Raw genomic sequence first — 57297 nt, forward strand, 5'->3', positions numbered from 1 at the left:
AGCACCCTGGTTCTGGCTTCATCGTCGGAGAGGCTGGGGTGCTGCAGTTTCTCCAGGTTCACCATCAGCTCCCCGGCGATGCTGTGGGTTACCCAGTACGCCTCGGCGTAGTCGAGCTCCCAGCTGATCCGCGGATCCTGTCCGGCGAAGACGGTGACCCCGCCCTCACGCCGCTCGACGTGCGGACCGAACAACCGCCCGGCGTACTGGTCCGGCAACGGGGTGGCCACCAGCACAGGAGATTCTTGGGATGTGAAGTTCAGTGCGATCGTCTGCTTGCCCGGCTCTATCTGGTGCGGCTCGAGCTGATCGTGAATCGTCAACCGCCCGAACAGCGGAATCTCGTTGTACGGGATCTCGCGCGACTCTCCGGCACGCGGACCGTCCGGGATGGTGATTGTCGCCGGGGGCAGCGATACGAGCGGGATGCAGGTGATCGAATCGATAACGATCTTTGAATCGAAAATCACCAGGTCTATCGCGAAGTGCCGCATGGGATCGCGAGGTTCACCGTCAGCTTCCTCCTGCCAGAGCCGCTGATGAGAGTCGAGGATGAACCAGACGCGATCCAGCGTGAGGTCAAGGGTGGCCGTCGCGGAGTAGCCGGTGCCGTCGACTGACTGCGTGTACTTCTCGGCGCTGAACATCTCGACCGTCTGATCCTGCACGCGTTCGCGATGAATTTCGATGATCGTGTCGGGGCGATGCATTGTTATAACTCCGTCCCTCGGCGGCGCGCATGGTGCCGTCGTCGCCTATGCGGTTATGTGGCCCGATCAGTGCGCTCCAGATGGTTGGTGGATGCTGTACCCAAAAAAGCGTGTCTCGAGTCGTCCAGGCCCATTCGTGGACAAAGAAACCGTCCGCTCTTCTTGCGACCCGGGAGTCGCTGGGCTGGGCGGCTGCTAGGCGAGCGCGGCCCGAGCGGCACTATGCCGGCCTGCGGGGGGTAGCGGATGTCCAGTTTCGCTAATCCGGTCGGCTCGGCGGAAATTCGGCGCGTTTCTCGATGGCCTCCCGATAGGCATATACCCGGCCGGGGATCGTCCCGAGCACCGCGATGGTGCGACCGCCCCGCCCGTAAGCACTGACGAACTCCCAGGCGTCCGGACTGCCTTCGACTACTTTGACGGCGTCGTAATCGGTTGGGATACCGAGCATTTGGACCTTGACGTCATACTGATCGGACCAGAAATACGGCACGTCGTCGTAGGCCTCGGCGTGCTGGGGCCCGGCCAGCAGTGTGCGCGCCGCGGCCGCGCCCTGCCGTCCGGCGTCGTCCCAATGCTCGGTACGCAGGTGCCGCTCATACAGCGGATGCCACCAACGCGCCACATCGCCGGCCGCGACGACAATGCCATCACCGCCCTCGGCGACACCAGTGGCATCACAGACCACCCCATCGTCCAAACGCAGGCCCGAGTCCTCTAACCAGGCGGTGGCGGGTGTAACCCCCAGACCGACGATCACGACATCGGCCGGAACCTGCGAACCGTCCGTGAGTCGAACCGCTTCCACCCGCCCGTTGCCGACGAACCCGTCGACACCCACGCCGACGCGCAGGTCCACGCCATGCTCGCGATGCAACTTCGCCCAGCACGGCGCCAGCTCAGCACCCAACGCTTGAACGAGCGGTCCGGAGGCCTTCTCAATGAGCACCACCTCCAGCCCCAGCATGCGGCAGGTTGCGGCCACCTCAGCGCCGATGAACCCGGCCCCGACCACGACGACCCGAGGACGCGAGCCGAGCCGTTCTCGAATCGCCAAGCAGTCCTCGACCGTCCGCAGCAGAAGCACCCCCTCGGGGGCCCGGCCGCCCGGCCATTCGCGTGGCTGCGCGCCACTGGCTATCACAACCCCGTCGAAATTCACCGACAGGTTCTGGCCGTCGTCGTGGACTTGGACGGTGCGTGCGGACAAGTCCAATCCGACCGCAGATGCCCCTCGGAGCACCCGCGCATCCATGTCGAACTGCGGCGCCATGTCGATGCCCGCCCGGTGCACCTGACCGCTCAGCAGCTTCTTCGACAACGGCGGCCGGTGATACGGGGCGTGCCGCTCCGCACCGACGATGGTGAGGCCACCGTCGTATCCCTCTTGTCGCAGGGTCTCCGCCGCCCGGATCCCCGCCACGCCGGCACCCACGACGACGACCTGCTCTAGCTGACGATTCGCGGGCATCGCGTCACTCCTCCACCACGATCGCCCGGGTGGGGCAGGACACTTCGGCGGCCTTCAGCGGCCCGCGTAACTCTCGCGGCGGTTGCTCTTGGAGCAGGTGCAAGCCGTCTTCTCGTACGTCGAAAACCTCGTGGCACAGGCTCATACACACACCGTTGCCGTCGCAGGTATCGAGGTCCACCGAAACCTTCATCGAACCGCGGCCTTCCCTTGTAGTTGAGCCCGTTCGCGCGCGGCGTTCGCTGCCGGCGAGTTTTTGATGTACTCGACCGCCATCGTCGTGACCGCTTCCGGACCCGGATGATGATTGCGCCGCATATACCTGAGGGGTTGGGTCACGATGAGCTGCCAGGGACCGGGCAACTTGTACTCCCGGGCCGCACGACGCCACTCTCGCCAGCTCCACTTCTGGTCAATGGTCGGGTCGTGGGCCATCAGATATTTCGCTCCGGCAATCCACCACCCGAAAAACAGCGGGGTGGTCATCAACATCGAGAAGGCTCTGATGAAATAGTTGCCGCACACGTGCTGGTAGACGTCGAACACCAGCGAACGGTGTTCGACCTCCTCGGCGCCATGCCAGCGCAACAGATCCAGCATCATCGGGTCGGTGCCCGCGTAGTCCAGACCTCGGTTCTGCAGCACCCATTGCCCCAACATCGCGGTGAAGTGCTCCAGGGCTGCCACGTCGGCCAGTCGCCGGTACAACCACCATCGCTGCAGCGCCGGCGGGAAAAACTTGGGCGGATCGCCCAGCGTCGCAGACAACGTTTTTCGGAGTCGCGAGGTGTACGGCTTGGTGTCGATGCCCTGTTCGGCCAAATGATCCAGCACCACCTGGTGCGCCCAGGCATGCCAGGACTCCTGCTGGATGAACGGTTTGATCGCCGCCTCCAGCTCCGGATCATCGACCAGCGATGACGCCTCGAGGACAGCCTTGATGAAGTGTCGCTCTCCTTCGGGCAGCAGTAGATGCAAGACGTTCATCATGTGCGTTGCGAAAGGGTCGTCGGGCACCCAGTGCAGCGGCGTCTCGGACCAGTCGAACCGGACCATCCGGCGGTGGCGCGGATGTCCATCGTGGTGAAGTTGGACCTCGGGCATCAGATGCTCCTCCCGCCGACCGACGTGCTTAGTCGGTCGTTTCTTTCTCCTTTGAAGAAACGAGTCGATCCGACCGAGCCGCACGGCGGGCGCCGGTTCGGCTGCGAACGACCGTTCACCCAGCGGCGTACCCACCCGAATGGCCGCTTATGCGTACCAGCGGTATCAGGATTCTGAGAGTTCGGGCGCCGACGGTCGTCTCAGGCCTCTTCCCCGAACTCGCCGACGCGCCGGCCTGCCGAGATAGCCGTCGGGGCGGCGCGAGAACGGCTGGAGTAGTCCGGCCGGAAGCGGGTAGCCCTGCCAGAGAACCTGCTACTCAGGCGGGAGGGTGCGGATGCCTGTTACGGCGGGCCATGTTCCCGGCTTGACCTCGGGGTTGCGCAGAATCCCCATGGATCCCGGGCGTTTCCATAGCGGGCGTTGGTTGCTGCTGGCCGAGGGCGTGCTCGTGAGCACGTTCGGCATTGCCGGGTTGATCTCGGCCGCCCTGCACCCGCATGCGGGGCCCACCGGCGCCCCGGTTCTCGGCCTGTCGACGACTCCGGCGCAGAGCGCGATCCTGCTGGCGTTTGGCGTGGCGGCTATTGCTGCTATCGGCAATCGCCGCGCGGCAATAACCGTCACGGCGCTGAGTGCGATCGCCTACTTCATGTTGTTGTTTTTCAGCAGTGTCGCCACGGCACGCGCAAAACCGACGCCGTTGGGTTTTCATGCTGCTGACATCGTGCTGCACGGTGTGCTCGGGGTAGTCAACCTCGCGCTGCTGATGTGGCTGATTCCCGACGAATTGGGAGACGAGGCCTGGGGGCCACGGCGGGGGCGCGGCCGCAATCGACGGCAGCGTTCGGCCTTCGAAGCGATCACCGAGCCGGCGGCTGGATCCATGAGCGCGGCTGCCGCGACGAAACCGGGACCACCGTCCGCAGCAGCGGCGGCGCCCGCTCAGGAGTCGGGCGCTCAGGGGCGCCCACCCCCACCTCCAGAGGTAGTTGAACAGCCGCGCCAGCGCGGGCCCACCAAACCACACGAAGCGAACGAGCCCTCGACCCACGACGTCCCGAACTCAACGCGGCCCAAGCACTCCGCCACCCGGACGGCAGATGCGGTGCTATCACACGCTTTCGTGCCGGTGGCCGTGGCTTTCATGGCAGCTGTCGTCGGCATCGTCATCTGGATCCGCCGCCGTCGCTGACATTGCCAGCGCCGACGATGCGAAGGTAGCGCCGTCGCGATTATCTGGTCGACCGATCAGCGCGTCATGCGCACCGATTGCAGTGGCGAGCGTGGTCGGATGTACGTCACCAGAGCGACCGAAACAGACAGCCGTCTTTGCGCTCACGCCACCGCATCGACGCCAGTGGGCGCACCTTAGCGCGCAATTCTTGACAGTCGGCTTGCCGGTTATCTCGGTGGAGCTAAGGGGACTCGAACCCCTGACCCCCACACTGCCAGTGTGGTGCGCTACCAGCTGCGCCATAGCCCCAAGAAGTCGTGCCCATCGAAGCTACACCACCGGTAACCCTCCTTCAAAGTTGCTGCTCAGACCGGCTCCACGTCCGCCTCGGACGCCATGAGATCTGCCTCGAGATCCACCGCGGCCCGGGTTTCCGGCGCCATTACCCAGCCGACTGCGGCGATCAGCAGAACAACCCCGCTGATCACGAAACCCCACGTATAGCTGAACTGCTCGGCGGCCCAACCGACCGCCATGGACCCAACGATGGCACCCAGATCCGACATCATCTGCACCGTCGCCACCGGAAGGCCCGCGCGCGCCTCGTTGCCCAGGATGTCGGCAACGGCGGCCTGCAGCGGTGACATGTAGATCCCGGCCATCGCTCCGACCACGCCCGCCGCAACCATGAACACCGGCAACGACGACACAAAACCCAGCCAGACCGTCGCCACCCCGGACGTCACGAGGCCGATGATCAACAAGGTGCGCCGGCCCATCCGGTCCGACAGGTAGCCACTGGGGATGACGGCCAACGCATTACCGCCCGCGAACGCCGCGAGCACCACACCGATGATGCCGATGCCCCGGCCCATGACATCGGAGATGAACAGCGGAACCAGCGCGACCCGAAGGCCGAACGCGGACCAGCCGGTCGCGAAATTCGACAGCAGCGCCGAGCGGTACGCGCGGACACGCAGCGCCTCGCGCAGCGTCACCGTCGATCGTGTCGGTGGCGGCGGCGCGGCCAGGGCCGAATTCCGCAGGCTGTAGAACAACACCACCGCCACACCCAGCATGGCGACGCCGTAAACGACGAACGGGGCGGTCAACCCCCAACCCGCCGCCAGGCCGCCGACCGCCGGACCGGCGACCGCGCCGACCATGAACGACGTGGTGAACAGCCCGGCGATCCGCCCACGTGCGTCGGGAGGGCTGATATGGATCATCAGCCCCAGCGCCGAGACATAAAACATCGTCGACCCGATGCCGCTGAAGACACGGAAAAGCATTAACTGCCAGTAAGCGTGGGAAAAAGCACACGCGGCGGTGGACGCCGCGACGATCAGCAAACCGCCGATGTAGATGCGCCGCTCACCCAACCGCTCGGTGAGCAGGCCACTGATCGGTGCGAAACACAAGCGGCTCAACGAAAAGACGGTGACCAAGAAAGTCACCGCCTTGATGCTGACCCCGAAGGAACGCGCAAAAGTCGGAAGCGCCGGTGAGATCACACCGTAGCCCAGGGCGATCATGATGTTTGCCCAGCTCAGAATCCAGACTTCGCGCGGCAGCCGGCTAGAACGGGACGCACGCCCCCCCGGGCGGGCAAGGCGGAGGGAAAAGGTCACCCGATGACTTTATTGACCACCTCGCGCGCGGTTTCCTGCACCTCCGCCAAATGCTCAGGCCCGTTGAAGGATTCCGCGTAAATCTTGTACACATCCTCGGTTCCCGACGGTCGCGCGGCAAACCACGCATTGGCCGTCGTCACCTTCAATCCACCCAGTGGTGCGCCATTGCCCGGCGCTGCGGTCAGCTTCGCGGTGATCGGCTCCCCCGCCAATTCCGTCGCGGTCACCTGGTCGGCGGAGAGCTTCGACAGGCGGGCCTTTTGCTCGCGGTCGGCGGGCGCGTCGACCCGCGCGTAGAACGGCGTGCCGTACTCCTCGGTCAGCTGGTGGTAGCGCTGGGACGGACTCAGGCCGGTGACCGCGAGAATCTCCGAGGCCAGCAGCGCCAGGATGATGCCGTCCTTGTCGGTGGTCCACACCGATCCGTCGCGCCGCAGGAACGACGCGCCGGCCGACTCCTCGCCGCCGAAGCCGATGGTGCCCCCGATGAGGCCGTCGACGAACCATTTGAATCCGACGGGCACCTCGATCAGCTTGCGGCCGATGCCGGCGACCACCCGGTCGATCATGGACGAGCTGACCGCGGTCTTGCCGACGCCGATGCCGCCCGGCCACGATGGCCGCTGGGTATAGAGGTATTCGATGGCCACCGCGAGGTAGTGGTTCGGGTTGAGCAGGCCCTCATCGGGGGTGACGATGCCGTGGCGGTCGGAGTCGGCGTCGTTGCCGGTGGCGATCTGGTAGCGGTCACGGTTGGCGATCAGGGAGGCCATCGCATCCGGCGAGCTGCAATCCATCCGGATCTTGCCGTCATGGTCGAGCGTCATGAACCGCCACGTGGCATCGACCAGCGGATTGACCACGGTCAGATCCAGGCGATGCCGCTGGGCGATCTCGCCCCAATAGTCCACGCTCGCCCCACCCAGCGGGTCGGCGCCGATGCGCACCCCGGCCTCACGGATGGCGTCGATGTCGACCACGTTGGGCAGGTCGTCGACATAGTTGCCCAGGTAATCGTGTCGCTGCACGGCCTGCATCGCGCGGGCCAGCGGAACACGCTTGACGCCCGACCCTTCGCACAGGATCTCGTTGGCGCGCTTGGCAATTGCGTTAGTCGCATCGGTGTCGGCCGGCCCGCCGTTGGGCGGGTTGTATTTGAAGCCGCCGTCCGGGGGCGGGTTGTGCGACGGTGTCACGACGATTCCGTCGGCCAGCGCCTCGGTGCGGCCGCGGTTGTAGGTGAGGATGGCGTGGCTGATCGCCGGAGTCGGCGTGTACCGGTCGCGGGAGTCGATCATGGCGACGACGTCGTTGGCGGCCAGCACCTCCAGCGCCGACACCCAGGCCGGCTCGGACAGTCCGTGGGTGTCCCGGCCGATGAACAACGGGCCGCATGTGCCCTGAGCGGCGCGGTATTCGACGATGGCCTGCGTGATCGCCAGGATGTGCGCCTCGTTGAACGCGCCATTGAGCGCCGACCCGCGGTGACCCGACGTGCCGAATGCGACCTGCTGAGCGACGTCACCGGGATCGGGCGCAATCGAGTAATACGCCGTCACCAAGTGGGGCAGGTCGACGAGGTCTTCGGGCTGGGCCGGCTGACCGGCGCGTGGGTTGGCCACCATGGTTACCAATTCTGCCCGTGTCCGTGTCCCCCCGGGCTGCGCCGGTCTGGACTTCGGCCATACGCTGCGTAGCGCACCGGCAAACGAAGGGAACCGACGCCAGTGGCTCAACGGGACTATCGCGAATTGGCCGCGGTGTTCGCCGGTGGCGCGTTGGGTTCTCTGGCCCGCGCCGCACTGACCACTCTCGCCGGCGGTGATCCTTCGAGCTGGCCCTGGCCCACCTTCGTGGTCAACATCGTCGGGGCGTTTCTGGTGGGTTACTTCACCACCCGGCTGCTCGAGCGATTGCCGACGTCGAGCTATCGGCGGCCTTTACTCGGCACCGGATTGTGCGGCGGCTTAACCACTTTCTCGACGATGCAGGTCGAGACGCTCAAGATGGTCGAACACGGCTGTTGGGCGCTGGCCGCCGGCTACACGGTCACCAGCATCGCGCTGGGACTGTTCGCGGTGCACCTTGCCACCAAATTGGTCCGCCGGGTCCGGGTGCGCCGGTGACCGCGGCCACGATGACGACGGCTCTGCTCTGGGTCGGCGTCGTACTGATCGGCGGCGTCGGCTCGGTGCTGCGTTTCCTCATCGACCGCACGGTGGCGCGCCGGGCGTCGCGGCCGTTTCCGTTCGGCACGCTTGTGGTAAACATCAGCGGCGCAGCGCTTTTGGGCTTCCTCGGCGGCCTGGCACTGAACAAGGAGGCGGCCCTGCTGGCCGGCACAGCCTTCGTCGGGGCCTACACCACGTTTTCCACCTGGATGCTGGAAACCCAGCGCCTGGGCGAGGAACGCCAACTGCGCGCCGCACTCGCCAACATCGTCGTCAGCGTCATGCTCGGTGAGGTGGCGGCCTTCGTCGGACAGCAGTTCGCACAACAGCTTTGATTCAGGCACGCGTGCCCTCAAGCGTCGCGCCGACGAGGGATGTCGTCGGGGGTGCGGGGCAGCACATACAGCGCCATCCGCCGATTCGACATGTCATGCTCGCCGAGATATGCGCAACCGCTGCGCTCACAAAACTTGCGCGCCAACACGTTGCGATGATCGGGATCGAACATGATGCGGCGACACCGCGGATCAAGGGCGAGGATGCTGAGCACCAGATGCGGCAGCAGGTAACTGACGTGCCCGCGTTCGATGTGGTCCAGATCGGCAACCGCGACGTGCAGACCCAAATCGTGGGGATCATGCTCATATCGTGCGGCGATGGAATCCTTTGCCGCCCTGTATAATTCGATATACGCGCGATCGACCCCGTCCAGCGTAGCGATGAGTGGACGAGAAAAGCCGCCTTGCAGTTGCGCCTGCAGGTAGCGATGCCACCGCGCCATCGGCCAGTTCGACTCCCAGGCCTGCACCAAGTGCGGCCGGCTCATCCACTCCGCGATCATCTCGGCGTCGGTGTCCGGATCGGCAACACGCAGACCGTACGGGTCGGGCAGCTCCGGGATGGGCGGCGGGGCGACGCTGCTGATCGCCTCGGGAAGATCGGTCAGTTCCCGCGGGAGGATGGGCTCGGCGTCACTCATTTGTGCACTCGAGCCTACGATGCCGCTGGTCGAACGGTGTTCAGTGGGCTTTGAGCAGCTTCGCCAGGACGGCCGCCTGGCTGATGTCCACCTCGCGGGTCGCGGTGACCAGCGTGAGGGAACCGCGCTCGGCGAGCTTGCGCAGCTCCTCCAGGGCGCCGCTGTCGCGCAGTTCGCTCTTATACCGTGATGCGAACTCGTCGAACCGGTCCGCATCGTGGTGATACCACTCGCGGAGGTCCTTCGACGGCGCGACGTCCTTGCACCACATACCCACCCGGGGATCGTCTTTGCGCACTCCACGCGGCCAGACTCGATCGACCAGCACGCGCTGCCCCTCGTCGGGGCCGACCTCGTCGTAGACCCGCGCCACCCGGATCCGCCTGCTGGGGCTCACATGTTTCAGGGTAACCACCGGGGCTTGTCGTAGGGCGGGGCTAACATCGAATGTATGTTCGAGAAATTGGCCGCCGTCGACCCGAACGCCGACGAATCGGCGCTGATCAAGCGCATCGCCGAGCTGGAGACGATCAAGTCCGCGGCCGCTGCGGGCCAGGCCCGCGCGGCGGCGGCCCTGGATGCGGCGCGTCGAGCCACCGACGCGGCCGCCGGGGTGCCCGCAGCGCGCCGCGGGCGCGGCGTGGCCAGCGAAGTCGCCCTGGCGCGACGGGACGCACCCGCGCGGGGCGACCGGCATCTGGGCTTCGCCAAGGCGCTGGTGCACGAGATGCCGCACACGCTGGCGGCGCTGGAACGCGGGGTGCTGTCAGAGTGGCGGGCCACGCTGATCGTGCGCGAGAGCGCATGCCTGGACGTCGAGGACCGCCGCGCCCTGGATACGGAAATGTGTGCCGACCCAGCGGATCTGAATGGCATGGGCGATGCGCGAGTGGCCGCGGCCGCAAGGGCGATCGCCTACCGGCTCGATCCGCATGCCGTGGTCGACCGGGCGGCCAGGGCCGAGAACGACCGCACGGTCACCATTCGACCGGCGCCCGACACGATGACGTATCTCACCGCGTTATTGCCGGTGGCCCAGGGCGTTTCGGTGTATGCGGCGCTGCGCCGCGAAGCGGACACCCGCGGCGACGGGCGCCCGCGTGGGCAGGTGATGGCGGACACCTTGGTGGAAAGAGTCACCGGTCGCTGCGCAACGGTCCCGACCCCGATCGCGGTCAACCTCGTGCTGTCCGACGAAACATTGCTCGGCGGTGACAATGCGCCGGCCGATGTCTGCGGTTACGGTCCCATCCCCGCCGCGGTCGCCCGCAGCATGGTCGCCGGTGCTGCCGGCGATCGACGTTCGCGAGCGACCCTGCGCAGGCTCTACAAGCATCCCCAATCCGGGGCGCTGGTGACCATGGAGTCACGGTCACGACTTTTCCCGCGCGGCCTGGCCACGTTCATCGGGCTACGCGATCAACGCTGTCGCACTCCCTACTGCGACGCGCCGATCAGGCATCGCGACCACGCACGACCGTGGGCCGACGGCGGGCCCACCACTGCGGACAACGGTCTCGGATTGTGCGAACGTTGCAACTACGTCAAGGAAAGCGTGGGGTGGGAGGTCAGCACCGGCGTCGACGAAACTCACACCCACACAGCGCTTTTCACGACGCCAACCGGCGAAACCTACCGATCGACGGCACCGCCGCGCGCCCCCACTTTCATAATGAGCAAGCTCGAAATCCGGGTCGGTGTCGCGCTTGCGCGACATGCGGCCTAGCGCTCAGTAGTGATAGGTGTCCGACGGCGCGGGCGAATGATCCCGTTCTTCGTCGTCGAACTCCGACGGTTCGATGCCGTATGCGCGGGCCAGCTCGAGAATCTTGGTGGCCCGGGCGATGCGCGGCAGGTCGGAGCCGTTGCGGATCTCTCCCCCGTCACGCTCGAATTCGGCGAAAAACTCCTTGGCCCAAGAAATTTCGTCGTGCGAGGGCGACAGGCCCTCGTTCACTATGCCGCACTGGTCCGGGGTCAGGCAGATCTTGCCCGTCATCCCGAACTCCACGGAAACGGCCGTGGCCTCGATAAGCTTCAAAGCGTTGGAGCCGATCGTCGGCCCGTCGATCGCGCTGGGCAAACTGGCCGCTTTTGCGGCAATCGTGAAGCGTGACCGCGCATACGCCAGCGTGCCCGGGTCTTCGCCGAAACCGGTGTCCCGGCGGAAATCGCCGATGCCGAAGGCGAGCCGGAAGGTACCCTTCGCCGCGGCGATCTCGGTGATGCGCTCCAGGCCGCGGGCCGTTTCCACCAGCGCCACGATCGGCACGTTGGGCAGGCGTTGTGCCGTCTCGGTCACGTGGTCCACCGATTCGACCATCGCCAGCATCACCCCGCCGACCGGTGTAGCGGCCAGCGCGGCGAGGTCGTCCGCCCACCACGGCGTGCCGAAGCCGTTGATGCGGACCCAGTCGGTGTTCCCGGCGTTCAGCCAATGCACCACATTGTCGCGGGCGGCGTGCTTGTCCTTGGGCGCGACGGCGTCTTCGATGTCGAGGACGACGATGTCAGCGCGCGAGTGCGCCGCCGACTGGAACCGGTCGTCGTGCGCACCGTTCACCAGTAGCCAACTCCGGGCCAGAACGGGGTCGATACGGAAACCGACGATGTCGTCGGACTCCGGTGCGCTGCTGTTGACCTGGTCGTACATCTCGTCTTTTCGTGGTTGCGAATGTGGGCTGGTCCCCTAACCGTAGCGATATCGCAGACGGCTCGGCCGCCCGACCGAGTGAGAACTCGCGCCGGGCGGCCGTGCCACCACATCGGATGTTCGACTAGTTGATGCCGACGACCTCTTGTGCAATGGCCGCGACGCGCGTTTGAGCAGCCGAGACGACGCCCTGGCGATTCTTGTTCGCCTCTTCGTAGGCGATGATCGCTCGAACGTCGCTCGGGCTGGTGAGATCCTTGACCGCGGCCACCGCATCGCTGACGTTGAGCTCGTCGTAGTTGGCGATCGGCAGCTCGTCGGCGTCAAGGACACCGACGGCCGCGCGCGCCGAATGCAGCGCATTCGCGGTCTGGCGGGCCCCCTCGTTGCGAGTGACCTTCTCGGCCGCCTCGAGTGCGGCGTTGCGCGACGCGGCGAGTGCTTTCGTCGCGACATCACCGGCGTGGGCGCTCCGGCCCACCAGGTCGCTGAACGCCGGCCGCGCGTAACGCAGCGCATCGGCGGCCCGGTCGATTCCGCGGGTCGACCATTCGACCGGCAAGTTGACCAGTTTCACCGCGGTACCGGTCGCCGCCTGCAATGGCGTGCGACGCAGCGCGGCCGGCCCACCAAGGGCGTCTTCGGCCAGCACCGTCGTCAGCCAGGCCACCGTCGCCGAGTGAGCGGTGATCAGCCGTGCCGCAAGGCTTTCAACATCTGACAGGCCGGCGGCGACGGCTAGCGCCTTGAGGTAGCGGGCGCGGTCCAGCAGCTGGTTTTCCAGCGCCAGATCACCGAGAAGCGCCTCGTCAAACGGTTGGGCCTGCTCGGTCAGGGCCTTGACCGCCGCGGCGGCGCGGCCCAGGAAGGGGCCCACCACGTCGGGGACGCCGCCGAGCTCCCGGATTGCCTTCTCGATGGCCTCGGACCGCTCACGGGCGTTCGAGGCATTCTGTGTCAGTTCGCGTTGCACCGCGTCCGTGCGCGCCTGCGCAATCCGGGTCTCTGCAACCTGAATTTCGGTGTTGGTCAGCTGGTGTAGTGCGCGCAGCTGAGCCACTACGGTGGTCTTGTCGGATGAAGTCATGGAATTTTCGCCTCCTGCGTTGATTGCTTGGATCGGCACGAGAGCGCCTTGTCTTTGCGGCTACCCATTCGCCGGAGCGCGTTCAACATCCCGGGCGGACGTGTGACACATCTCGCTTTTTTGCGCACGAATGTCGCCCACAGCCGGGACTGGCTGGGGGCCAGCAAACGAAAACGGCCCCGCGAGTCGGGTTTCACCTTGATCAACCGGGGGTAGACCATCCCTCGCCACGTGGCGACCGTCGGTCGCGCGTCGCTTCCTGCGGAGGCTAGAGCAACCTGGTCCCGAAAACGCCTCTCGATCACCCGTCTGGGTTCGACCGAGAAATCCACAAGGAGTAGATATGCGTAGGACCATTGCAATCGTTTCAGCCACCGGGGCACTTTTGTTCGGTGGAGCAGGTGTCGCCAATGCAGCGGGCCCGAGTGCTCCCGCGCCGTCGTCAACTACAACGACGTTGGCGGACAACAACAATGACCAACACAGCGACAAGACCGGGCTGTGGGGCCTCGTCGGCCTGCTGGGCCTGGGCGGACTCGCCGGCCTCATGCGCCGCAAAGACGCTGCCACTGGCACTGGCGTCGGACCCGCGGTCACTCGGGACCGCGGCGTTTAAACCCGTCGCGTAGCCCCCAGATCCCCGTCAGACCTGCCCAGCTGACGGGGATCTGGCCGGGTGCTCGACGATGCCGCACAAACACTCTGTGCCGCAAGGGATCCAAACTTTCGGCCGGGCCCCGGAGACCGTCGCGCACAGCGAGGCGTCGTTTGGCCGCTTGTGCAGCGGGTATGCCTCGATGAGCCGCACACAGCCCAACGTGCGTTTCCCACTCTCCCATCACAGGAGGTACCGGCGATGGCCGAGATGATCATCCAATCACCCGACGAAGTCGTCGCGTTCCTGAAAGCGCAGCACAACCTCATCGAGGACATGTTCGACCAAGTGCTGCACGCTACAGATCCAAAAGCGCGCGAAGAGCCGTTCGCAACATTGCGCCAATTGCTGGCCGTCCACGAGACCGCCGAGGAAATGGTGGTGCACCCGCGAGTCCGGCGCGAGGACGATGCCGGCGACGCCATCGTTGACGCCCGCCTCAAAGAAGAGCACGAAGCCAAGGAACTGCTGTCACAGGTTGAAAAGCTCGACATCACCTCTCAGCAGTTCATCGATGCACTCGCCAAGCTGCGCGAAGCCGTGCTCGAGCACGCCCGGCAGGAGGAGAGCGAGGAGTTCCCCGTGCTGGAGCGCAAAGTGGACGCCGACGATCTCAATCGGATGGGCGCGGCGGTGCGCGCGGCCGAGGCTATCGCTCCGACACGTCCACACCCCGGGGTGGAATCGGCGAAGCTGAACTTCGCGCTCGGGCCCTTCGCGTCCATGCTCGACCGTGCTCGCGACCTCATCGAGAAAGCCCTCGGATAGCGCGGCAGTTGCGGCGCCGAGTTTCCGTAGGCTCGATGAGATGAGTGTTGCCCCGGATACCACCGTTGCCCTGCAAGACCGGTTCTTCCGTGAATTGCCGGAGATGGCGGTTCGCTGGCAAGCCGAAACGTTTCCCGAGTTGCGGTTGCTGGTGCTCAATGAGCCGCTCGCCGTAACGCTCGGCCTCGATACCGCCTGGCTGCGCAGCCCAGAGGGGCTGAGCTTCCTGGTGGGCAACCTGGTGCCCGGCGGTGCCGCTCCGGTAGCCCAGGCGTATGCCGGGCATCAGTTCGGCGGCTTCGTTCCGCGGTTGGGCGATGGGCGCGCGCTGCTGCTTGGCGAACTGGTCGACGGCGACGGACGGTTGCGGGATGTCCACCTGAAAGGTTCCGGTGCCACACCGTTCGCCCGCGGCGGCGACGGCCTGGCCGCGGTGGGGCCGATGCTGCGGGAGTACATCGTCAGCGAGGCGATGCACGCGCTGGGCGTGCCGACGACGCGGTCGTTGGCCGTGGTGGCTACGGGGCGTCCGGTCCATCGCGAAGAAACACTCCCGGGGGCCGTACTCACCCGGGTGGCCGCCAGTCATTTGCGGGTGGGCAGTTTCCAATTCGCGGCGTCCACGGGCAATGTGGACCTGCTGCGCCGCCTCGCCGACCACGCGATCGACCGGCACCACCCCGGTGCCGCCGAGGCACAGAATCCCTACCTCGCCTTGTTCGAGGCGGTGGTTGCCGCGCAGGCGTCGCTGATTGCCCAATGGATGCTGATCGGATTCGTCCACGGTGTGATGAACACCGACAACACGACCATCTCGGGCGAAACGATCGACTACGGACCGTGCGCCTTAATGGAGGCCTACGATCCCGACACCGTCTTCAGTTCGATCGACTTCTGGGGACGCTATGCGTACGGAAATCAACCGGTGATCGCCGGATGGAACCTCGCGCGCTTCGCCGAGACGCTTCTTCCGCTGTTCTCGGAGAACACCGAGGAGGCCATTGCGCTCGCGGAGCAGTCGTTCGGGATATTCCAAACCCGCTATGACGCGGTGTGGGGTTCCGGGATGCGCGCCAAACTCGGCTTGTCCGCCGACATCGACGCCGAGTTCACTACGGTATTGGTGGAGGAATTGCTTCTTCTGCTCAAGCAGAATCACGTCGACTACACCTCGTTCTTCCGTCAGCTCAGCCACGCGGCGCGATCAGACGCCAAGTCCGATGCCGAACCCGTCCGGGGGTTGTTCATGGACCTCGCCGGTTTTGACGGGTGGTTGACGCGTTGGCGCGCCTTGAGTCCCGACGCCGACGCCATGGACCGCAGCAACCCGATCTACATTCCGCGTAACCATCTGGTCGAGGAGGCTCTCAGCGCCGCGACGGCGGGCGAGCTCGGTCCCCTGGGACAACTGCTCGCCGCGGTGACGCAGCCCTATGCCGAACGGCCGGGCCTCGAGCGCTACGCCGCGCCCGCCCCTGAGGACTTCGGTAAATACCAAACGTTCTGCGGTACTTGACTTTACGACAGCTTGGCTAACTCGGCCTGCAACTGGTCGAGGCGGCGAAGCGTCTGGTCGCGAGGTTCGGTGGGCAGGTCCACCAGCAGGTGTTCCAAGCCCAATTCGCGGTAGCCCTCAAGCTCTTTCGCCGTCGCTTCGCCACCATGGAAGTTGATCACCGGGACGTCATGGTCGGCAGCGGCGCGTAGCTTTTCGAGCCCTCCGGCCAAGGCTTTCGCGGATGGGGTCATCGAAAGCCACCCGGCGTTCAGCCGGGCGATACGCTTGAAGCCCGCCGGTCCGCCGCCGAGATACAGCGGCGGATACGGTTTCTGCACCGGCTTGGGCCAGCTGTAGATCGGGTCGAAGTTCACGAAATCGCCGTGATATTCCGCCTTTTCGTGCGTCCAGATCTCGATCATCGCGTCGAGCCTCTCGTCGACGACGCGTCCGCGAACCGAGGGATCGACACCGTGATTGGCGATTTCCTCGCGTAGCCAGCCAACACCCACGCCGAATCGAAACCGCCCCTGCGACACCAGATCCAGCGACGCCACCTCTTTGGCCGTGTGGATGGGATCGCGCTGGGGCACCAGCGCGATCCCGGTGCCCACAACGAGCCGTTCGGTGGCGACTGCCGCGGCGGTCAGCGCCACAAACGGATCCAGCGTGCGGTAGTACTTCGGCGGAATCGGGCCACCGCTCGGGTAGGGGGTCAACGTGTCGACCGGGATGTGCGAGTGCTCGGCGAGAAAAAGCGATTCAAAACCGCGTTGCTCGAGCGCCTTGCCCAGATCCACAGGACCAATGCCGTCGTCGGTAACAAATGTCAGCACTCCGAAACCCATGGCGCCTAGTCAACCGCATGACCGCGCGCCTGTCAGCGCCAACGTGTTCCGGCGGCGAGCTGGCCGCCGTCAGCGACCGGGACCAGCCGCGACTCCGCGCAGGATCAGCTCACGGCGCTGGTTCTTCCGCCGCCGCCCGTTTGATCTGACGGGTTGTCGGACGTACCGCGCCCCAGAGACCGGCGGCCACGCCGACGGCCGCCCCGCCCAGGCCGATGATCTGCTGCGAGGGCTTCAGCTCGCCGTGCACGCTCAGCCCGCCGACCAGGTCGGCCACATCGGCACCGGCGGAGGCCAGGAACCAGCCGCGCGTGTTCTTACCGCGCAGCGCCGCAGCCGTGAGCAGGACGCCGATCAACGCGTCGCGATAGCCAATCGATCGCAACAACAGTTGCGCGGTCGGCGTCGGCTCCTCCGGGTCTCCCCACAACTTGTTCGCGCGTAAAGGATCGACGAGGAATGAAACGCCGGAGGCGAGTCGGATGGTGCCCGCAAGAAGGCCGAACCGGTCGATTGACATGGTCTGAGAGCCTAGGAGCAAACCGTCCGATCGTGCACGCATTCCACCCGAAAGTCGATCATGTCACCGGGCAGGAATCGGCGATCTGCAGCGACGCAGGCCACAGGAGCGTGGCCAGCCCGAAGGCCATGGCGTCGGCTTCGGTGGGCGACACGGCTTCTATCCGTGCCTGGATTCGCTGGATCTGCTCGGGGTGAAAAACGGTCCACCCGAACCCGATAAGCAGGTATGGGATCGCCAGCCACACCGCCAGCTCGACGAGCGCACCCACGCTGACCTTGTGCCCGAGGATGCGACGGATCGGGTCCATCGCGCTGTCGATTCCGCCCATAACCGCACTCCCACCTACCGCAACACCAGTTTCAGAGCGTAGTCGACGACGACGTCGAGATCACTGCCCAAATGCCCGGCGAGCCACTGCTGCGCAAGCTCGGCCATGGCGCCCGTGTAGAGGGCCGCGGCGACCTCCGCGGCCACCGGAGTACTGCCCGTCGCGCCGCGGTGTGGTCGATCATCAACGGGAGCAACGCCGCAGCCGGCCCGGCCCCGCAGTTCCGGCAGGCGCAGGCCAGGGTCAAGGGAGGCACCACCGTCCCGCACACCGTGCCACCTACGTGCTCGGCAGCGACCAGGTTCGCAGCCGCTCCGAGGTGGAGCGCAGCGTCCAGTCGGTGTAGTCACTCTCCCGCTCCTTCGATGCTCGACACTGGGGACATCTCACAAAGTCCCCCGGCGAAGCGTCTACACAGCGTGACAGTCAAACGACCGTTCGAGGCGGTGGTCGTCGACCACGGTCCCGCGGTGTTGCGGGTGTGCCGCGCCATTGTCGGGCCGGTCGACGCCGACGATGCCTGGTCGGAGACCTTTTTGTCCGCGTTGCGCGGCTACCCGGCGCTGCCCGCCGAGGCCAATGTCGAGGCCTGGCTGGTCACCATCGCGCATCGCAAAGCCATCGACCTCAGCCGAGCCCGGGCGCGACGCGCAATGCCGACCGACGACGTCCCCGAGACGCCCGGCCCGGCTGCTCCCGGCAGGGACGACGACCTTGCCGACGCGCTGGCCCGGCTGCCCGCCAAGCAGAAGCAAGCCGTGGCCTACCACTACCTGGCCGGGCTGCCCTACTCCGAGATCGCCGCCATCCTCGGTGGCAGCCCGGACGCCGCCCGGCGCGCCGCCGCCGACGGCATCGCCACCCTCAGACGCACATACCCCGGCATCGCCGCCGGCACCACCGGGACAGGAGAACACCGATGAGCAATGAAGAATTGATCCGTAACCTCGCCCAGATCACCGACGCCACCGCCGACGACCTCGGCGAACTGCACACCCAATTTGCCGCCGCGGCACACCGCGAGGGCATCCTGGACATCGCCTACCGCGTCGTCGACAGCCCGGTCGGCGCCCTGCTCATCGCGGCTACCGAACTCGGCCTCGTCCGCGTCGCCTACGCCAGCGAGGGGCACGACACCGTCCTGCAAAGCCTCGCCGACAGAATCAGTCCACGCATTCTGCTCGCACCCGACCGTCTTGACGCGACCGCGAGGCAACTCGACGAGTACTTCGCCGCCAAGCGCCAAGAATTCAGCGTCCCGCTGGACTGGCGGCTTTCGGCCGGATTCCGCAGCACGGTGCTTCGTCATCTGCCCGAGATCGGCTACGGCCACACCGCGAGCTATGCCGCGGTGGCCAAGCTGGCGGGCAATCCCAACGCGGTCCGCGCCGTCGGCACTGCCTGTGCCACCAATCCGCTACCGGTCGTGGTGCCCTGCCACCGCGTGGTACGCAGCGACGGCGCGATGGGCGGCTATCTCGGTGGCGTGGAAGCCAAACGCATCCTGCTCACCCTCGAGGCCGCCGCGTAAGTCGGGCCCAGACGAATCCCGTTGCGGTACAGGTCGATACGGACAGCCGCTCGTTCTACTAGCCAGCTCCTGGCGTAAAGATGGGAATGTCGACGACCGGCAACGGTTGCGGCGACGGCGGTGCCTGAGTGACCTGCTGTCCCAGGTGCTGGGGGCAGTAGGCACTGGCCGCGATCATGGTGAACTGCGCGGCGCCGTCCACCGTGAACCCCGGATTACTCGACGAGACGCTCTTGATGACGTCGACCTGGGGACTGCCCTCGTCCATCAGTTCGCACGCCCGTTTACCCACCCCGACGGCGGCACCCGGGTCCTGATAGGTGATGCCGGCTTTGTTGAGCGCGGCGAGGAAGCTCGCATCAGGTCCCGAAGCGCCGGACGGATCGGCGTGTGCCGGTGCGGCCACACCGATGAGCGCGGCGGAGCCCGCAAGCACTACCAGCATTCGCATCGCTTCATCCTCGTACAGGTCGGCGCCATTGTCCTGCCGAGCCCCTCCGGCTGTGCATAACCGCGCCAAACGCGCAAGTTGAGCCCTCGGGTGGCGATTCCTCAGGAATCCTGGCATCCGCAGTCGATGTGGTACACAGTGGCTATGTCCGCGTTGCCCCATCAACATCGTTGAGAGCTCCGGCGTGCACGGCGATCGACTCCTGACTCCCGGCCAGACCTGCTGGCGCGTGGCACGTGCCGAACAGTTCGCCCCCATCATCGACGCGGCCGATTACTTCAAGCACGTCAAGGCGGCGATGCTGCGCGCCCATCATCGAATAGTGCTGATCGGCTGGGATTTCGACTCGCGGGTGACGTTCGAGCGGGGTGAGAAGACACTTCCCGGGCCGAACCAGCTGGGCGCTTTCCTTTATTGGATGGTGTGGAAGCGGCCCGGTCTGGACATCTACCTATTGAAGTCCAATCTGCGTCTGCTGCCGGCCTTCGACGGGCTGTGGTTTGGGCTCGCCCCGGTGTCCCTGCTCAACCAGGTCAGCAGCAGGCGACTGCACTTCGCCATCGACGGCGCGCACCCGATCGGCTCCGTGCATCATCAGAAAATCGTCGTCATCGACGATGCGGTGGCGTTCTGCGCCGGCATCGATCTCACCCTGGAACGATGGGACACCCGTGCACACGAGCATGACAATCGCCATCGTCGGGCGGCGGGGCGCAGCTATGGGCCGCGACACGACGTCGGGCTAGCGGTTGACGGCGAGGCGGCACGGGCACTGGGCGAGCAGGCGCTGGCGCGGTGGCAGACCGCGACAAAGCAATCGTTGTCCCCGGTCGAGGCCAAGCACAGCGCTTGGCCGAGCAAGCTGCAACCGAGCCTGCGCAATGTGGACGTCGGAATCGCACGCACCGTGCCGGAGCTCCTAGATCGTGCGGAGGTCCGCGAGGTAGAGGCGCTCAACCTGGCCGCCATCGCGGCCGCACGCGGCACCGTCTATGTGGAGAACCAATACCTGGCGTCCCGCACCATTGTCGAAGCGCTTGCTGTGCGGCTGCGGGAAGACGACGGTCCCGAGATCGTCATCGTGCTCGCGCGCAGGGGCAACAACCCGCTCGAGCGGGGAACAATGGACAGCGCACGCCACCGGCTCATCCAACTGCTGTGGGAAGCCGACGAGCATGGCCGGTTGGGCGTCTATTGGCCGGTCACCGACGGCGGTGCACCGATCTACGTCCATTCGAAGGTGCTGGTGGTCGACGATCGGCTGTTGCGCATCGGCTCCTCGAATTTCAACAACCGTTCGATGGGGTTCGACAGCGAGTGCGACGTGGCCGTCGAGGCGCAGCCGGCTAATTCCGAACACGACGACCTGCGCCGCGAAATCTGCTCGGTGCGAAACGAATTGGTGGCTGAGCACCTCGGCGTTCCGGTGGGCGAGCTGAACGAGGCGATCGGCGAACACCGGTCGGTCTTGAAGGCGATCGAGGCACTTCGGGGAGACGGCAAAACGTTGCGGCCATTCACCGAGCGCACCGTGGCCAACGAGGCGGGTCCGCTGGCCGAGAACGACCTGATGGATCCCGACCACGTCCCACGGTCGTTGACTCGCAGCGTGCAACGGTTCATCACCGGCCTTCGGGGTTGACCAGTCGGCGATTCGGGTGTGGGTCGAGGCGAAATCGGCTTAGTGTGGGCAGAAGTGCCAGTGGACTAAGGACGCGCACCGATGAGCATCGACGACGAACCCGTCACCACGCTGGAGGACCTGCGGGGCGATCTGGCGCAGCGGTACAAGCGCACACCGACCGCCGGAAGTTCGGTGGACAGCGCGATCGTCGAGTCCGACATGGCCGCGCTGGATCGCGACGGCTACGTCATATGGGAGAACCTGCTCAGCTCCGAGCAGTGCTCGCGGATCCGCGAGGTGGCGCGGCCAAGGCTGGGGCACACCGGACGCAATTCGTTCGAGGGCCTGCACACCCAGCGCATCTACAGTCTGTTGAGTAGGACCCGGGTGTGCGATCGGCTTGTCGATGATCCGCGGGTGCTGGCGGTGCTCGATCGGCTGCTGATGCCCAACTACCTGCTTTCGGCGTTGCAGGCCATCAACATTCAGCCCGGCGAGGCCGCGCAGCTGGCGCACCACGACGACGGCTTCTACCCGATTCCGCGTCCCCGGGCACCGTTGGCGGCCGCGACGATCTGGGCGATCGACGACTTCACCGCCGACAATGGCGCCACGGTCATCTATCCGGGCAGCCACCGCTGGGGCAAACGCCGGCCCGGCCCGGACGACCAGGCTTTACCCGTCGTCATGGCCGCCGGTTCGTGCGTGTTCTTCGTGGGCACCCTGTGGCACGGTGGAGGCGCCAACAGCACCGACCGCGAGCGCCTGGCCGTCACCGCGCAGTACTGCCAACCGTGGCTACGCCCGATGGAGGCCTTCACGTTGTCGGTGTCGCGCGATATCGCGCGAACCGTTTCCGAGGACATTCGCCGGATGCTCGGCTACAGCATCCACCCGCCGTTCGTCGGCAACGTCGACGGCCTGCATCCGTTGCGGCTCTTGGACATTGATTCCGAGCCGTAGCCGGATAGACCACCCTCGTTGTTACGGATCTGCACGTGCTGATGTGCTGTGCGCTGTGCCCTATCACCTGTGCGCAATGCCGGGCTGCGATGTGACGAGGCAGTCGAACCCGCAATCCCTGGTTTCAAGCGCCGCCACCTGGCTATTCTCAGTTCTGTCATGACGCGTCGAGCGGGCATGCCCGGCGAGCCAGAAGCAGATTCGCCGACGGCGGGGCCCCCGAATCGCTTGCACCGCAAGCACAGGATCGTGGCCGGTGCCAAGTGGCTGGCCGCGGTGATATCGCTGGTCGTGGTGGCCGTCATCGGCATCGCCTGGCACACCTACCGCAGCGCATCGGCGGGCATCACCAAATCCGAGGCGTTGGCCGGTGAACCCGCATCGACCGGGAGCGATCAGAACATCCTGGTCATGGGCCTCGATAGCCGCCGCGACCAGCACGGCCGGCCGCTGCCGCCCGAAATCTACGACGCGTTGCACGCAGGCAATGAAGATTCCGCCGACGGCGATTCCGACGCGCTCATCGTGGTGCACTTGCCTGCCGGCGGCGCTGCGGCTACGGCGATCTCGATCCCCCGCGACGACTACGTCGATCTGGCCGGATGCCCGACCCCGGATTGCCGCGGCAAGATCAAGGAAGCCTACAGCTTCGCCTACCAGCGCGTGATGGCCGGCCACGGCTCTGCCGGCTTGCAGCCAGATCCAACCCCCCTTCAAGGGCAAGACTCCACGGCGAAAGAACAGGCGGCGCGCGAGGCGGGCCGCAAAGCCGAAATCAGCACCGTCAGAAGCCTTTTGCAAATCCCGATCGACCACTTTATCGAAGTCACCTTGGCTGGGTTCTTCCAAATCGCACGGGTGGTCGAACCGATCACCGTGTGCCTCAACGCGGATACTTCGGACCGTTACTACTCCGGCGCGGACTTTCACCGAGGCATGCAGCAGATCAGTGCGGCCCAGGCAATGGCCTTCGTTCGGCAGCGCCGCGACCCCAACGACGCGGCGTTCACCGACCTTGATCGAAGCCGTCGTCAGCAGGCTTTCATCGTCTCGGTGGTCAGTGCGATACGCCGCGGCGGGGCGTTGTCGGACCCGACCCGGCTGCGCGCCCTATTGGACGTCGCCAAGCAGAACGTCGCCGTTGACGCTGGTTTCGATTTTGACGATTTCGTGCGAAACGCGTTGACATTTCCCAACAGACCGGTGGTGCTGTACACGCTTCCGGTCAGCAGCTTCGGCGAAATCTCGAACGGCGCATATGTGAACTTCATCGACGTACCCACCGTCCGCTCCATCGTGCACAACCTGGTGGGCGCCGATTCGCCTGCAGCACCGTCGACCGGCAGTCTCACCACCGCGGCTCAACCGGACACCGGCGCGCCGAGCACCGCAGACAGCGTCGCGCTCGACGTGGTCAACGCCTCGGGCCGGCAAGGCGAGGCCGCAAATCTCCAAATGCTCTTAGCGACTGGGAAGTTCAGTGAAGGCAAGCTCAGCACCGCCGACTCCACCACCGAGACGAGCAGCATCAGCTACGGACCCGGTGCGAAGACAGCGGCCACCGAGCTCGCCGACCACCTCGACATAACGGCGACCGCATCCGACAGCATCGCCCGCAACACCGTGCGACTGACCGTCGGGACCGACTTCTCCCGCTTCGACCAGAACCGCAATTACACGTCGGAATCGCCGACCACAACCGCCTCGGCGGCGCCCGTCACCACGGTGCCGGCCACCGGCGCCGGGACGCAAGAACCTGCGGTTACCAACCTCTCACGCATGACCACCGACGGTATTCCCTGCGTGAAATGACCAGCGGTTAGCGGGTTTTCCGCTGGGTCGGGGCCGACGGCGCGGCGCCGTAGAGATGCAGGGCCTGGGCCGCGGCCGTGGCCACCGCACCCCGCAGTTTCGAGATCGGCGGGCTGCCCCGCAGGTGGATCGAGTTCGAGAGCAGGATGACGTAGGTATTCGAACCGGGGTCCATCCACAGCGTGGTTCCGGTAAATCCGGTGTTGCCAAAGCTGCCGACGGGAAAGACCGTCCCGCGCGGCCTGGAGAAGGCCGTGTCGATGTCCCAGCCAAAACCAAACAGGCTTTGCCCTTCGGTCGCCGGATAGGTCGGAGTGTGAGCCCGTTGAGCGGCACGGTTTGCCGCTACAACTTGTTCGGCGGTATGGCCGGGCTGCTGAGGAGTCGTCATCAGCTCGAGAGTTTCTGGCCGCAAAGGAAACTCACTTGGGCGATCGGCCAGCCGGTCAAGCAGCGCCTGCGCAAAGATGCTGACATCGTGCGCCGTCGAGAACAGGCCGGCATTGCCGGCCACTCCCCCCATCCGGCGTGCCGTCGGGTCATGCACCGTACCCCGAAGCAGGGCAAAGAAATCCGGATTCTTGCTGGGGTCGTCCCTGCTTTCCTCGTCACGCGCTGTTGGTGCGATGCGCGGCAGAAGGCTCGTGCTCCATGTCCCTGCGGGACAAGCCACCGGCTCCCGCCCAGATGGCGCGGGGGCCCAAGCGACCGCCGCCCCTCGCAGCACATGCGGGCCGCACGCTTTGACCGCAGGAAGATACTGGGTGTCTTGCAGGCCAAGCGGCACAAACACATTGCGCTGAACGTAAGTGTCTTCAGGCTCGCCGGTGATTTTCTCGAGCATCAATCCAAGCAGGATGTAGTTGATGTCGGAGTAACGAAAAAGCTCACCCGGACCCGACTGCAGCGCAGTAGTGAGCGCACGATGGGCGCCTTCCGCTTTATCGGGTCCGCCGAGCCCCCACGGATCTCCGAGGTTGACGTCGATGCCTTCACCGGAGGTGTTGGTCAGCAGCATGCGCACAGTGACCGCTGCCCGCCGTGGATCGTTCGCCGTGTTGAAGTCGGGCAGATACCTCTGCACCGGATCGTCGAACGCAACCTTGCCCTGTTCGTAGAGCTGCATGATGGCTACCGCCGTCGCGAGGCATTTGGTCAAGGACGCCATGTCGAAGATCGTGTCCTCGGTCATCGGCTCCGCTGGTGCGGGCGACCCGTCCAACCCCGGTTCGCCCGCGAGCTTGCGCGACCCATAGGCCTGGTGGAAGACGACGTTGCCGCCGTGCCCGACCACCACCACGCCACCCGGCAGCCCGTCTGCCGCGATCGCGTCGTTCATCAGCTTGGAGATGGTCGCGAACTCGGGTGCGGGAGCCGCCGCGGGCGGGGGCGCGGGCGCTGCCACGGGCGTCTGAGCGGGCCGCTCTGGGCGGTCGCCCACCGGCGGGTGTGCCGTAAAGGCCCACGGGGAAAGCGCGATGAGGGCGAGCAACACAATTGCGACTACGACCGTCTTGCGTAGCGAGGATGGCCAGAACTTCCACCCGCCACTGACTACCGGCATATGGCAAGAGTAAGTCGGCGGCCCGGCCGCATCCAATACGCTTTCAGCTTCCCCGCAAAGCGGCTGTTGCGCACCAGCTTAGGAACCGATTGCAGTAGCGTTGACGCCGGACTTGTCTCGCGACACCTGGTCGCGACGGTCGGGACGGAGCAAGCGGTGAGGACTCACCCCCGTTGACCTCCGGCACGCGGTGGGTTGCCGTGCTGGCGGGCACGATGGCGGCCGGGGTCACGTTGACGCAATGCACCGCCGCCCCGGCACCCCCGGTGGCCAGGCCATCGTCCACCGCGTCGTCGGCGGCCGGGCCACCGCCCGCGCCTGCAGGTAGCAACGTTCGGCCGGTCACCGCCGCGGAGCTCGGTGCGAGCTGGCGGCCGGGCTGTCCCGTGCAGCCCGCGCAGCTACGACGAGTCGAGGTCGACCACATCGGTTTCGACGGCCGGACCCACCATGGTGAACTGATCGTGCACCACGACTTGGTGTCGGACGTCATCACGGTCTTCGCGCAGCTTTACAGACTGGGATTTCCGATCGAGAAGATCGGCACGGCCGACCACTATCCGGCCGCCGACGATGAGCTCTCCATGCAGGACAACAACACGTCGGCGTTCAACTGCCGCGGCATCCCGGGAAGCAACCACTGGTCTCAACACGCCTACGGTCGGGCTATCGACCTCAATCCACGGCTCAACCCGTGCGTCTACGCCGACGGCACCTTTGAACCACCCAACGCGGCGGAGTATCTGGACCGCGGCCGGAGCGACCCGGGACTCGTACACGATGGTGACCCCGCCGTACGCGTCTTCACGGACCGCGGGTGGCGGTGGGGCGGCTACTGGACGGCGCCCATCGACTACCAACACTTCGAACGACCCTGAACCCGGGCTCTGTAAGAATGGGCGGATATGTCGCGCTCATTCGACGTCTTGACCGAGTCGCCCGCCAGTGTCGAGCAGATCCACGCCGCGTTCGGTCGCGAGGACTATTGGTTGGCCCGCATCGCGGCCGGCGCCGCCGAGACCACATTGGATTCGCTGGTGGTCGACGCCGACGGCACGGTGACAGTGCGCACCACCCAGCACCTGGGTCCCCAGCTCCTACCCGGGATGGTCGCCAAATTCGTTCCCGGTGACGTGAAGATTGTGCAGAGCGAGACGTGGCGACCCGACGGTGACCGCCAGGTACGTGGGCAAGTCAGCGTCTCGGCTTCCGGCGGATTGGGATCAGGCCACGCGGAAACGTGGCTGGCCCCGGCCGACGACGGCGGCTCGCAACTGCGTTCCGCCGTGCGGGTGGAGGTCAAAATCCCTTTGGTGGGCCGCAAACTCGAGAAATCCATCGGAGCCGGTTTGGCCGAGGGTATCCCTGAAATGCTTCGCTTCACCACCACGTGGATCACGGACAACATCTGAACCGTCACCGACATCGTGATCGGTACGGATAGCCGGCTTAGACGTCGTAATAGAGCGCGATGTCAGGCGCAAGCTGCGTAAGCCGTCGGGCGTGGGGACCTCGTCTCACCAAGTACCGCTTGCGCGGCTGACCCCACGCCCGACGGCGGATCAGAGGATGTAGAGCATTTCCTGGTAGGTGGGCAGCGGCCACAAGTCATCGGCTACAACGCTTTCCAACCCGTCAGCGGCCGTACGGACGGCCCCCATCGCCGGCAGCAGCGCCTCCTGTGCGTGCTTCGCCTCGTCGACCGCCACCGAGTGATCGGACAACGCCGTCTGCAGCGTCGTCAGTGCCGCGGCGAGATCGGCGAGAGGGGCTGAAACCGTCTCGAGTGCAGTCATGCTCGGCTCCATGCCGGCCGCCTTCAAGGCCGCGACGTTCTGCGCGAGCTCGGTCTGGTAGCGGATCGCCGCCGGCAGGATGACCGTGGTACCTATCTCCAGGGTCAGCTTGGCCTCGACCGCAATGGTCAGGGCGTACTGCTCCAGGCGGACCTCGTAGCGGCTATGCAGCTCGCGCTCACTGAAAACGCCATATTTCGCAAAGACTTCGACCGTTGCCGGCTTGATCAGCTCCGGAATCGCGTCCAGCGTGGTCTTCAGGTTCGGCAGACCGCGCGCGGCCGCCTCGATCTGCCACTTCTCTGAGTACCCGTCCCCGTTGTACACCACGTCGCCGTGTTCGGTGATGATCTCGGTGAGCAGCTTCTGCACTGCCACATCGAAGTCCTCGTCGTTTTCGGCGGCCTTCTCCAGAATCGTTGCCATGTAGTCGAGCGAGTCGGCCATGATCGTGTTGAGGACGATCAACGGCACGGCAACCGTCTGCCCGGAGCCGGGCGCCCGGAACTCGAACCGGTTTCCGGTGAACGCGAATGGGCTGGTGCGATTGCGGTCACCGGGATCGGTTGGCAGTGGCGGTAACGTGTCGACACCAATGATCATGGTGCCCTTCGCTTTCGACGATGTGGCGGCGCCCTTGGCGATCTGCTCGAACACGTCGGCGAGCTGTTCGCCGAGGAAGATCGAGATGATGGCCGGCGGCGCCTCGTTGGCGCCCAAGCGGTGGTCGTTGGTGGCGGATGCGACCGACACCCGAAGCAGGCCGGCGAACTTGTGTACGGCGCGGATCACCGCGGCGCAGAACACCAGGAACTGGGCGTTCTCGTGCGGGGTATCGCCCGGGACCAGCAGCGAGCCCAGCTCGGAATTGCCCATCGAGAAGTTGACGTGCTTGCCGGACCCGTTGACGCCGGCGAACGGCTTCTCGTGGAACAAACATTCCATGCCGTGCTTTTTGGCAACCGTCTTGAAGATCGTCATCAACAGCTGCTGGTGGTCGGAGGCGATGTTCGCCCGCTCGAACATCGGCGCAATCTCGAACTGGCCGGGCGCCACCTCGTTATGACGGGTCTTGGCGGGAATACCAAGTTTGAACAGCTCCCGCTCGGTGTCCATCATGAAGCCGAGGACACGCTCGGGCACCGCGCCGAAGTAGTGGTCGTCAAATTCCTGGCCTTTCGGCGGCTTCGCGCCGAACAGGGTGCGACCGGCATTGACCAGGTCCGGACGCGCCAGGAAGAAGTGCCGGTCGACCAGGAAGTACTCCTGCTCCGGACCGCAGAACGATACGACCTTGTTCAGGTCCTGGTGACCGAACAGCGTCAGGATGCGCTCGGCGTGCATGCCCATGGCCTGCTGACTGCGCAGCAATGGCGTCTTGTAGTCCAGTGCCTCTCCGGTCATCGAAACGAAAACCGTTGGGATGCATAGCGTGTTACCGTTCGGGTTCTCCAGGACGTAGGCCGGGCTGGTCACGTCCCAGCCGGTATACCCGCGCGCCTCGAACGTGCTCCGCAAGCCGCCCGACGGGAAGCTGGAGGCGTCGGGCTCACCCTGGATGAGGGTCTTGCCGGCGAACTCGGCGAGTGTCTGCCCGTCGGAAACGGGTTCCAAGAAACTGTCGTGCTTTTCGGCGGTGAGGCCGGTCATCGGGTAGAACACGTGGGCATAGTGGGTGGCGCCCTTCTCGAGCGCCCAGTCCTTCATGGCCACCGCGACCGTGTCCGCGACCGCGGGGTCAAGCTTGGTGCCCTTGTCGATGGTCGCCACGATCGACCTGTACACCGACTTGGGCAGCCGTGCCTGCATTTCGGCCTTGGTGAAAACGTTGGAGCCGAATACTTCGCCGGGAGTCTCACCGGCTACGAAGCTGATGGCTGGGGGGATGTATGCCTCGACATTGTTGATCGCCTGCAGACGGACGGCGTTTCCGCTCAATTTGAGTTCCTATCGCTGAGGGGCCCGCGGCTTGCGCTTCGCAAGACGGACGGCCTCACCTTAGGTAGGTTCCATGGCGGATTTATTGCGGCGACGTCAAAGGTAGGGTCTCAACGGTTGCGAATGTGAGACGCCGAGCCCACCGCGCCATCGGGTCGTCACTGCGGGGCGAGAGCGGCGGCGTCGGCTGCTCGGTCTGCGTGGACGGTCAGCTCAAAAGCGGAGAGAATCACTCGGGAAGCGAACTCCCGCTCCCCTGCCGACCGAAGGTCGAATGAGCGACGAACCCACGCCGCCCCTCCTGGCGCGGACGATCCATCGACTTTCGGTACCCATCATCCTGGCTTGGTTGGCGATCACCGTGATCGTGAGTATCGCTGTCCCCCCGCTTGAGCAGGTCGAGAAAGAACGTCAGGTATCGGTCAACCCCAAAGACGCGCCGGCGATCCAGGCGATGAAGCGCATGGGTGAGGACTTCAAGGAATCGGATTCCGACAGTGTGGCGATGATCGTGTTGGAGGGACAGCAACCGCTCGGCGACGGTGCCCACAGGTACTACGACCGTTTGGTTCGTGAACTGGAAAACGATCCGAACCATGTGCGGCATGTTCAGAACTTCTGGGCCGACCCATTCACAGCGGGCGGTGCGCAAAGCGCCGATGGTCGAGCCGCATACGTCCAGTTGAGCCTCGCCGGTAACCAAAGCTCAACCTTGGCGAATGAATCCGTGAAAGCGGTCCGAGACATTGTCGCAAGAACACCGGCGCCGAATGCGGTCAAGGTCTACGTTACGGGCCCCGCGGCGCTCATCGCGGACGTGACCGCCAGTGGCGACAAGACCCTAATAAAAGTCACCGCTACGAGCCTCCTGATGATTTTCACCATGCTGCTGTTCGTCTACCGATCAGTTATCACCGTGGTTCTGCTATTACTGATGGTCGGGATTGAATTGCAGGCGGCGCGCGCAATAGTCGCATTTCTCGGCTACCACGGAATTATCGGCCTCTCGACTTTCGCCGTCAATCTTCTCGTATCTCTCGGGATCGCGGCTGGAACAGACTACGGAATTTTCTTCATCGGCCGGTATCAGGAGGCGCGCCAAGCCGGCGAAGATCGGAAAGCGGCTTACTACACCACTTACCACGGGGTGGCGAAGGTTGTCCTGGCTTCCGGTTTGACAATCGCTGGAGCGGCTTTCTGCCTCAGCTTCACCCGAATGCCCTACTTCCAAACCGTGGGAGTACCTTGCGCGGTGGGCATGCTCGTCGCGGTTGCAATTGCGCTCACCTTGGTTCCGGCGGTTCTTGCAATCGGCGGACGCTTCGGCCTGTTCGAGCCCAAGCGGATAATAAGCGGCCGCAGATGGCGACGCGTCGGGGCGGCGATCGCCCGCTGGCCCGCGCCAATTCTCGCCGCGAGCTGCGCGATCGCACTTATCGGCCTGCTGGCCCTGACAGAATACAAAACCAACTACCACGACCGGCAATACGTGCCCAAAGACATCTCCGCCAATATTGGGTATGCAGCCGCGGGTAGACATTTCTCCCTGGCCCGGTTATTGCCCGAAGTCTTGTTAATCGAGGCCGACCACGACATGCGTAATTCGGCAGACTTTCTCGTCCTGGACAAACTGGCCAGGGGCGTCCTCGCAGTCCCGGACGTTTCCAGGGTGCAGTCCGTGACCCGCCCCGCCGGAACGCCTCTGGCCCACACGTCGATACCGTCTCTGATCAGCATGGCGAACGCCGCCCAGCTCCAAGATATGGGCTTCCAGAAAAAGCGCATGGACGACCTGCTCAAGCAGGCCGGAGAATTGGCGAAAATGATCAGCGTCATGCAACGCATGTATGGCATGATGCAACAGCTCGTGGCCGCGACTCATCGCTTGACCGGCGAAACGCATGCCATGCAGGAGATCACAAGTGAGCTCCGCAATCATATTGCGGATTTCGAAGATTTTTGGCGGCCGGTCCGCAGTTATCTGTACTGGGAAAAGCACTGCTACGACATTCCCGTCTGCTGGTCGCTGCGATCGATCTTTGATTCGATCGACGGTGTCGACGCTATCAGCGATAAGCTGAGTGATCTCGTCAAAGATCTCGATCAGCTTGACGTGGTAATGCCGCAACTGGTCGCGGAATTTCCGCAATTGATTTCGACCATGCAGAGCATGCAGGCGACGATGCTGACCATGCACAGCACAATGACCGGGGTTTTCGGCCAGATAGAAGCCAGCGGGAGCAACGGGTCAGCCATGGGGCAGGCGTTCGATGCCGCCCAAAACGACGATTCATTCTACCTGCCGCCGGCAGCGCTGAAGACCCCGAATTTCCAACGAATCATGAAAATATTCATGTCATCGGATGGGAATGCGGCACGTATGATTATCTCGGACAGAGGAGATCCCGCGACGCCCGAAGGCATTTCGCGTATCGGCCCGTTGAAGAACGCGGCCGAGGAGGCGTTGAAGTCGACGCCACTGGAGAATGCCAGAATTTACATTGGTGGCGCATCGGCGACCTACAAGGACCTGGGCGACGGCAACAAATACGATCAATTGATCGTGGGGATTTCTTCGCTCTGCCTTATTTTCATCATCATGTTGATTGTTACTCGCAGTTTGGTCGCCGCTTTGGTTATCGTGGGTACGGTATTGCTTTCACTGGGCGTGTCCTTCGGACTATCCGTGCTGGTCTGGAAGTATATCGTGGGAATAGAATTACACTGGCTCGTGCCCGCGATGTCCGTGATCATACTTTTGGCGGTGGGCTCCGATTATAATTTGCTATTAGTGTCGCGGATGAAACAGGAGATAGGGGCCGGGATAAACACGGGCATCATTCGCGCGATGGGCGGTACCGGCAAGATCGTGACCAACGCGGGCCTGGTATTCGCGTTCACCATGGCCTCCATGGTGGTCAGCGACCTGCGGGTCATCGGACAGGTAGGGACCACCATCGGCTTGGGCTTGCTGTTCGACACGCTGGTCGTGCGTGCGTTCATGACCCCGGCGATCGCGACGCTTCTCGGGCGCTGGTTCTGGTGGCCGGCAAGAGTGCGCCCGCGACCCGCCAGCGCGTTGCTTCGTGCCAATGGCCCGCGGCCCCTCGTTCGTGCACTGCTACTTCGGGATCGACCGGCAACCCCGCCATCATGAGTTCGGCTCCGACGCAGAAGCCGAACGGTAGCCATAGCGGTCAATGACTTCGCCCAAGCGCTCGGTGACGATCTTGCACTGCTCTGAAGTCAGGTCGTAGCTGTTCGTCTCGTAATCCGCGTGGTCGGCAACGTACTGGCGCAGGCGCGGCCGGTATTGCTCGAAGCGCCCCAACCTCAAATGCTCGTACAGGCGACACAACTGCCCTTCGGGATCAGCGACCAGATCCTCATAGCGCAGCTCGTAAAAGCGTGCCGGATCAACGAGGTCTCGCCCTTCATCCACTTTGCGATAAAGGTCGACGTAGGTCGCCAGAACTCTCTCGTCCAGCCCCTCGAAGGTCGGTCGCTGCAGGCTGTGCACACGAGACAACGACTTCACGAGATGAATGCTGGACGGATAAACGACATATGGATCCCGGACGATGTGGATGAACTTCGCTTCCGGAAAGATGTCCAGGAGGACCTTGATTCGGAAGCTGTGGTTCGGGTTCTTGAGAACGACGGTCTTGTGGTGCCGGAAGAACAACCGCTGAACAAACTGGAGCAGGAGCCGTTTCCATGCCTCTCGTTCTCGCGGCGACAAATGCTCCAAATCAAGGTACCGCTCATGCTCAGGCGGCCGGTTCGGGAACGCCAGCGTCAGATACGGTGACGGTTGCCCCTGCATGATCCATACGAATTCGTCTTCCTGTGGGTGATACAAGCTCGAATCCATGTTGTCCATGGCCCGATGCTTCGACACCATGAATCCCGCCAACGGCGCCAACCGCTCGGTCAGCAGAAAATGCTGCGGCGCAACACATTCGAAACCCGTCGGGCCGATGTAGCGATCGTCGAGCACCAACAGTTCGTGCAGCAAGGTGGTGCCGGTACGCCAGTGCCCGATGATGAAGATCGGCGGATCGGTGATCACCGTTTCGGCCACTCGCCTGTCGAACACGATCTTCTGCAACAACCCCAGACAGGAGTTGACGACGCTGACTACCGTGTAAAGGGCGGCGTAGTGCCAGCGGCTCCAGTGCACGGCGAAACGGTTACGGATCAGCAGGCGCGCCCACGCCGAGAAATTGCAGCCTATCCACACCGGCGCGGCCCATTCATGCCACCAGGAAAATCGAGACGTCGCGCGGAGGGTCTTCATCGCACGTGGACGAGCTCTACGCTGTCGCGCGGGGTGTAACGGCTACGCGTAACCGGACCAGGCCGCGAAGGTTGGCGTTTGTCGTCCACGTCGGCGACTCGACCACCTCTATCCGGTCGAGGTTGGTGACGATCTCGCGCAGGACCGCCTGGCCCTCCATCCGCGCCAAATGGGTCCCGGGACACGAGTGGATGCCGGAGCCGAACGCGAGATGGCCGGCCGGGTTACGTTCGGCACGAAAGACATCCGGATCATCGTATTGACGCGGGTCACGATTCGCTGCACCCCACAACAGCAGCACGCGTGAGCCTGCCGGTATGACGCCGCGGCCGACGGGATAGTCGACGCGCGTTGTACGGCACATGTTTTGGACCGGGGGCAGGAAGCGAAGTTGCTCCTCAATCGCGGACGGGATCAGCTCTGGCCGCTGCGCAAGGAGCCTGAGCTGTTCTGGATGTTCGGCCAGCGTGAGGAACAAGGTGCTGATCAAATTCGAAGTGGTCTCATGGCCCGCGACCACCAATAATACGGCGAACAAAAACAATTCGTCTTCGCTGAGCCGGCCACGGTCGGCATGTCCGGCGAGCTGTCCGAGAACGGTGCACTCAGCCAACTGACCGTTGTCGCGCATATGGGTGAACAGCGCACGCAATCGCCGAAATCCGGTGAAGCCGTGCACCAGCGACCCCAGGCCCGAAACCGACAAGTTGACGTCGGTGATGCGAGCCGCCTGGTTCGACAAGCGGATGAAAGCGGCCTCGTCCGGGCCGGCAATGCCGAGAACATTGGTGATGGTGCGCATCGGCATCGGTGCGGCCACGAGGGAGACGACGTCCGCGGTTCTCCGTGTCTTCAGGCCGCCGACCAACTCCCGGGCCAGTTCGTCGACCATCGGGCGCCAGGATTCCAATGCGCCGCGCGCCATACCCGGCGCCAGCTGCTTGCGCATCCGCGTGTGTGCCGGCGGATCAGACGTGGGAAGGAAGGGCGGCGCACCCCTGGAAAAGGTGACTCCCCCGGCGCTGGACAACATCTCGTGGTTACGTGCAGCCTCGCGGACGTCGGAATATCTGCTCAAGATGTAGACATCGCGCTTGGGGTTGTATTGCACCCGCTCGCCCGCCAAAAGCTCTCGATAGTGCGGGTATGGATCGCGGGCGACCGCGGGGCTCATCGGATCGAATTCGGTGATCTGCACATGCTCTGGGGCATGGCTGCCGCCCAGGGTGGAGCGAACCTTCCTGGCCGCGGTGAGCGCGAGTACTTTTGCCAGCATCGGCGCGCACGCCCGCGCGAGCTGGGCGTCGCGCCTCACCGTTGCCGCGAGCGTCGGGCCGCGCCGAGTCGCGACCTCGCCGATCGGCGGTGGCAGGTCTCGCGTGGGCGGCACAGAGTACGAGCCACCGCGCCCAAAGGGGCACCCGCCGCCTTGCGGCACCCAACCTTCTGCTTCTTCGGCACCGGATAGCGTCGCCGTCATCGGCCCCCGATCCCAGGAAGGTCAGTTAGGTGCGGAATGATGCAAGGGTAGCGGCACCATGGTAATCGCGCAGGTCGGGAACAGTCTCTGAGTTCGTCGAGGTGGCCGACGCATTTTCCGATCCCGTTGACGGCTGTTAACCTGGCCGACCATCGGCCAGCGTCGCACTGCTTCGACTCCTGCGAAAGGCGACGTCAATGAATCACATCCGAGTCGGCATCAGCAGTCAGCTTCTCAATTCTCGATATTCCCCGACCATGCTCGCGCACACCAACCTGCGAATGGCCGCGGCCAGCGGTGTCGACTCCTATTGGGCGGCCGACCACCTGAATTCGCTGTTCCCACGCTCGATCGCCACGTCGGGCCACCTCGGTGTCGCCAAACTGATCCCCAAGGTCGACGCTCAACTCGAACCGTGGACGATGCTCGGACATCTTGCTTCCCGCAACCGCTTTGGACGTCTACGGCTTGGTATCGGCGTAACGGATACCAATCGACGTCATCCGGCGGTCACTGCACAGGCTGCCGCCACGTTGCACTTGATCAGCCGCGGCCGCGCCATTCTGGGCATCGGTGTCGGAGAGCGGGAGGGCAATGAGCCCTATGGGGTGGACTGGACCAAACCCGTGGCGCGCTTCGAAGAGGCGGTCGCCACGATCCGTGCGCTGTGGAACTCCCGTGGCGAACCCGTCTCGCGTGAGTCGTCGTACTTCCCCTTGCGTAACGCGGTATTCGACCTGCCCGCCTACCGCGGCAAATGGCCCGAGATCTGGATCGCCGCCAAGGGGCCGCGGATGCTGCGGGCCACCGGGCGCTACGCCGACGCCTGGTTCCCCGGACTCGTCTCGGGGCCCAAAGACTACGCATCGGGTCTGGAAGCAGTGCGAACAGCGGCGTCCGACGCCGGCCGCGCCCCTGGTTCGATCACCCCCGCAATCTCAGCCTTTGTCGTCACCGGACGAAGCCCCGACGACGTCGAGCAGGCCCTTAACTCAGATGCGGCAAAGGCTTTCGCGCTCATCATTCCGGGCCAGATGTGGGCCAACCATGGCGCACAGCATCCGCTGGGACGTGATTTCACCGGCGCGCAAGATCTAGTCCCACAAACATTGGACGAGCAGACCGTGTTGTCCTACACCAAGAACGTCCCGGTAGCACTGCTCAAAGACGCGCTTCTGGCCGGGACGCCCGATGAGGTCGTCGATCAGGCTGCGCAGTGGCGTGACCACGGAGTGCGCTATTTGGTTGTCAATAACCTCAGCTACCTGCAGCCGACCTTGCGGAAAGGTCTTGCATCCAGCGCGCCCTTTTTCAAGATTCTGCGCGGGCTCAAGAAACTATGAAGTCGGCCGTGCGCCCGTCGGCTGCTCGGAGGGAAAACCCTACGGTCTAAACATGTGCCGGCATGCTGTCCCAGCCCCGCACCGCTGAAGACGACGAAAATACCGCGGCGTCAAGGTCGACGTCCCAATCGGGGAACCGATTCATGATCTCGTCCAGCGCAATTCGCCCCTCGATCCGCGCGAGCGCATTGCCGAGACAGTAATGGGCGCCCACCCCGAACGTCAGATGCTGGCGCGGCACCCGCGTCACATCGAACGCTTCGGCATCCTGGCCGAACCGCCTTTCGTCGCGGTTGGCGGCTCCGATCAAGGTCAGGATCGCACTCCCCGCGGGCACGGTCGCTCCGTGGAATTCGACGTCGCGCGTCACGTACCGCGCCGCTTGCAGCGCGGGCGGCTCAAAGCGCAGTATCTCTTCGATGGCTCCGGGCAACAGTGATCGGTCAGCAACCAGCCGGCGGCGCTGATCCGGGTGCTCGGACAGCAGCTTGCCCGACCAGCCGATCAGCCGGGTTGTCGTCTCCGATCCGGCGATCCCAACGACTTTCATGAACATCAGCAGTTCGTTGCGATGCAGCTTTCTGGTGACGCCATTTTCGTCCTCGAACTCAGCGTTGAGAAGCTCCGTCGTGAGATCGTCGGCGGGATGGTTTGTGCGCCAGTCGATGAAGTCGGCGAAGATCTCTCCGTCGGCGAGCTTGGCGTCGGTGTTGTCGGTCATTCGTCCACCACGCTTGGTCCTGACGAATCTCTCGCCGTCCTCTTGGACTCGCCGCTGATAGTCCTGCGGGATTCCGAACAGCATGCCCACCACGCGCATTGGCATGATGGCGCCGAGATCCTTGACGAAGTCGAGCCGGTCGCCCTCGACCAGCGGATCCAGGCAACGCTGCGTGAACTCCCGGATCATCGGCTCGAGGGTGTTGATTTTGCGAGGTGTGAACGCGCGAGAGAGCAAGCTGCGGTGGATATCGTGCACCGGTGGATCTTCGAAAATCAGTAGTCCTGGCGGGATTTCGATTCCCGCCTTGATGATCTCCAGCACGACACCGCGTGCCGAACTGAACGTTTGATGGTCTACCAGTGCCCGGTTGACGTCATCGAACCGGCTCAGCGCATAGAAGTCATGTTCGGAGTTGTAGTACACCGGTGCGTTCTCGCGGATGCGCCGGAACATCGGATAGGGATCGACGTTGAGGTCGACGTCCCACGGGTCGTAGTACAGGCCGTCGGCAGCTCGGATGGTCATGGGAGTCCTGTTACCGCGTCTGTGCGTCCACGCCGAAGGTTTCACGATGCAGTTCGATCAACGCGTGCAGTTGCTCGAGGTAGTGCCGCAACGAATGATGAACGAAGCGGGCCGAAAGGGTTGTGGTGCCGCCGTCGGCCAATTCCCGCAACGTTTCCACCGTCGCTTCGGGTTTCCCGGCCGGGTCAAGGGGCTGCTCAGCGGGCATCACCACCTCGAATTCCGGCGGTAGGTCGAACTGCGCCAGCCAGTTCGCCGCGGTGTGGATCGACACGTAGTACGGACACCAACCGTCGGCAAGGGTGACCGCTCGCCGTAACGAACGTCGCGTTCGCCCGCCGACCCAGATCGGCATGTGCGGTTGTACGGCACAGGGATCCACGGTCAGCCCGCCGAACGAGTAGAACTCACCGTGATACGCCGGCTCGTTGCTGGGCAGGGCCGCTCGCAGCGCCTTCAAGGCGTCGTCGCCGCGGGCGCCGCGGTCGTCGAAAGGCGCACCGAGAAGGTCGAACTCCTCCTTGAGCGAGCCGACCCCGACGCCGAGGATCACCCGTCCACCGCTGACGTGATCGAGTGTGCCGTAACGCTTCACGATCGCCAGCGGATGATGATATCCCAACACCAACGTCATGGTGGCGAAGCGAATCTGCGTGGTGCGCGCCGAAACATAACCGAACGTGGCCAGTGGATCCCAGTATCGTGCGCCGCGCCGCCCGGACTCGGTCGAAGGGATGCCGATGTGCTCACTGCAGGTCATGTGGTGGTAGCCGAGCCGATCCGCGACCTCCGCGACAAGACCGATGTCTTCGATGCCGGCGTCCTTCTCCCATTCCAGCGGTGCCCCCGCGACATTGGTGACGACCGGGGTGGCGATGCCGAGTTTCACTGCAGGGGCTCTTCGCCCGCAAGAATGGTTCGGTGCATCAGGCGGCCGCTGTCAACCGGATACGGCAACACCCGGTGCATCGTTCCGGTGTTGTCCCAGATGACCAGATCGCCCGGCTGCCATTCATGCTGATAGACATACTGAGGCTGGGTGGCCCAATCACGAAGCCGTGCAAGCAGAGCGCGACTTTGCTCTACCGGCAACCCGATCACGTAATCCGAGGTGGCGCCCAATAGCAGCGACTTGCGGCCGGATTGATGCGTCCAGACGATCGGGCAAGCCTTGGTAGCCGACTTCTGCCAGAACGCCACCTCGTCGTAACTCATCTCTGGGGTGACGTAATACTGCGAGCGCTCCGCGCTGTGTACTACGCGCAGCTCCGCTATCGCTTCCTTATCGGCTTGCGGGAGGTCCTCGTAGGCCGCATACGTGTTGCAGAATTCGGTCTGCCCTCCGGTCTCGGAGAGCTGTACCGCCCGCAGCAGCGTGGCCAAATTCGGCAGCGGCTGCAGAGATCCGTCGAAATGCCAGAACATCGAGCCCTTGAGATATTTGGCGCGCTGATTGACCTTTTCGTCGAGGGAGATCTTATTGATGCCACCCTGGCCTTCGTTGGCGACCACAGTGCCGAGGGTCTTGGCGATGGCGACTTGCTGCTCGTCGCCGATGTCCAGCCCGCGGAAATACACCACGCCGCGCTGTTCGAGAACCTCACGAATCGTCGAAGCCTCACACCCACTCAGCAGGGTGTCGAGATCGGTTCTGATCTCGCTGCCGATTCTCGGGGTGAGGTCGACGATCTCCAGCTGAGCAGAAGTGAGTCCCATGGTTTCAGCTGATTCTCGTGAGAATGGTATCGGCGGAATGTTTGACCCGCGGCTGCTTCCACAGCTCGACCGCCAGCGAGACGGTGATCAGTGAATAGAGCAGGTTGCGCAGGTTGGCGACGTCGTCGGGCAGTGGCTGCGAGTAGTCGAACTTGTCGATGTAGGCGACGGCTTCCTCGGCGTGCGGAAACACCTCGTCGTAGAAGGCCCGGATTTCGGCCATGGAGCTGTTGACCCGTTTGACGTAGCGCTGGTGGCCGTCCTCGATCGCCCACTCGGACACCAAGTGTTCAAGTTGCGAAAACTCCGGCGGCAGAACCGTGCTCATCACAAACCCGCCTTGGCCGCTTCGCCGGCCGCAACGTAGTCGCCCACAACCTTGTGCAGATGGCGCAGCAGGATTTCCTCGTCATTCATCGTGAAATGTGTCAGGACACCGCTGTTGAGCATCGCCTGCAGGCCCTCCGACGGGCTCGCGTCTTCGAGGATGATGTCGTTGAGGAAGGTCACGGTGAGCTCCTGGCCGAGTCGCTCCTTGTGCGTCTTCGGCGGCTGATAGAACATCTCGACTTCGAACACGTGCGAGTGCGGGCCGGTGGGCCAGTGGGCATGGGTGCTGAATCCGGATGCGCCGAAGATGATGACGAAGTTGGGAAAGAACTGAAACGAGTCGAACCCGTACTTCTCCGACCGCGTGGGATTGATCCCCAGGGGCATCGGCCCCCGATCGACTTTTTTGTTCCAGGGCCCCGCCGCGCTTGCTTCCATCACGCACTCGATCGGCTTGGAATACGGCGTCTTTCGCGACGGCTCGCCGGAGAATGAGAACATCCGGTGCGGGCCGCTGAGTTGGTAGGCCAGCGCGTCGGTGAACGGGTTCGGCTGGTCGAACGCATCCCTGGCCTCGGCGGTGAGAGCGCCGAACGACGACGCATGCAAGTACGGCTGTCGAGATGCAGCGAAGATTGACAAGACACGCCTGGCTACTTTGACAAAACTTCGGCGTGTCGCAGAGGCTTGCTAATCTTCGTTGCAAAAGACCTGGTCAGGCATGATTCGGCAGTAACTCCACCGGCGCCTGCAATGACGGTCTCGGCGACGCGCGCGGGCACATGCCCGCCTCTTGCGTTACACATTCCCGACCGTGAGCACGCACCCGCTGCCGCCCGATCCGACAAATCAAGTCTCTTCTGAGAGGCGATTCACTACATCGTTGAGATCTCGGGTCACCAAGGTATCAAAGCGCTTGCCGACCTTTGCTGCATTAATAAGTGAGGCCCACGACTTCTCGGTGACGACCACGTCGCAGTACGGCACCGCAATGGAAAGCGCAATTAAATCATTGAGATCGTTGCTCTCCCAGAGTTTTTGAGGATTGGCCTGCCGCTGAGACCGGAGCTTCATTTCGACCCATCTTGATGGAATTTGGTCGATTATGTCCTGAGCATTGTCCGCGAGTTGTTCGGCGGCGACGCCCAGCTCGGTCGCGACCAGTGCGAGCGGATCACTGATATCAGCGAAAGCAGTGGCCAGCATGACGTCGTTGAGGCGGTGCCGCCCGAGCTCAACGATCCAACTCGCGACAGCCCGTTGACCGTCGGCAAATCGGTTGCCAGTAAGGACCGTGTGGTTGTCCAGGTGCAGGCGCACGGACGGGGCATTACCGATGGGCACGTAGTCAGCCAAGACCCGAGCTTCGCACTCCGCCTTGACGATAGGTCGCAGCATCTTCTGCACCTCGGCAGGTAGAGCCGTGCCCCGCCACTCGGTGCGCGGCTCGAAACGAAGCTGGGGCGCGGCGAAGGCGTGGGCCACTCCGGTTCCAAAGATCCGCTTCTCCGGAACCGTCATGGGCAATTCAAAGGCCCTGATTAGCGCGCAACGAATCTCCCACGGAACGATGTCATGTGGAGGGGCTATCCGTAGCTGGCCAGCGAGTCGCACCATCGTTCTGGCGAGCGCGATGCGCTTATCCAGTTTGCTCTGCTTGCCCGTTTCAAAATAGTGAGCGCTGCTCAGCGGAAAGCCTGCTCTGCCCTCGTCGACTGCCCGTTTGAAGGCCGCCAATGCGTCGAGGAACGGTGCGCCCAACGGATGCCCGGTCTCGGCGCGCGCGAGATCGATCCACTTGTTTTGATCTAGATACACGGTTAGCACAGGTTCCAGTTTGACGGTCAGCGCCGACAACTCACCTAGTTGAGCGGCCCGAGAATCGCCGTGGCCGTTAAACACTCGCCAGCTCGCGGCGCCAAGCGTTCAGGAGCACCGCGGTTTCACTCCCCGGGCCGCTGGACACACCGAGGAGCACCGCTAGCGTGCACCACCCACCCGGCCACCCTGTACACCGACAGACGAGACACTGACTGCAACGACCCAGGTGGCTGGCGCCCACGGCCGAGCTCTGGATCTATATGACTGAATAACCACCTCGGCGTGGGTCGCCGCGGCATCGAGGTGGTTGTCAGAGTGGACTCGTAGCCTTAACAGCACGGGGGGTGTGAATCATTGGCCAGCAAGCGGGGTCCACGACGAGCAGCGCTGCGTCGCAAAATCGCGCGCTATGCGGGAGCAGACTTGTGGGCGCTCGTTCACGCGGCTGGGGCATCGCCGGGCGTCCGTCATAGATGGACCAGCGTTCAGCACCTGGTTGCTCACGCTGCCGCATCAGATAGAGCCAGCGGTAAGCGCGTCGGCCCCAATCAACTTGAGCAGCTGCTCGCCGACTGCGTTGATAACGAGCCGATGCTATCTATGTTCGAAGATTTCGTGCCCGAAGACCCCCGCGACGTCGTACATCTACGACTAGAGCAGAGCGTCGTCCGACTGTTTCCCGGGCAGATTGAGAGGCCCGTTGCAGACGTCAACCGGGCACTGCTCGTTTCGAGCGCCGTTGACGATCTGTTGATCGCGTCCAGGGGCTTTGGCATCTTCGACGTTCTTGAAGTGGTCCTCGGGTATGTCGACACCGCGATCGGGATCCTCGCGCCGTCGTGGCCGTCAGGTGAACTCGCCACCGACGGTGCAGTAGCGCTCACTGAGTTTGAGATGGAGGCCGGTAGGCAGCTCTTGAATGCGGGGACACCTGCACATCTCCAAGAGACCGAGCGTCAACGACTTGCTCTCGAATGGTTGACTTGTGACTCTGTGGACTTGCCGTATCGGCCGTCGCACCCGCAGAGTCCGTTCGGTCGTTTTGTTCGCATCCGAAGACCAGGTGGCGAACTTAACTGGCTTCCGCTTGCGTTCCTACCTGAGATTCTGGGCTGCGCGGTTGTTGAGCTCGCTCATGATGCAGCCGCCCTTCCGGGAGCTCAAGATCGATTCGCGACGGCCGTGGCCGGTGAAGTCCAGCGGCTGCTGTGGAAGTTTGCCTCTCTTATCTACGGCCCGGTGGACGAAAGTGGTGAGCCGATTGTGCGGCGCCACAACGGCGTCCAGTGGGTTCCGATGGTCACACCGCAGAGAGCTATTCTCGTTCAAGTTGTGTCGAGTCTGCGAATCGCGGATCTGCCGCTCTACACAGTTCCTGAAGCGCTGCGCGCGGCGCGTACAGAGGACGGCGCCTTAGAGGTCGACATGGCCGTTGGGCAACTGACGCTCGTCGAGGGTACAGAGGCCGTTCCGCTTCTTATTGCCGCTTCCCCTGGCCATATCGCGGCGCCGCAAGGGCCAGGCCTGCCGGCGATGTCGCTCGACGATCTTCTTTGGGCCAACTGCAGCGCGGATGCGCGTTTAGATCTTTTTACCTACTGCCGTGACATGTCGAGGGACGATCTGCCGCCGTTCTTCGGGCTGGAAGCCATCAACCTTTGGGAGTGGTGGCGGAGCAACGGGAAGAGCTTCTTCAGTGGTGGTCAGCCACCATCGATGATGCTCGTTGCTCCGCATGCGGGCATAGCGGAGTGGCACCAGGCAGCGAGATGGTCGCCACTTGAGGTTGCTCTCTTTAGGCTTCAGCTGCCGGCCATGAGGCAACTTGCGGGAATCGACGATCGCGGCACAGGGCCGCATTCGATTTACATGTATGTGCCGTCGATCGACGAGGGCGAGGGAGCGTCGGGAAGTGTGCGGGCAGTGCACCGGCTGCCCGGGTTAATCGGTTGGACAGTGCACGCCAGCGCAGTCCCAGTAGCTGTCTCTGCGGCGCACACCGGATGGGCTGACGACGCGGCTGATCTCCTGCGCGTGCTTTCGATCGCGATGTGTACCGCGCTCGCAGCAATCGATCACCAGTGGACCTCCGCGCACGAAGGTTCCAACATCTGCAGCTACGTCGTTGAGGTAGTACCCCGAACTACCAATGATGGGCCAGCACTCGAATGGACAGATCACGAGAGGTTTGACGCTTCCGCGGGTAGCGCGATTCGCGCACAGTTGGCGGTTGACTGCCAGGCTCTGGTGATGGTCGCGGATACAAGTATCGACGATGCGCGCGACGCACTAGCGGTGATCATGCGAGATCTGTTGCTCGCGGCTGGCATTGGAGTCGATGCGGCTGGGTCTGTCGAGACAGCCTGGCAATCGACTGCACCAACATTTGGGGCGCGAGCTGTGCGGCAGCCAACGGTCCGCAATGATCTACCCAGCCCAATTGGGCTCGATGATGCCCTCGTTTCGAGCCTGCGTCGGCGGGTAGCTGAAGCTATCCACGCCATCGGTGTCGCTCCCGGTGAGTACAAAGGGCAGCCTGCAAAAGAGCTCGATCGAGATGTGCTCGCCCCAGCGGCGCTTACTGAGCTTAATCAGGTACTCGCGGTGCACGGAATGGATGACTTGGTTCGATTCGGTATGCGCCAGATCGAGCGGACGATAAATCAAAAGGATCGCGATCTTCAAGCGTTGGCACAGGCGATCTCACTGCTGTCCGTCGGCGCCGATCCTCTTGAGCGGTATCGAACGACAGAAGCCCAGTATTTGGCGCTGCGTCGTAGTTGCGAAACTGCCGTCGAGGCAGCACTTCGCCTTGCCCCGACCGGGACCGTCGCAGTCGATGACATCGCCTGGGGTGAGATCCTGGCGGCCGCCCACTCGTATTTACAAGCGACGAATCGCAGCGAAGGTATCCACCATCAGCTGAGCCCAACACTTCTCCGAATCGACGACTCGTGGGAAGTCTTCGCAGAGCGCGACGAGTCGGGGGCTGTTTCGGGGGCGGCAGCAGGCGAAGGAGTTATCTACCAGTTGGATGTCGACGCCTACACGCGGGCGGTCACAGGCGAACGCGTCGTCGATGAAGGCTCGCAGGGAAGGCATGCGGCAGCGTCCTACACGCCACCAAACGACGCATCCGCTGATACAGCTACCGAGGTAACGGCCGAATCGGACTCACAGCATGAAACGGCGCGAGGACCCGACGGCCAACGAGCCGATGTGCCGGTCGATCCGAATCTCGATGAAGCAATGTTGGAGGCTTACGGTGCATTCGGCAGCGATCTCGTTGAGACGCTGGTGGCCCTCGCTGCGTGGCCACTCGCCGAAGGCGACGACGATGCGGTTGTTGTCGGACAGGACACGGTAATTCAGCATGTACTTTCTACCGCGAGGTACGGAAACGAATCCACCAGCTCGGAGCGAGCTCAAGCCGCGCTCGCGATGCTTGCAAGCACCGCCAGTGATTTAGCGGCCCAGGATTGGAAACCCTGGCATGCCCGCAGTCGTAAGCGGCGACTCCTCGTTCAGCCAATTCCAGCCCTATCAGACGGTAAACTGGTTGTGGCGCCGCACTTTTGCTTCGGAGCCGCCTCAATGTATTTGCGTTACCTTCAACAGGGCCAGCTGCCTTGGTCCCAGCCCCAGCCACCGCGTGCGGTCGATCAAGCGTTGGCAGAAGTACGAACCCTAAGAAACCGCGCGCTTGAGCGACGGGTGGGTGCAGCTCTTCGCGATGAAGGCTGGTCGGTTATCGAGGGCGTAAAGGAGACCAAACCCGGTCGGCTCAACCTGCCAACTCTTCGTTCAGAGATCGATGCCGTGGTGGGAAGGTCCGACCAGAAGGTGATTTGGTTGCTGGAAGTTAAGGATCCCGTAGACGCTGTGGTCACACCAGAGATACGGCGTGCTCTAGACCGGTTTTTCGTTGACGGCAAGCATCCCTGCTACGTCACCCAATTGAAAGTTAAGTATGAAGACGTTGCTCCCTGCGCGACGAACGTAGCCCAGGCGCTGGGACTGCCTGATCGAAGCGAAGATGATCCGTATGAAGTGCGTCCCCTCTTTGTGACCCGCATTCCGGTGCCGGCAGCGTTCGTACCAGGCCCATTTCCATTCACCACCACGGCTGGCCTCGTGGGGAAGCTGCTAGCGACAGACTGACGTGTTCGTAGACAGGGGGCCTGCGGCTCGAGGAAGCTTGGCAAGCGATATCAAGCTGTGGTCGTACCGCCCATCTCTCGCACCAGTTGTGGCACGTAAAATAGAGCTAATCGGCTTGTCCGAGTGTATCTTTCGTTATCTGCTAACCGTTCGTGAGGTCTGATGATGCCCGAAGCAGAAGAACTCGGTCGAAAGGGAGCGCTGTCAAACCATCAACGCAGCGGTAAGTTCTATCTACCGCCGATGGCCGAGGTTCCGATAAATGTGGTCGACTCTCTCAAAGGCGAAGCACCGGACTTCATTTGGCCAATAGCGCTCTGGAGCGAGGGTGGCGACGGCCGCCTGCGGGAGCTTTGCCGTTTGCAAGAGGAAGTCTCCGACCGCCTCACACAGAGTGTAGAGCTTGGTTCTTCTTCGCCGCCTCTTCGACTGGATGGCAAGTTGTCGACGCTGGAGTTGTGGGACACAGAGAGTCGGGAGGCCCATAGAACCTTTCTGGTCGAGCGCGTCGAAACACGAGGCCTGGTCTCGGACTCCTTCCTCGTGCTGCTACGCGCATATTCATCCGTTCCGGGTTCGTGGCTTCTGTTGGAGCCGTGGGCGAATCGAATCCCCGACACCGAGCCCGCCGACGCGCTCGCAATGTTGGCCAAGGGAATTGCCGAGTGGGCGAAGGTTGGGCATCTGAATGCGCTTGCAAAGTACTTGACCTACACATGGGACGCCTTCCGCGGCTCGCTGAATGTCTCTGCAGAGATTCTCGAGTATCTAAGAGACTATCCAGCGGTGGATGCGAAGCGCGCTGCAGCCGAAACGGTCATCCGCGCTGGTTACGGATCGCGAGAGGCGGCGCTGGCACACAAGGAGGATCCGTCGGTAGAGGTTGCGAGCGATTGGGCTTGCGAGTTCTGGGCGACCAATTGGCGCCTGACGGCCTGCTTGACTGCCGACGAGGTCGGTGGCGACGCCGCTCAGTCCGACGTTGAGGCGGACGGTAAGTTTGACCTTGAGAACTCTGTCGCGCGGGGGCTCGGTACGGAAATAATTGATAACCAGCTACTTTCACATGCTGATAAAGATCAGATCGATAGACTGCTTAATGTCGCAGAGGGCGAGCTAGTTCGATTTGGTGATGCATACTTCGGCGCCAGTGATCGCAATCTTCTTGACACGCAGCTCGATGAGGTCGTGGCAGGTTTAACCATGCGTGCCGTGAGGGCCGTTGCTTCGGTCGTACAGGCACCTCATCAATGGTCGAGCGAGTTCAGCGCCACCACGTTTCGATTGTTGGCAGAAACAGAGATACTGCTCGCCTGGCTAAAGCTCCACCCACAGGATGCCGCAACCTTTCAAGCGTTTGGTAAAGGTCGTGAGAAGCTGGCGTGGCTTCACGTCGAGGATGTCATCGATTCCTTCGGCGGCGAGAAGCCAGAAGAGCTGAATGACGTCGCCGAGCAGCTTCGCAAGCGGAAGCGCGAGGCCGACTTGCTGGATGTCACGGTCGTAAGCGTCGAGGCGACGTTCAATGGCGTATCGATGAGGAAGATGGCGGAAGAGACGGGCTTCGCCGAGTTGTACCGAACTGTGTATCAAAGCAGCAGCGGCGTTTTGCATGGGGAATGGCCATCGGTCGAAAGCTTTCACATGACAGCGTGTTTGAATCCGCTTCACCACTTCCACATGGTGCCGTCGCTGCAGTCGCCGTGGGTCGAGGACGAGTGTGTTCCGAGTATCATGCTGGGTACGCTCGAGCGGATCGTGTCACAAGCTGTCGCCGTTATCGATCCGACTTGATCGCATACCGGCCAACCCGGCTTGTTCTCGATATCTATCAAGTCAACTACTACCACCACAAAATCGCCGATAACACCCGATTATGTGGCGGCAACTGCGAGAAGGGCAGTCAATGCGCCACCGTGATGGTCTTCGTCGGGCAACGGCGATGCAAGGGCGTGGTTCCGCTCCCGGAGACCTCCGTCGTTCGCTGTTAGTGACGCCATCAGTAACGGCTCGCACCCATCGGCGCTCGGGCGCCATAGCTCGATGTCGCCTCTGCAGACTTACCGCTCACGGATAACCGCTGTTACCCATAAGGTTTCAGATACGCGTTGCCCGCCGTTCGGACCCATTAACCGGATGATGGGCGCCGATAATCTCGCTATGGTCAACCACCCGCTACTGCGTCGCGACCCCTCAGGCCGACTTGGCGCTTTGGTTGGTCCGTCGCCAACGCTTGGTCGCCGCAGTCAAATGACTGAGTAGCCAAGCCGTTCCGCGGTGCCGGCAAGCCTTGAGACGAAGGCTGGATGGGTCAGGGGCAGGGAGATGGTCGGCCGTTGGGGCATGGCGGTGGCGGCGGGCAAGAAGAGGGCTGCGCACGGGTGGCCAGCGAATCGGCTGTTATAGCGAACGCCGTCGAGATCAGGGAAGGCTTCGACGATGGCGCGCGCCCACCGTTGTGTGATCGGGTGCGGAGCGGTCGAGATCGCGAAGGTTCCTCCGGCCCTGGTTGCCCAGGCACCGTCACTGTCGGCGGCCAGATCGAGCAGGGACAACGTCCGGGTGAAGGCAAGCCCGGTCAGGTACGGACGGTCGCGAACACGGTCGATTGTGCGATCGCCTTGGAAGGCCTCGGCGATGGCTGCATCGAGTGTGCCTGCCCCGTACCACACCGCGCGGTCGGCGTGTTCCCGAGCGGGCTCGGGATGCGGATCGAAGCGCAGCACTGGGCCGTAGTGGCGGAACTCGTTCCACGCCAACACAAAATTTCCTTCGGTGCGGTGCACTCGCCACCAGGTCTCCGACGGGAGACGATGCGAAGCTCCGCGTCGCGGATGCCGATCGTGCGTAGCTGCGATCCGGGCGGCGGATCGGGCAAGGTTGAATGAGGCAAGGTGGGGTCAGGCGTCATCGGCTGGCCCAGTCGGCCGCCTCAACAAGGCGCAAGACTGGGTCGACGTCGCCGCCGCTTTGAAGCCACTCCAACGGATGTACCGGGCGACCTTGCAGTGCCAGATCCGGATGGGGGTACGCAGGAACCCCGCGACCGCGACCGGATGCAGGTTGGGTGCCAGTGCGGCGAATACTCTGTCCAAACCTCGAATCTGCTTGTGGGGCAGGCCTGTCTGCGGGTCAGTCTCGAACTGCAGCGCCGGAAACACCCAGCCGCCATTGTCATTTATCGCCCATAGCGTCCTGGCGAGCCGGCGCTGGCGCACGCGCGATTCGTTGACGTTCAACGCTGTCGCCACGTCGCGGGCCGAGTAGGCGGTGTTGACGAGCAGTGGGTCAAAACGCCTGCTCGAGCCCCATCAAGTCGCCTCGCGGTCGCGGCGTGCCCACGCGGCAACCAGCGACGCCGTGGTGATGACCGTGGTCGGAGATGACCAAATCGCTTGCGCTGCTTGGATTTCTCGTTCGGAGAAGATGCCGGTGGCGATCATGACCGGTATCGCGGATTCGGCTGTGAGTCGCTCGAATTCGTATCTGGGCTCGCCGTGTCGAGCGAGCGTGCTATAGAGCTCACCACCTTCGAATTGAAGGCCTGCTGTGGTGAGCATTCCCGGCAGATTGCGTCCGAGGTAGGGGTTCATCATCTGGGCGCTCGCGATGCGCGCGAACAGTTGATGGGTCTTGTCAGTGAGCCAGGATGCGTCGGGGTGGCCGCCGTAGGCATAAATCCCGTAGTCGGCTTCTTCAGCCAGCAAGACGCCGCCCGGACGCAGGGCTGCGGCCATGCGCCGTAGCGCTGCGAAGGGGTCCGGAAGGTGGATGAGCAACGTGCGGCAGTGGACCAGGTCGTAGGTGTCGGGTTCGGGTATGTCAGTGCGGATATCGAGTTGGCGGACTTCGACGTTTTCTGGCAGTCCGGTCATGTGCTGGCAGTCAATATCGGCGGCCACGACCTGGCCGTCTGGACCGGCCTGGTTTGCGAGCCAACGGGCGATCGATCCGCGCCCGGCGCCGATCTCCAGGCAGCGCCACCCGGAGGCGACGCCCAGGTTGTCAAGCCTGCGGATTGTCGCAGGGTCAGTACTTTGCTCGATCAGTCCCAGGCGAACATTTTCTGTGGACGCGGCGGCGTCGGTGAAGATGTAATTGCGCTGATTCATGGCTCACCCTTGCACTGTTGAGGCCCGCCAATAGCGCTCACACCGTAAAGTCTCCCGCTGGATAGACCAAACGTATCAAAAGCGTGTCGTGGTTGCTCATGTGCAGGTAGTTTCCCCCAACCTCGATATCGTTGGCTGTGCAGATGCGCCGTCGGGCAGCGCAGCGCACGCGGCCAGTGCCGGCCGGCCGCCACAACCAATGAAAATCCCGCCAACAGCTATGTAGGGTTGATGCCGTGTCCAGCATGGCGCCGCTCCACGGCATTCGTGCCATTGACGTCGCTGAGCTGCCGTTGCCACCGAAGAACCCGTTGCCGTATCGCGAGCGGCTGAAGGCCGTGAGGTCGCATCACAGCGGGACAGACAGGCTTCGCGATGCGGGGGGCCCGGTCACCCTAATCAGCTTAGGGCCGCGCTGGCTAATTCCACCCGTCGTGCTGGCGACATCCCCGCAGGGTATCCGCGACATTTGCAGCGGCAGGGACGGGTCTATCGACAAGACCAGCCCAGTGGTGACCGAGCTCCGGGCGCTCCTCGGCGGAAATCTGTTCGTATTCCCCCATGCCGAGTGGCTACCGCGGCGCCGCACGCTGCAGCCGGTATTCACTCGCCAACGCGTCCAACAGTTCGCCGGCCACGTCGCTGAGGCCGCCGAGATGGTCTGTGCAACGTGGGGGGACGGGACTGAGGTTGACTTGGATGCACAATGCGTCACACTTACGCTGCGCTCGCTGGGGCGATCGGTGTTTGGCTTGGATCTCGATGAGCGCGCCGACGCAATTGCACAGCCGCTGCGCACCGCAACGGCCTACACCGTAAGGCGCGCGCTCACACCGCTGCGCGCACCGCGGTGGACACCGACTCGAGCAAGGGGGCGTGCGCGGGCGGCCGCTGCGACGCTTCGTAGCCTGGGGGCAGCGATTTTGCAGGCCTGCCGTGCCGACCCCTCTCGAGAAGCACCGTTAGTGCAAGCGTTGCTTGCCGCGAGGGATCCGGCCACTGGGAAACCGTTGTCCGACAACGAGATCATCGAGGAGTTGATCGTCTTCTTGTTCGCCGGCCACAACACGACGGCAACAACCCTGACCTACGCATTATGGCAACTTGGCCGTTGTCCCGACTTGCAAGCGCGTGCCGCGGCAGAAGTCGCTGAATTGGGCGAGCGCCGACTTACTCCCGATGACGTCGCTGGTCTGGGTTTTACGGTTCATGTCGTGCAAGAAGCGCTCCGGCTCTGTCCGCCAGCGCCAACCGGAACGCGGATGGCAATCCGCGATGTTGAAATTGCCGGCTACCGCGTGCCGGCTGGCACGATGCTCGCGATGGGAAGAATGTCAGTACAACGCGATCCGAGCTTGTGGGAGAACCCATTGCAGTTCGACCCGGACCGCTTCAGTCCGGAACGCTCGAAAGAACGTAATCGTTGGCAATACCTGCCATTCGGCGGTGGCCCTCGCTCATGTATTGGGGACCATTTCGCGATGCTGGAAGCGACGTTGGCGTTGGCGACTATCGTTCGAAGATTCGAAGTCGAGTCGCTGGACGATGATTTCCCGCTGGCGGCGGCCATGACGATGGTCCCGGCAGCTCCGATTTGGGCTCGAGTACGAGCACGCGCGACTGTATAGACCGGCAGAGGGTTATCCGTTTGCTGAGCGGCTTTGTTATCTTCGCGATCCCGAGCGCCACGAGTCAAGACCCACTCCTGATTGGTAAATTGGAGGAACGACGTGCTTTTGGATGGCGACAGCGACCAGGCCCGCGACCCAGCGCACGCCTAACCACACGACATGTCCTCACGTCGTCGTCACCGACAGGGCTGATGATCTGTGCCACCGGTCGCGCCGAGCACAACAAAAGCGATGTGGCGGTCCAGGTGAAAGCTGGCCCCTTCACTCCCCCAACAACGTCCAGATCCGTGTGCAGCGCACGAGGGCAGTCAACTGTTCCGTCAAGTGAGGGTAGAAACACGCCAGGCCTTGGACGCGGAATCGTCTGGGCGGCATTGGTTTTCGGCTAGCTTTTAGTTCAAGTGCTCCTTGAAAAAACTCACGATACGCTGCCAGGCGTCCTCGGCTTCGGGTTCAGAGTAGGAAAGCCGGACAATGCGTTCGACGACACGGCCGGGCCAGGGTAGTCGCCAATCATTCATAAAGCTGTGGGCGACATTCGGGTATTCCTTGACGTCGCGTGGTACGTCGCCCTGGGCCAGCATCGTCTCGAGCTTGCTTGCGGTTCCCCGCGACACGATCATGTCTTTCGCTCCATAGGAGGCTACTACGGGGCAGGACCGGCTCAGGGAATTGAAGTCTTTGGGGAGGTGGCCATAGTTAGGCGCGGTGGCGTCAAATAGGCCGCGAGGGGCTAGCTGCAAGCAGACGTCGGCACCCATGCAGAATCCGGCCAGCCCGACCTTGCCGGTGCAGCGCGTGTCGGCGACGAGGTAGTCACGGGCGGCGACAAGGTCGTCATGTGCGGTGCCGTGGCCGGCCACAGCGTCACACAGCGTTCTGACGAGGCATCTTATTTTGGGACCGCGGCCGTAGAGCGCCGGAGCCAATGCTAAGTAGCCGCTGTCGGCGAAGCGGTCGGTGTTTCGCCGTAGGTCAGCGGTCATGCCCAGGACGTCTTGGACGACCAGCACCCCAGGCCAGGGGCCGTGCCCATCGGGCACGGCGAGGTAGGCGGGGGCGTCACCGTTCGTGGCGGGATAGCTGATATCTGGCACAGTGAATCGCTATTGTTCGCGTCGCCGCAGGGCGGCTTCGAATGGGATTTCGTCGTCGAGCAGATTGCGTATCAAACCGGTAGCCCGCACAGCGTCCGGATCCTCCCGCAGATCGTTGAATGGAATTCTCACTTGCCGTGATCCTCAACTGCGTTCGGCGACCGGCCGGCCGTCATAAAATTGGCGCGTCGCGGCCACACAAAGCCCTGTGAACGTCGCCTGACCAGCGTCGCGAGTGCGCGCGCAAGTACCTCCGCCAGTCCATTATGCTCATAATGTAACACAATACTGGCGTAGTATGACATATATTTGCTATATTGTCGAGTGATGGGACCCAATCGTCTGTTTCCATACAGGCAGCCCGCTCCGCCTGAGCCAACGACTGAGGAGAAGATCCGCGACGCCGCATTGACATCTTGTGCTCAGGATGGGATCGCCGCCACGTCGTTTGCCAAGGTGGCCGCCGCCGCGGGGATATCGGTTGGCGCGGTGCAGCACCACTTTCGTACCAAGGCCGAGTTGATTGATGCCGTTGACCAACACGTCCTGCGGGTCCTCAGCGACGGGTTGGATGCCACACCGCTACCCGGACCGCCCTCCGAGGCGCTTGAGGAAGCTGGGCGGCGCCTGACCCGGATGATGGCTGCAAATCCGCGCGAAATGGACTATCTGGGCCGCGCCCTTGTCGAGGGCGAGGCGGGCTCGGTGATTGGTCAGGTGATCTTTGATGGGCTCACTAGGATCAGCGAGGCCCAAGGCGAGCAGTTCTTAGAGCGAGGTGCGGCAAGAGACGACCTCGATTGGGCGTGGGCAATACTTAACCCGATTATCCTGCGTGTGGGACCCATCATTTTGCGGCCCTATATCGAGCGCTACCTGAAACGCTCGTTTTACGATCAGGACCAGCTTGAGCGCTGGGAGAGTTCCGTCAAAAGCCTGCTACAACACGGTACGTTCGAGCATCAAGCTAGAGTTGAGAGAGGCTCCTCCGAGCCCTTGTTTCCGTGATTTGTAGCCGCCAGGCGGAACCATGCGTCAACTTCGACCTTCTGGTCGGCATCCAACCGGCCAAGGCGCTGCCGGGCATACGCGGGCACGACGCCGGCGACTTGCGCTCGAGCAATGGCAGGCAAGCCCGCCGTAATCAAAGGTGAGATGTTCACCCGCACGGGCCAGTAGCGGAATCGCTGGGACTCCGACGGGCCGCAACAGCAGACCTACTGCGCCGGGGTCGGCCAGGCGCCCTGCGGGCCACCAGAAATTCCGATGGCGGCAGGATCGTGACTTTTAGTTCGGAAATGTCGCGAACTAGCATGAACCGCAACGACATCGAACTACATCTGAAGCCGATCATCGATGACAATAGCGACGTGTTGGTGCTCTGCTACCTGCCGGACTTCGACATCGGCACCGGCGAGATCCTCGGGGGCTGAGGCCCTGGTTCGTTGGCAGCACCCGACGTTGGCGTGTACTGACACCTGATTCGTTCATCAGGTCGTTGAGTCAATCAACCTGACCACCAAAACTCGGTCGTCTCGCATTGCGGTCAGCCTGCCAGCAATTCGCGCTCTGTCCCCCGCGAGGTCGGGCGTGGCACCACGCTGCGCGTCAACGTCTCATCCGTGCAAAATCGTTACGGATGGCATCATCGACGTGGTCGCGGTCACGATCGAAGAGTTCGGTCTTCGCCCTGCCTCTGTTTGTCTTGAGAGCACCGAAAGTGTTGTGGTAGAAGATATCGACGCTGGATGCAAATAACGCTGGTCGGCCGGAAGGCTATTGCTACAGGTCGCCCGGACCCGGAACGCGGTCCGGGCTCGGAGCTGCGGCTGCTATTTGGACTGGCTCGTTAAGTGATCGGGCACCGTGGAATCGCTGCGTCGACCACCCTCTGAGCGCCGAGTTAAACGTAACCATTCGAACGGTGAACGGTGGGCGGTGGGCGCCACGACCTTTACCGCCGGCGGCGCACACGGGCCGGGATCGGTGCACCGGCCACGACCGTGAACGGAACGGCCAAGGGGAAATCGTCAGTCTGGGAATCGATTTCGACAGCTCGGATGATCGTTGCCAGTGTCAGCGTGATCTCCAACGTCGCGAAGTGATCCCCGATGCAGGATCGTGGGCCGGCGCCGAATGGGATGTATTGCCAGCGGTCTATCTGGCTGACGTTGGAGGGGCTGAACCGGTCTGGATTGAACTCCAGGGGGTTGGCCCAAAACGCGGGATCGCGGTGCATGCCAAAAGTGCCTACCAAGAGCATGGTACCGGCCTCTACTCGGTAGCCGTCGACGTCGATGTCGCGCATGGCGGTGCGCCCGGCTACGGGGACCGGCGGGCAGAGCCGCAGCGCTTCGGAGATCACCTGGCCCGTGAATCCCAGCCGGGACACGTCAGCGGGGGTTAGGGGGCGGTCTTCGATGGCGGAGACTTCCTCGGCGACCCTGTGCTGGATCTCGGGGTGACGGCCTAGTGCCCACAATGCGAAAGCCAGCGTTGTCGCCGTGGTGTCGTGGCCAGCGAAAATGAACGCGATCAAATCGTTGCAGATATCGAGGTCCGATAACGCATGCCCAGTGTCTGGGTCGGTGGCGCCGATCAGCGCATGTACGAGTGGGGCATCACGGGTTGGGTCGGCACGGCAGGCGGCAAGTACTTCGCCGGCCACCTGACGCAGTGTTACGACTGCGGCACGGGCTCTATGACGCGCCAGCGTGGGCAACCACCAAGCGGCCCTTATCGGGCGCATGCCGCGATCGGTGGCGTAGAGCACGGCGGTGTTGAGCGGCTCGGCAAGTGCCTCGGCCCGTTCGTCGAGGTCTATCCCGAGAACTGACCGCCCCAGCACGCGCATAGTTAGCCGGCGCGCTTCGGCGTCGAGGTCAATCTCGGCCTCCTCGCCCCAGTCGCGGGCAATTGTGGCGGCGGCCTCGGACATGTGCGCGCCGAAAGTTGAGACGTGGTGGCGGCTAAAGACCGGCTGCAGCGTTCGTTTGCGCGGACGCCAAAGAGCGTTGGGCAGGCCGGCAAGGTTGTCGCCCATCAATCGTCGTAGTTCTTGATGAACCAGCGTGCGGTCGCACCACTCGTTTTGGCGCGCTAGTACATCCCGCGCACCGGTGGGTGACATCACGAAGATGATTGGGGGGGCCAACCAACTAGGGCCCAGTACTAGCCGGGTTACCGGACCGCCTGCCGCCTCGCGAAGCGTCACTTGACCGTAATGGTTGTGACGAGCGGCTCTCGCCTGCTCCTTCAGCGGCAGTGGATTGCGGGGCACCAGTGGAAGCCGGCTCGCGTCGGCGTTGACCTGGGTATTGTGATGCGATGAGTGCATGGTTGCTGGCCTGCCTTGCAAGTTGAACGAGCATCGATTCGTCTTAAAGTCGTCGTGTCGCCATTGTTCGCAACGACATTACTAACATGCTGGACAGGTGGCTGGGCCAGACACTTCGCAATACTTGTATCTGCATTCACTGATCTGACCGTCGAGGACCACGTGAGACCCGCATGGTCATGATTTGCTCGAACGCATTTTTCGATCGATCTTTCAGCCCACGTCCGCCGTGTGCGGTCTGCGCACCATGCGCAAAAGTGGTGTACCGGTTTGCGGCCCCAAATCGCTGAGCATGTCTGTGGCCACTTCTTGGAATGAGTTATCGATCCTGCGGCCCGGACCGCGCTGGGCGCTCCAACACTGTCTGGCGTCAAAACCGGGCTGTAACGCCACCGGGGTATCGTGCGACGTCGGATACGCCACGGGATCCACGTCACGTCAGTGGTCTTGGGTGGTCTGATCGGCACACGGGCGTCCGAAAACAGGAAGGGGGTCTCGGCTGCGGGCCAAGCGCAACGCTCGGCTGAATATCAGGCACTCCGAGACCACCGCGAGCCGGCACCACGGCCTGCGCTATGGGCACAGGCGCTGTGCGATCTCGCGAGTGTTTTTGACGCGGCTAACCGGGATCGGATCCGAGGTCATCGACTCTCGATATCCGGTCCGCCCACACCATCATCGCCAGTCACTCATTAAATTGCCGCGACGCCATATAAGATCGTCGATTGCCCGATCCGGAATAGCTGACACTAATCCCAGAACATGCGAGAACTGTCTCATTTCGGTCAGCTGTCCCGAGCAAGCTGGCCAATTAGGAGATTTCTACCGGAGATCCAGGTGGTCGCCCTGATCGGCGATGACAATATCGGCCACCGGATCCAACGGTAACTCCCCCGCGCGAAGCCTGCGCCGATGTCCTCCAACAGGTTGTAGTGCCGCTGGCACTCGTAGTAAATAGTGCTGCAATCGACTTTCTTCCAAGACGATAAGGAAGCAATTGTCCGCGCGACGTCGCCGGCTACGGACGACCTCGTTTCGAGGAATTATCCGACCGCCCTACCGTTGCAGTCGTGTTTTGCTCTTGCAGCTCGCGAATCCAATCTTTCGCAACGTGCCGCGATATATCGTAATGTTTCGCCACCCTAGCGATACTTCCTAACCGCCAATACACACGGGCAAAGTCGGGCGGAAAACTCGTTTTGGAAGCCGCCCCCACGCGGCGCCCGGCCGTGCTCCGCCTTATAACGCCGGCCGGAATAAGCTGGGTGGTAGCCTTTCGTGCTGTTAAGCCACCAGAGCCACCAGAGTCGTCATTCGACCGCTGCGGAACTTTATCCGCAGCTTCAGGAGCCGGGAAACGGCCGTTGGATAAAGCTGAGGCCAGCGATACATAGGCGGAGTAGTCAAAATTCGCCAGCGCACCGGGTAGCGGTGA

General features: G+C 63.3%; 49 protein-coding genes, 1 tRNA gene and 4 pseudogenes. 22 read left to right on the forward strand and 32 right to left on the reverse strand.

Translation table 11 applies throughout. The features are described from left to right. The 4 genes from A5782_RS07695 to A5782_RS07710 form a co-directional block, all read right to left on the reverse strand. A partial coding sequence (locus A5782_RS07695; protein ID WP_156623843.1) for a hypothetical protein occupies positions 1 to 710 on the reverse strand: 710 nt, incomplete at its 3' end. 259 nt (positions 711 to 969) lie between these two features. Further along, positions 970 to 2181 carry an NAD(P)/FAD-dependent oxidoreductase gene (locus tag A5782_RS07700; RefSeq protein ID WP_067097436.1) on the reverse strand — a complete coding sequence of 404 codons (1212 nt, stop codon included), beginning with the start codon at positions 2179 to 2181 and terminating at the stop codon, positions 970 to 972. Positions 2182 to 2185: 4 nt separating this feature from the next. Further along, positions 2186 to 2374, reverse strand: a complete 189-nt coding sequence (locus tag A5782_RS07705) for a ferredoxin (protein ID WP_067097439.1) — start codon at positions 2372 to 2374, stop codon at positions 2186 to 2188. Then, positions 2371 to 3285 (reverse strand): metal-dependent hydrolase, encoded by a 915-nt coding sequence (locus tag A5782_RS07710; protein ID WP_067097442.1) that lies wholly within the window; start codon positions 3283 to 3285, stop codon positions 2371 to 2373. Before A5782_RS07710 ends, A5782_RS07705 begins: the two co-directional genes overlap by 4 nt. A gap of 337 nt (positions 3286 to 3622) precedes the next feature. On the opposite strand from A5782_RS07710, the gene A5782_RS07715 reads away from it, so the two are divergent. Beyond that, positions 3623 to 4480, forward strand: a complete 858-nt coding sequence (locus A5782_RS07715; RefSeq protein WP_082942836.1) for a DUF4383 domain-containing protein — start codon at positions 3623 to 3625, stop codon at positions 4478 to 4480. A gap of 218 nt (positions 4481 to 4698) precedes the next feature. Here A5782_RS07715 and A5782_RS07720 read toward each other — a convergent pair. The 3 genes from A5782_RS07720 to pgm all read right to left on the reverse strand — a co-directional run bounded on the left by A5782_RS07720 (position 4699) and on the right by pgm (position 7721). Further along, positions 4699 to 4771, reverse strand: a tRNA-Ala gene (locus A5782_RS07720). Between the two features lie 56 nt (positions 4772 to 4827). Continuing rightward, positions 4828 to 6036 (reverse strand): MFS transporter, encoded by a 1209-nt coding sequence (locus A5782_RS07725; protein ID WP_369815601.1) that lies wholly within the window; start codon positions 6034 to 6036, stop codon positions 4828 to 4830. Between the two features lie 53 nt (positions 6037 to 6089). After that, on the reverse strand, positions 6090 to 7721 hold the full coding sequence (pgm, locus tag A5782_RS07730) for a phosphoglucomutase (alpha-D-glucose-1,6-bisphosphate-dependent) (RefSeq protein ID WP_067097451.1): 1632 nt from the start codon (positions 7719 to 7721) through the stop codon (positions 6090 to 6092). A gap of 102 nt (positions 7722 to 7823) precedes the next feature. Between pgm and crcB (A5782_RS07735) the strand changes: the two genes are divergently transcribed. Together crcB (A5782_RS07735) and crcB (A5782_RS07740) are read left to right on the forward strand one after the other, a co-directional pair. Further along, complete coding sequence (gene crcB, locus A5782_RS07735) at positions 7824 to 8222, forward strand: fluoride efflux transporter CrcB (RefSeq protein ID WP_067097454.1); 399 nt, start codon at positions 7824 to 7826, stop codon at positions 8220 to 8222. Positions 8223 to 8233: 11 nt separating this feature from the next. Then, positions 8234 to 8602: a fluoride efflux transporter CrcB gene (gene crcB, locus A5782_RS07740; RefSeq protein WP_067097554.1), complete on the forward strand. Its 369-nt coding sequence runs from the start codon at positions 8234 to 8236 to the stop codon at positions 8600 to 8602. Between the two features lie 17 nt (positions 8603 to 8619). Here crcB (A5782_RS07740) and A5782_RS07745 read toward each other — a convergent pair whose 3' ends face one another. Next, complete coding sequence (locus tag A5782_RS07745) at positions 8620 to 9246, reverse strand: GNAT family N-acetyltransferase (RefSeq protein ID WP_067097457.1); 627 nt, start codon at positions 9244 to 9246, stop codon at positions 8620 to 8622. A 40-nt stretch (positions 9247 to 9286) separates the two neighbouring features. Then, a complete protein-coding gene (locus A5782_RS07750; protein WP_067097558.1) occupies positions 9287 to 9643 on the reverse strand; it encodes a DUF488 domain-containing protein in 357 nt (118 codons plus the stop codon). A 54-nt stretch (positions 9644 to 9697) separates the two neighbouring features. Here A5782_RS07750 and A5782_RS07755 point away from each other — a divergent pair, with 54 nt between their 5' ends. Further along, a complete protein-coding gene (locus A5782_RS07755; RefSeq protein ID WP_067097460.1) occupies positions 9698 to 10972 on the forward strand; it encodes an HNH endonuclease signature motif containing protein in 1275 nt (424 codons plus the stop codon). A gap of 3 nt (positions 10973 to 10975) precedes the next feature. On the opposite strand, the gene A5782_RS07760 is transcribed toward A5782_RS07755, so the two are convergent. Both A5782_RS07760 and A5782_RS07765 read right to left on the reverse strand, forming a co-directional pair. Then, positions 10976 to 11899 carry a CoA ester lyase gene (locus A5782_RS07760; RefSeq protein ID WP_067097463.1) on the reverse strand — a complete coding sequence of 308 codons (924 nt, stop codon included), beginning with the start codon at positions 11897 to 11899 and terminating at the stop codon, positions 10976 to 10978. A 124-nt stretch (positions 11900 to 12023) separates the two neighbouring features. Next, a complete protein-coding gene (locus A5782_RS07765; RefSeq protein ID WP_067097466.1) occupies positions 12024 to 12986 on the reverse strand; it encodes a hypothetical protein in 963 nt (320 codons plus the stop codon). A 343-nt stretch (positions 12987 to 13329) separates the two neighbouring features. Here A5782_RS07765 and A5782_RS27085 point away from each other — a divergent pair, with 343 nt between their 5' ends. From A5782_RS27085 to A5782_RS07780, 3 genes are all read left to right on the forward strand, one after another. After that, positions 13330 to 13602 (forward strand): WGxxGxxG family protein, encoded by a 273-nt coding sequence (locus A5782_RS27085; RefSeq protein WP_067097468.1) that lies wholly within the window; start codon positions 13330 to 13332, stop codon positions 13600 to 13602. Between the two features lie 240 nt (positions 13603 to 13842). After that, the gene (locus tag A5782_RS07775; RefSeq protein ID WP_067097471.1) at positions 13843 to 14409 is read left to right on the forward strand and encodes a hemerythrin domain-containing protein; all 567 of its coding nucleotides are present in this window, start codon (positions 13843 to 13845) and stop codon (positions 14407 to 14409) included. Between the two features lie 40 nt (positions 14410 to 14449). Next, positions 14450 to 15925, forward strand: a complete 1476-nt coding sequence (locus tag A5782_RS07780; RefSeq protein ID WP_067097474.1) for a YdiU family protein — start codon at positions 14450 to 14452, stop codon at positions 15923 to 15925. A 2-nt stretch (positions 15926 to 15927) separates the two neighbouring features. Here A5782_RS07780 and A5782_RS07785 read toward each other — a convergent pair whose 3' ends face one another. The 4 genes and pseudogenes from A5782_RS07785 to A5782_RS25280 all read right to left on the reverse strand — a co-directional run. Then, positions 15928 to 16755, reverse strand: a complete 828-nt coding sequence (locus A5782_RS07785; RefSeq protein WP_067097477.1) for an LLM class F420-dependent oxidoreductase — start codon at positions 16753 to 16755, stop codon at positions 15928 to 15930. 109 nt (positions 16756 to 16864) lie between these two features. Beyond that, positions 16865 to 17275, reverse strand: a complete 411-nt coding sequence (locus tag A5782_RS07790; RefSeq protein WP_067097480.1) for a DUF4267 domain-containing protein — start codon at positions 17273 to 17275, stop codon at positions 16865 to 16867. Positions 17276 to 17333: 58 nt separating this feature from the next. Next, positions 17334 to 17606: a hypothetical protein gene (locus A5782_RS07795; protein WP_067097483.1), complete on the reverse strand. Its 273-nt coding sequence runs from the start codon at positions 17604 to 17606 to the stop codon at positions 17334 to 17336. A gap of 14 nt (positions 17607 to 17620) precedes the next feature. Next, positions 17621 to 17764: pseudogene (locus A5782_RS25280) on the reverse strand (TetR/AcrR family transcriptional regulator); the annotation flags it as partial. Here A5782_RS25280 and A5782_RS26025 point away from each other — a divergent pair. The 3 genes and pseudogenes from A5782_RS26025 to A5782_RS07805 form a co-directional block, all read left to right on the forward strand. Continuing rightward, positions 17759 to 17952, forward strand: a pseudogene (locus A5782_RS26025) (DUF2236 domain-containing protein); the annotation flags it as partial. The pseudogenes A5782_RS25280 and A5782_RS26025 overlap by 6 nt on opposite strands. A gap of 73 nt (positions 17953 to 18025) precedes the next feature. After that, entirely contained in the window at positions 18026 to 18529 is a 504-nt protein-coding gene (locus tag A5782_RS07800; protein WP_231986621.1) for an RNA polymerase sigma factor, read from the forward strand. Next, positions 18526 to 19137, forward strand: a complete 612-nt coding sequence (locus A5782_RS07805; RefSeq protein WP_067097486.1) for a methylated-DNA--[protein]-cysteine S-methyltransferase — start codon at positions 18526 to 18528, stop codon at positions 19135 to 19137. Before A5782_RS07800 ends, A5782_RS07805 begins: the two co-directional genes overlap by 4 nt. 58 nt (positions 19138 to 19195) lie before the next feature. On the opposite strand, the gene A5782_RS07810 is transcribed toward A5782_RS07805, so the two are convergent. After that, positions 19196 to 19588 (reverse strand): DUF732 domain-containing protein, encoded by a 393-nt coding sequence (locus A5782_RS07810; RefSeq protein ID WP_067097489.1) that lies wholly within the window; start codon positions 19586 to 19588, stop codon positions 19196 to 19198. A 184-nt stretch (positions 19589 to 19772) separates the two neighbouring features. Here A5782_RS07810 and A5782_RS07815 point away from each other — a divergent pair, with 184 nt between their 5' ends. From A5782_RS07815 to A5782_RS07825, 3 genes are all read left to right on the forward strand, one after another. Beyond that, positions 19773 to 21230: a phospholipase D-like domain-containing protein gene (locus tag A5782_RS07815; protein WP_067097492.1), complete on the forward strand. Its 1458-nt coding sequence runs from the start codon at positions 19773 to 19775 to the stop codon at positions 21228 to 21230. Between the two features lie 81 nt (positions 21231 to 21311). Beyond that, positions 21312 to 22175 (forward strand): phytanoyl-CoA dioxygenase family protein, encoded by an 864-nt coding sequence (locus A5782_RS07820; protein ID WP_067097494.1) that lies wholly within the window; start codon positions 21312 to 21314, stop codon positions 22173 to 22175. A 177-nt stretch (positions 22176 to 22352) separates the two neighbouring features. After that, positions 22353 to 23987, forward strand: coding sequence for an LCP family protein (locus A5782_RS07825; protein ID WP_067097497.1), 1635 nt, complete (start codon positions 22353 to 22355; stop codon positions 23985 to 23987). Between the two features lie 7 nt (positions 23988 to 23994). On the opposite strand, the gene A5782_RS07830 is transcribed toward A5782_RS07825, so the two are convergent. After that, entirely contained in the window at positions 23995 to 25551 is a 1557-nt protein-coding gene (locus A5782_RS07830; RefSeq protein WP_082942838.1) for a serine hydrolase, read from the reverse strand. 215 nt (positions 25552 to 25766) lie between these two features. On the opposite strand from A5782_RS07830, the gene A5782_RS07835 reads away from it, so the two are divergent. Further along, complete coding sequence (locus A5782_RS07835) at positions 25767 to 26429, forward strand: M15 family metallopeptidase (protein ID WP_082942839.1); 663 nt, start codon at positions 25767 to 25769, stop codon at positions 26427 to 26429. 27 nt (positions 26430 to 26456) lie between these two features. After that, positions 26457 to 26963 carry a DUF2505 domain-containing protein gene (locus tag A5782_RS07840; RefSeq protein ID WP_067097500.1) on the forward strand — a complete coding sequence of 169 codons (507 nt, stop codon included), beginning with the start codon at positions 26457 to 26459 and terminating at the stop codon, positions 26961 to 26963. Positions 26964 to 27113: 150 nt separating this feature from the next. Here the strand turns inward: A5782_RS07840 and A5782_RS07845 are convergent, their stop codons facing one another. Continuing rightward, positions 27114 to 29285, reverse strand: a complete 2172-nt coding sequence (locus A5782_RS07845) for a glutamine synthetase III (protein ID WP_067097503.1) — start codon at positions 29283 to 29285, stop codon at positions 27114 to 27116. A gap of 274 nt (positions 29286 to 29559) precedes the next feature. Between A5782_RS07845 and A5782_RS07850 the strand changes: the two genes are divergently transcribed. Beyond that, a complete protein-coding gene (locus A5782_RS07850; RefSeq protein ID WP_067097506.1) occupies positions 29560 to 32442 on the forward strand; it encodes an RND family transporter in 2883 nt (960 codons plus the stop codon). On the opposite strand, the gene A5782_RS07855 is transcribed toward A5782_RS07850, so the two are convergent. Continuing rightward, positions 32437 to 33585 carry a sulfotransferase gene (locus A5782_RS07855; protein WP_067097510.1) on the reverse strand — a complete coding sequence of 383 codons (1149 nt, stop codon included), beginning with the start codon at positions 33583 to 33585 and terminating at the stop codon, positions 32437 to 32439. The genes A5782_RS07850 and A5782_RS07855 overlap by 6 nt on opposite strands. Before the next feature lie 16 nt (positions 33586 to 33601). Next, a complete protein-coding gene (locus A5782_RS07860; protein WP_067097513.1) occupies positions 33602 to 35065 on the reverse strand; it encodes a cytochrome P450 in 1464 nt (487 codons plus the stop codon). Positions 35066 to 35262: 197 nt separating this feature from the next. On the opposite strand from A5782_RS07860, the gene A5782_RS07865 reads away from it, so the two are divergent. Then, positions 35263 to 36408: an LLM class flavin-dependent oxidoreductase gene (locus tag A5782_RS07865; protein ID WP_067097516.1), complete on the forward strand. Its 1146-nt coding sequence runs from the start codon at positions 35263 to 35265 to the stop codon at positions 36406 to 36408. 46 nt (positions 36409 to 36454) lie between these two features. Here the strand turns inward: A5782_RS07865 and A5782_RS07870 are convergent, their stop codons facing one another. From A5782_RS07870 to A5782_RS07895, 6 genes and pseudogenes are all read right to left on the reverse strand, one after another. Continuing rightward, positions 36455 to 37657 (reverse strand): cytochrome P450, encoded by a 1203-nt coding sequence (locus tag A5782_RS07870; RefSeq protein ID WP_067097519.1) that lies wholly within the window; start codon positions 37655 to 37657, stop codon positions 36455 to 36457. Positions 37658 to 37667: 10 nt separating this feature from the next. Further along, positions 37668 to 38546, reverse strand: coding sequence for a TIGR03619 family F420-dependent LLM class oxidoreductase (locus tag A5782_RS07875; RefSeq protein ID WP_067097522.1), 879 nt, complete (start codon positions 38544 to 38546; stop codon positions 37668 to 37670). After that, entirely contained in the window at positions 38543 to 39373 is an 831-nt protein-coding gene (locus A5782_RS07880; protein WP_067097525.1) for a TauD/TfdA family dioxygenase, read from the reverse strand. Before A5782_RS07880 ends, A5782_RS07875 begins: the two co-directional genes overlap by 4 nt. 4 nt (positions 39374 to 39377) lie before the next feature. After that, a complete protein-coding gene (locus tag A5782_RS07885; protein WP_067097528.1) occupies positions 39378 to 39701 on the reverse strand; it encodes a hypothetical protein in 324 nt (107 codons plus the stop codon). Next, positions 39701 to 40318: pseudogene (locus A5782_RS07890) on the reverse strand (RHO alpha subunit C-terminal catalytic domain-containing protein); the annotation flags it as partial. The gene A5782_RS07885 and the pseudogene A5782_RS07890, both read right to left, overlap by 1 nt. 234 nt (positions 40319 to 40552) lie before the next feature. Continuing rightward, positions 40553 to 41560: a hypothetical protein gene (locus A5782_RS07895; protein ID WP_067097531.1), complete on the reverse strand. Its 1008-nt coding sequence runs from the start codon at positions 41558 to 41560 to the stop codon at positions 40553 to 40555. Positions 41561 to 41878: 318 nt separating this feature from the next. Between A5782_RS07895 and A5782_RS07900 the strand changes: the two genes are divergently transcribed. Further along, positions 41879 to 45685 (forward strand): hypothetical protein, encoded by a 3807-nt coding sequence (locus A5782_RS07900; protein WP_197694149.1) that lies wholly within the window; start codon positions 41879 to 41881, stop codon positions 45683 to 45685. A gap of 165 nt (positions 45686 to 45850) precedes the next feature. Beyond that, on the forward strand, positions 45851 to 47479 hold the full coding sequence (locus A5782_RS07905; RefSeq protein ID WP_156623847.1) for a DUF5677 domain-containing protein: 1629 nt from the start codon (positions 45851 to 45853) through the stop codon (positions 47477 to 47479). 452 nt (positions 47480 to 47931) lie between these two features. Here the strand turns inward: A5782_RS07905 and A5782_RS07915 are convergent. The 3 genes and pseudogenes from A5782_RS07915 to A5782_RS07925 form a co-directional block, all read right to left on the reverse strand. Then, a pseudogene (locus A5782_RS07915) lies at positions 47932 to 48608 on the reverse strand (RES family NAD+ phosphorylase). Beyond that, on the reverse strand, positions 48586 to 48924 hold the full coding sequence (locus tag A5782_RS07920) for a hypothetical protein (RefSeq protein ID WP_156623848.1): 339 nt from the start codon (positions 48922 to 48924) through the stop codon (positions 48586 to 48588). The pseudogene A5782_RS07915 and the gene A5782_RS07920 overlap by 23 nt, the downstream one beginning before the upstream one ends. Before the next feature lie 72 nt (positions 48925 to 48996). Then, positions 48997 to 49797, reverse strand: coding sequence for a class I SAM-dependent methyltransferase (locus A5782_RS07925; RefSeq protein ID WP_067097544.1), 801 nt, complete (start codon positions 49795 to 49797; stop codon positions 48997 to 48999). Positions 49798 to 50042: 245 nt separating this feature from the next. Between A5782_RS07925 and A5782_RS07930 the strand changes: the two genes are divergently transcribed. Continuing rightward, on the forward strand, positions 50043 to 51425 hold the full coding sequence (locus tag A5782_RS07930) for a cytochrome P450 (protein ID WP_067097568.1): 1383 nt from the start codon (positions 50043 to 50045) through the stop codon (positions 51423 to 51425). A gap of 395 nt (positions 51426 to 51820) precedes the next feature. On the opposite strand, the gene A5782_RS07935 is transcribed toward A5782_RS07930, so the two are convergent. Next, positions 51821 to 52525: a dienelactone hydrolase family protein gene (locus A5782_RS07935; RefSeq protein ID WP_067097547.1), complete on the reverse strand. Its 705-nt coding sequence runs from the start codon at positions 52523 to 52525 to the stop codon at positions 51821 to 51823. 9 nt (positions 52526 to 52534) lie between these two features. Beyond that, positions 52535 to 52657, reverse strand: a complete 123-nt coding sequence (locus A5782_RS27030) for a hypothetical protein (RefSeq protein WP_255360774.1) — start codon at positions 52655 to 52657, stop codon at positions 52535 to 52537. Between the two features lie 195 nt (positions 52658 to 52852). Between A5782_RS27030 and A5782_RS07940 the strand changes: the two genes are divergently transcribed. Together A5782_RS07940 and A5782_RS27035 are read left to right on the forward strand one after the other, a co-directional pair. Then, the gene (locus A5782_RS07940) at positions 52853 to 53533 is read left to right on the forward strand and encodes a TetR/AcrR family transcriptional regulator (RefSeq protein ID WP_067097571.1); all 681 of its coding nucleotides are present in this window, start codon (positions 52853 to 52855) and stop codon (positions 53531 to 53533) included. A gap of 290 nt (positions 53534 to 53823) precedes the next feature. After that, positions 53824 to 53958, forward strand: a complete 135-nt coding sequence (locus A5782_RS27035; RefSeq protein WP_255360775.1) for a hypothetical protein — start codon at positions 53824 to 53826, stop codon at positions 53956 to 53958. Positions 53959 to 54479: 521 nt separating this feature from the next. Here the strand turns inward: A5782_RS27035 and A5782_RS07945 are convergent. After that, on the reverse strand, positions 54480 to 55862 hold the full coding sequence (locus A5782_RS07945; protein ID WP_067097551.1) for a cytochrome P450: 1383 nt from the start codon (positions 55860 to 55862) through the stop codon (positions 54480 to 54482). Positions 55863 to 57297 lie beyond the last annotated feature (1435 nt).

The sequence above is a fragment of the Mycobacterium sp. 852002-40037_SCH5390672 genome, assembly GCF_001665875.1.
Classification (GTDB): Bacteria; Actinomycetota; Actinomycetes; order Mycobacteriales; family Mycobacteriaceae; genus Mycobacterium.

What these genes read in the sequence shown, in the direction of transcription:
- A5782_RS07700 (WP_067097436.1), bottom strand. Translation starts at nt 2,181, where the DNA reads ATGCCCGCGAATCGTCAGCTAGAGCAGGTCGTCGTCGTGGGTGCCGGC.
- A5782_RS07705 (WP_067097439.1), bottom strand. Translation starts at nt 2,374, where the DNA reads ATGAAGGTTTCGGTGGACCTCGATACCTGCGACGGCAACGGTGTGTGT.
- A5782_RS07710 (WP_067097442.1), bottom strand. Translation starts at nt 3,285, where the DNA reads ATGCCCGAGGTCCAACTTCACCACGATGGACATCCGCGCCACCGCCGG.
- A5782_RS07715 (WP_082942836.1), top strand. Translation starts at nt 3,623, where the DNA reads ATGCCTGTTACGGCGGGCCATGTTCCCGGCTTGACCTCGGGGTTGCGC.
- pgm (WP_067097451.1), bottom strand. Translation starts at nt 7,721, where the DNA reads ATGGTGGCCAACCCACGCGCCGGTCAGCCGGCCCAGCCCGAAGACCTC.
- crcB (WP_067097554.1), top strand. Translation starts at nt 8,234, where the DNA reads ATGACGACGGCTCTGCTCTGGGTCGGCGTCGTACTGATCGGCGGCGTC.
- A5782_RS07745 (WP_067097457.1), bottom strand. Translation starts at nt 9,246, where the DNA reads ATGAGTGACGCCGAGCCCATCCTCCCGCGGGAACTGACCGATCTTCCC.
- A5782_RS07755 (WP_067097460.1), top strand. Translation starts at nt 9,698, where the DNA reads ATGTTCGAGAAATTGGCCGCCGTCGACCCGAACGCCGACGAATCGGCG.
- A5782_RS07760 (WP_067097463.1), bottom strand. Translation starts at nt 11,899, where the DNA reads ATGTACGACCAGGTCAACAGCAGCGCACCGGAGTCCGACGACATCGTC.
- A5782_RS07765 (WP_067097466.1), bottom strand. Translation starts at nt 12,986, where the DNA reads ATGACTTCATCCGACAAGACCACCGTAGTGGCTCAGCTGCGCGCACTA.
- A5782_RS27085 (WP_067097468.1), top strand. Translation starts at nt 13,330, where the DNA reads ATGCGTAGGACCATTGCAATCGTTTCAGCCACCGGGGCACTTTTGTTC.
- A5782_RS07775 (WP_067097471.1), top strand. Translation starts at nt 13,843, where the DNA reads ATGGCCGAGATGATCATCCAATCACCCGACGAAGTCGTCGCGTTCCTG.
- A5782_RS07780 (WP_067097474.1), top strand. Translation starts at nt 14,450, where the DNA reads ATGAGTGTTGCCCCGGATACCACCGTTGCCCTGCAAGACCGGTTCTTC.
- A5782_RS07785 (WP_067097477.1), bottom strand. Translation starts at nt 16,755, where the DNA reads ATGGGTTTCGGAGTGCTGACATTTGTTACCGACGACGGCATTGGTCCT.
- A5782_RS07790 (WP_067097480.1), bottom strand. Translation starts at nt 17,275, where the DNA reads ATGTCAATCGACCGGTTCGGCCTTCTTGCGGGCACCATCCGACTCGCC.
- A5782_RS07795 (WP_067097483.1), bottom strand. Translation starts at nt 17,606, where the DNA reads ATGGGCGGAATCGACAGCGCGATGGACCCGATCCGTCGCATCCTCGGG.
- A5782_RS07805 (WP_067097486.1), top strand. Translation starts at nt 18,526, where the DNA reads ATGAGCAATGAAGAATTGATCCGTAACCTCGCCCAGATCACCGACGCC.
- A5782_RS07810 (WP_067097489.1), bottom strand. Translation starts at nt 19,588, where the DNA reads ATGCGAATGCTGGTAGTGCTTGCGGGCTCCGCCGCGCTCATCGGTGTG.
- A5782_RS07820 (WP_067097494.1), top strand. Translation starts at nt 21,312, where the DNA reads ATGAGCATCGACGACGAACCCGTCACCACGCTGGAGGACCTGCGGGGC.
- A5782_RS07825 (WP_067097497.1), top strand. Translation starts at nt 22,353, where the DNA reads ATGCCCGGCGAGCCAGAAGCAGATTCGCCGACGGCGGGGCCCCCGAAT.
- A5782_RS07830 (WP_082942838.1), bottom strand. Translation starts at nt 25,551, where the DNA reads ATGCCGGTAGTCAGTGGCGGGTGGAAGTTCTGGCCATCCTCGCTACGC.
- A5782_RS07835 (WP_082942839.1), top strand. Translation starts at nt 25,767, where the DNA reads ATGGCGGCCGGGGTCACGTTGACGCAATGCACCGCCGCCCCGGCACCC.
- A5782_RS07840 (WP_067097500.1), top strand. Translation starts at nt 26,457, where the DNA reads ATGTCGCGCTCATTCGACGTCTTGACCGAGTCGCCCGCCAGTGTCGAG.
- A5782_RS07850 (WP_067097506.1), top strand. Translation starts at nt 29,560, where the DNA reads ATGAGCGACGAACCCACGCCGCCCCTCCTGGCGCGGACGATCCATCGA.
- A5782_RS07855 (WP_067097510.1), bottom strand. Translation starts at nt 33,585, where the DNA reads ATGAAGACCCTCCGCGCGACGTCTCGATTTTCCTGGTGGCATGAATGG.
- A5782_RS07860 (WP_067097513.1), bottom strand. Translation starts at nt 35,065, where the DNA reads ATGACGGCGACGCTATCCGGTGCCGAAGAAGCAGAAGGTTGGGTGCCG.
- A5782_RS07865 (WP_067097516.1), top strand. Translation starts at nt 35,263, where the DNA reads ATGAATCACATCCGAGTCGGCATCAGCAGTCAGCTTCTCAATTCTCGA.
- A5782_RS07870 (WP_067097519.1), bottom strand. Translation starts at nt 37,657, where the DNA reads ATGACCATCCGAGCTGCCGACGGCCTGTACTACGACCCGTGGGACGTC.
- A5782_RS07880 (WP_067097525.1), bottom strand. Translation starts at nt 39,373, where the DNA reads ATGGGACTCACTTCTGCTCAGCTGGAGATCGTCGACCTCACCCCGAGA.
- A5782_RS07885 (WP_067097528.1), bottom strand. Translation starts at nt 39,701, where the DNA reads ATGAGCACGGTTCTGCCGCCGGAGTTTTCGCAACTTGAACACTTGGTG.
- A5782_RS07905 (WP_156623847.1), top strand. Translation starts at nt 45,851, where the DNA reads ATGCCCGAAGCAGAAGAACTCGGTCGAAAGGGAGCGCTGTCAAACCAT.
- A5782_RS07925 (WP_067097544.1), bottom strand. Translation starts at nt 49,797, where the DNA reads ATGAATCAGCGCAATTACATCTTCACCGACGCCGCCGCGTCCACAGAA.
- A5782_RS07930 (WP_067097568.1), top strand. Translation starts at nt 50,043, where the DNA reads ATGGCGCCGCTCCACGGCATTCGTGCCATTGACGTCGCTGAGCTGCCG.
- A5782_RS07940 (WP_067097571.1), top strand. Translation starts at nt 52,853, where the DNA reads ATGGGACCCAATCGTCTGTTTCCATACAGGCAGCCCGCTCCGCCTGAG.
- A5782_RS27035 (WP_255360775.1), top strand. Translation starts at nt 53,824, where the DNA reads ATGTCGCGAACTAGCATGAACCGCAACGACATCGAACTACATCTGAAG.
- A5782_RS07945 (WP_067097551.1), bottom strand. Translation starts at nt 55,862, where the DNA reads ATGCACTCATCGCATCACAATACCCAGGTCAACGCCGACGCGAGCCGG.